This window comes from Thermostichus sp. MS-CIW-41 (assembly GCF_054058915.1).
In genome coordinates this window covers 57,672-105,061 of sequence record NZ_JBSSBO010000004.1, presented here as the reverse complement: position 1 = coordinate 105,061, position 47,390 = coordinate 57,672, and the positions used below count along the sequence as shown (strand labels likewise).

At 59.0% G+C, this 47,390-nt stretch carries 42 protein-coding genes, 1 tRNA gene and 1 pseudogene (1 of these 44 only partly in view); 23 read left to right on the top strand and 21 right to left on the bottom strand.

Features of this window, described 5'->3' with window-relative positions:
* The first annotated feature begins 338 nt into the window (after positions 1-338).
* Positions 339-1,190: a ribosome biogenesis GTPase YlqF gene (ylqF, locus tag ACVWXE_RS02475; protein ID WP_457489495.1), complete on the top strand. Its 852-nt coding sequence runs from the start codon at positions 339-341 to the stop codon at positions 1,188-1,190.
* Between the two features lie 95 nt (positions 1,191-1,285).
* On the opposite strand, the gene ACVWXE_RS02470 is transcribed toward ylqF, so the two are convergent.
* Positions 1,286-2,374 (bottom strand): radical SAM/SPASM domain-containing protein, encoded by a 1,089-nt coding sequence (locus tag ACVWXE_RS02470; RefSeq protein ID WP_414330230.1) that lies wholly within the window; start codon positions 2,372-2,374, stop codon positions 1,286-1,288.
* A gap of 114 nt (positions 2,375-2,488) precedes the next feature.
* On the opposite strand from ACVWXE_RS02470, the gene ACVWXE_RS02465 reads away from it, so the two are divergent.
* The 4 genes from ACVWXE_RS02465 to ACVWXE_RS02450 all read left to right on the top strand — a co-directional run bounded on the left by ACVWXE_RS02465 (position 2,489) and on the right by ACVWXE_RS02450 (position 7,148).
* The gene (locus ACVWXE_RS02465) at positions 2,489-2,854 is read left to right on the top strand and encodes an NAD(P)H-quinone oxidoreductase subunit M (protein WP_011432289.1); all 366 of its coding nucleotides are present in this window, start codon (positions 2,489-2,491) and stop codon (positions 2,852-2,854) included.
* A gap of 80 nt (positions 2,855-2,934) precedes the next feature.
* On the top strand, positions 2,935-3,360 hold the full coding sequence (locus ACVWXE_RS02460; protein ID WP_011432290.1) for a DUF2996 domain-containing protein: 426 nt from the start codon (positions 2,935-2,937) through the stop codon (positions 3,358-3,360).
* 545 nt (positions 3,361-3,905) lie between these two features.
* Positions 3,906-5,381 (top strand): glycogen synthase GlgA, encoded by a 1,476-nt coding sequence (gene glgA / locus ACVWXE_RS02455; RefSeq protein ID WP_457411701.1) that lies wholly within the window; start codon positions 3,906-3,908, stop codon positions 5,379-5,381.
* A 159-nt stretch (positions 5,382-5,540) separates the two neighbouring features.
* Complete coding sequence (locus tag ACVWXE_RS02450) at positions 5,541-7,148, top strand: glycoside hydrolase family 57 protein (protein ID WP_414330234.1); 1,608 nt, start codon at positions 5,541-5,543, stop codon at positions 7,146-7,148.
* 355 nt (positions 7,149-7,503) lie between these two features.
* Here ACVWXE_RS02450 and ilvB read toward each other — a convergent pair.
* Positions 7,504-9,303, bottom strand: a pseudogene (gene ilvB / locus ACVWXE_RS02445) (biosynthetic-type acetolactate synthase large subunit); the annotation flags it as partial.
* 211 nt (positions 9,304-9,514) lie between these two features.
* Between ilvB and ACVWXE_RS02440 the strand changes: the two are divergent.
* Positions 9,515-11,092 (top strand): phospholipid carrier-dependent glycosyltransferase, encoded by a 1,578-nt coding sequence (locus ACVWXE_RS02440; RefSeq protein ID WP_457489494.1) that lies wholly within the window; start codon positions 9,515-9,517, stop codon positions 11,090-11,092.
* A 109-nt stretch (positions 11,093-11,201) separates the two neighbouring features.
* Positions 11,202-12,266 carry a Gfo/Idh/MocA family protein gene (locus ACVWXE_RS02435; protein WP_011432295.1) on the top strand — a complete coding sequence of 355 codons (1,065 nt, stop codon included), beginning with the start codon at positions 11,202-11,204 and terminating at the stop codon, positions 12,264-12,266.
* A 339-nt stretch (positions 12,267-12,605) separates the two neighbouring features.
* On the opposite strand, the gene ACVWXE_RS02430 is transcribed toward ACVWXE_RS02435, so the two are convergent.
* On the bottom strand, positions 12,606-12,833 hold the full coding sequence (locus ACVWXE_RS02430) for a Uma2 family endonuclease (protein WP_414382071.1): 228 nt from the start codon (positions 12,831-12,833) through the stop codon (positions 12,606-12,608).
* A 32-nt stretch (positions 12,834-12,865) separates the two neighbouring features.
* Positions 12,866-14,704: a transglutaminase domain-containing protein gene (locus ACVWXE_RS02425; protein ID WP_457489493.1), complete on the bottom strand. Its 1,839-nt coding sequence runs from the start codon at positions 14,702-14,704 to the stop codon at positions 12,866-12,868.
* A gap of 215 nt (positions 14,705-14,919) precedes the next feature.
* Between ACVWXE_RS02425 and ACVWXE_RS02420 the strand changes: the two genes are divergently transcribed.
* Positions 14,920-15,777: a sulfite exporter TauE/SafE family protein gene (locus ACVWXE_RS02420; RefSeq protein WP_457489492.1), complete on the top strand. Its 858-nt coding sequence runs from the start codon at positions 14,920-14,922 to the stop codon at positions 15,775-15,777.
* 54 nt (positions 15,778-15,831) lie between these two features.
* Here ACVWXE_RS02420 and pheA read toward each other — a convergent pair whose 3' ends face one another.
* From pheA to sppA, 4 genes are all read right to left on the bottom strand, one after another.
* Positions 15,832-16,818 carry a prephenate dehydratase gene (gene pheA / locus ACVWXE_RS02415; protein WP_011432298.1) on the bottom strand — a complete coding sequence of 329 codons (987 nt, stop codon included), beginning with the start codon at positions 16,816-16,818 and terminating at the stop codon, positions 15,832-15,834.
* 13 nt (positions 16,819-16,831) lie between these two features.
* Positions 16,832-17,200, bottom strand: coding sequence for a late competence development ComFB family protein (locus ACVWXE_RS02410; protein WP_414330167.1), 369 nt, complete (start codon positions 17,198-17,200; stop codon positions 16,832-16,834).
* 201 nt (positions 17,201-17,401) lie between these two features.
* Complete coding sequence (alr, locus tag ACVWXE_RS02405) at positions 17,402-18,676, bottom strand: alanine racemase (protein ID WP_457489491.1); 1,275 nt, start codon at positions 18,674-18,676, stop codon at positions 17,402-17,404.
* A 44-nt stretch (positions 18,677-18,720) separates the two neighbouring features.
* Positions 18,721-19,758: a signal peptide peptidase SppA gene (gene sppA / locus ACVWXE_RS02400; RefSeq protein ID WP_457395024.1), complete on the bottom strand. Its 1,038-nt coding sequence runs from the start codon at positions 19,756-19,758 to the stop codon at positions 18,721-18,723.
* A 253-nt stretch (positions 19,759-20,011) separates the two neighbouring features.
* Between sppA and ACVWXE_RS02395 the strand changes: the two genes are divergently transcribed.
* Positions 20,012-20,084 (top strand) — tRNA-Ala (locus ACVWXE_RS02395).
* Between the two features lie 304 nt (positions 20,085-20,388).
* Here ACVWXE_RS02395 and ACVWXE_RS02390 read toward each other — a convergent pair.
* The 4 genes from ACVWXE_RS02390 to ACVWXE_RS02375 form a co-directional block, all read right to left on the bottom strand.
* The gene (locus tag ACVWXE_RS02390) at positions 20,389-20,667 is read right to left on the bottom strand and encodes a hypothetical protein (protein ID WP_011432303.1); all 279 of its coding nucleotides are present in this window, start codon (positions 20,665-20,667) and stop codon (positions 20,389-20,391) included.
* Between the two features lie 439 nt (positions 20,668-21,106).
* The gene (locus tag ACVWXE_RS02385) at positions 21,107-22,099 is read right to left on the bottom strand and encodes a heme o synthase (RefSeq protein WP_457489500.1); all 993 of its coding nucleotides are present in this window, start codon (positions 22,097-22,099) and stop codon (positions 21,107-21,109) included.
* 53 nt (positions 22,100-22,152) lie between these two features.
* Entirely contained in the window at positions 22,153-23,085 is a 933-nt protein-coding gene (locus ACVWXE_RS02380; RefSeq protein WP_414329307.1) for a COX15/CtaA family protein, read from the bottom strand.
* A gap of 694 nt (positions 23,086-23,779) precedes the next feature.
* A complete protein-coding gene (locus ACVWXE_RS02375; protein WP_414421349.1) occupies positions 23,780-24,889 on the bottom strand; it encodes an RpoD/SigA family RNA polymerase sigma factor in 1,110 nt (369 codons plus the stop codon).
* 335 nt (positions 24,890-25,224) lie between these two features.
* On the opposite strand from ACVWXE_RS02375, the gene ACVWXE_RS02370 reads away from it, so the two are divergent.
* Entirely contained in the window at positions 25,225-25,482 is a 258-nt protein-coding gene (locus tag ACVWXE_RS02370) for a helix-turn-helix domain-containing protein (protein ID WP_414413157.1), read from the top strand.
* Positions 25,483-25,817: 335 nt separating this feature from the next.
* Positions 25,818-26,183, top strand: a complete 366-nt coding sequence (locus tag ACVWXE_RS02365) for a hypothetical protein (RefSeq protein WP_457489490.1) — start codon at positions 25,818-25,820, stop codon at positions 26,181-26,183.
* A gap of 93 nt (positions 26,184-26,276) precedes the next feature.
* On the opposite strand, the gene ACVWXE_RS02360 is transcribed toward ACVWXE_RS02365, so the two are convergent.
* From ACVWXE_RS02360 to ACVWXE_RS02340, 5 genes are all read right to left on the bottom strand, one after another.
* Positions 26,277-27,569, bottom strand: a complete 1,293-nt coding sequence (locus ACVWXE_RS02360) for a Glu/Leu/Phe/Val family dehydrogenase (RefSeq protein WP_457489489.1) — start codon at positions 27,567-27,569, stop codon at positions 26,277-26,279.
* A gap of 71 nt (positions 27,570-27,640) precedes the next feature.
* Positions 27,641-28,312, bottom strand: a complete 672-nt coding sequence (locus ACVWXE_RS02355) for a diacylglycerol/polyprenol kinase family protein (RefSeq protein WP_457489488.1) — start codon at positions 28,310-28,312, stop codon at positions 27,641-27,643.
* A 9-nt stretch (positions 28,313-28,321) separates the two neighbouring features.
* Positions 28,322-28,615: a c-type cytochrome gene (locus tag ACVWXE_RS02350; protein WP_369791762.1), complete on the bottom strand. Its 294-nt coding sequence runs from the start codon at positions 28,613-28,615 to the stop codon at positions 28,322-28,324.
* A 299-nt stretch (positions 28,616-28,914) separates the two neighbouring features.
* Entirely contained in the window at positions 28,915-30,696 is a 1,782-nt protein-coding gene (locus tag ACVWXE_RS02345; protein WP_457489487.1) for a glycoside hydrolase family 3 N-terminal domain-containing protein, read from the bottom strand.
* A gap of 147 nt (positions 30,697-30,843) precedes the next feature.
* Positions 30,844-32,259, bottom strand: coding sequence for a RecQ family ATP-dependent DNA helicase (locus tag ACVWXE_RS02340; protein ID WP_457489486.1), 1,416 nt, complete (start codon positions 32,257-32,259; stop codon positions 30,844-30,846).
* 325 nt (positions 32,260-32,584) lie between these two features.
* On the opposite strand from ACVWXE_RS02340, the gene hisB reads away from it, so the two are divergent.
* The 7 genes from hisB to ACVWXE_RS02305 all read left to right on the top strand — a co-directional run bounded on the left by hisB (position 32,585) and on the right by ACVWXE_RS02305 (position 41,637).
* Positions 32,585-33,229, top strand: a complete 645-nt coding sequence (gene hisB, locus ACVWXE_RS02335) for an imidazoleglycerol-phosphate dehydratase HisB (RefSeq protein ID WP_414416231.1) — start codon at positions 32,585-32,587, stop codon at positions 33,227-33,229.
* 326 nt (positions 33,230-33,555) lie between these two features.
* Positions 33,556-33,708 carry a photosystem II protein Y gene (locus ACVWXE_RS02330; protein WP_414330801.1) on the top strand — a complete coding sequence of 51 codons (153 nt, stop codon included), beginning with the start codon at positions 33,556-33,558 and terminating at the stop codon, positions 33,706-33,708.
* A gap of 34 nt (positions 33,709-33,742) precedes the next feature.
* Positions 33,743-34,843, top strand: a complete 1,101-nt coding sequence (locus tag ACVWXE_RS02325) for an NAD(P)/FAD-dependent oxidoreductase (protein ID WP_457489485.1) — start codon at positions 33,743-33,745, stop codon at positions 34,841-34,843.
* Between the two features lie 177 nt (positions 34,844-35,020).
* Positions 35,021-35,926: a 6-carboxytetrahydropterin synthase gene (locus tag ACVWXE_RS02320; protein WP_011432318.1), complete on the top strand. Its 906-nt coding sequence runs from the start codon at positions 35,021-35,023 to the stop codon at positions 35,924-35,926.
* A gap of 10 nt (positions 35,927-35,936) precedes the next feature.
* Positions 35,937-37,247 carry a DNA double-strand break repair nuclease NurA gene (locus ACVWXE_RS02315; RefSeq protein WP_457489484.1) on the top strand — a complete coding sequence of 437 codons (1,311 nt, stop codon included), beginning with the start codon at positions 35,937-35,939 and terminating at the stop codon, positions 37,245-37,247.
* A 122-nt stretch (positions 37,248-37,369) separates the two neighbouring features.
* The gene (gene treS / locus ACVWXE_RS02310; protein WP_457489499.1) at positions 37,370-40,831 is read left to right on the top strand and encodes a maltose alpha-D-glucosyltransferase; all 3,462 of its coding nucleotides are present in this window, start codon (positions 37,370-37,372) and stop codon (positions 40,829-40,831) included.
* 47 nt (positions 40,832-40,878) lie between these two features.
* Positions 40,879-41,637, top strand: a complete 759-nt coding sequence (locus ACVWXE_RS02305; protein WP_457489483.1) for an SOS response-associated peptidase — start codon at positions 40,879-40,881, stop codon at positions 41,635-41,637.
* Here the strand turns inward: ACVWXE_RS02305 and dprA are convergent.
* Positions 41,576-42,733, bottom strand: a complete 1,158-nt coding sequence (dprA, locus tag ACVWXE_RS02300; protein ID WP_011432322.1) for a DNA-processing protein DprA — start codon at positions 42,731-42,733, stop codon at positions 41,576-41,578. The genes ACVWXE_RS02305 and dprA overlap by 62 nt on opposite strands.
* A gap of 138 nt (positions 42,734-42,871) precedes the next feature.
* Between dprA and ACVWXE_RS02295 the strand changes: the two genes are divergently transcribed.
* Both ACVWXE_RS02295 and ACVWXE_RS02290 read left to right on the top strand, forming a co-directional pair.
* Positions 42,872-43,057, top strand: coding sequence for a hypothetical protein (locus ACVWXE_RS02295; RefSeq protein WP_457393724.1), 186 nt, complete (start codon positions 42,872-42,874; stop codon positions 43,055-43,057).
* Positions 43,050-44,504 carry a sodium:solute symporter family protein gene (locus ACVWXE_RS02290; protein WP_457489482.1) on the top strand — a complete coding sequence of 485 codons (1,455 nt, stop codon included), beginning with the start codon at positions 43,050-43,052 and terminating at the stop codon, positions 44,502-44,504. The genes ACVWXE_RS02295 and ACVWXE_RS02290 overlap by 8 nt, the downstream gene beginning before the upstream one ends.
* A gap of 24 nt (positions 44,505-44,528) precedes the next feature.
* Here the strand turns inward: ACVWXE_RS02290 and ACVWXE_RS02285 are convergent, their stop codons facing one another.
* Together ACVWXE_RS02285 and clpS are read right to left on the bottom strand one after the other, a co-directional pair.
* A complete protein-coding gene (locus tag ACVWXE_RS02285; protein ID WP_457402311.1) occupies positions 44,529-45,353 on the bottom strand; it encodes a CPBP family intramembrane glutamic endopeptidase in 825 nt (274 codons plus the stop codon).
* A gap of 15 nt (positions 45,354-45,368) precedes the next feature.
* The gene (clpS, locus tag ACVWXE_RS02280; RefSeq protein ID WP_099812808.1) at positions 45,369-45,650 is read right to left on the bottom strand and encodes an ATP-dependent Clp protease adapter ClpS; all 282 of its coding nucleotides are present in this window, start codon (positions 45,648-45,650) and stop codon (positions 45,369-45,371) included.
* Between the two features lie 284 nt (positions 45,651-45,934).
* Here clpS and ACVWXE_RS02275 point away from each other — a divergent pair, with 284 nt between their 5' ends.
* From ACVWXE_RS02275 to ACVWXE_RS02265, 3 genes are all read left to right on the top strand, one after another.
* On the top strand, positions 45,935-46,555 hold the full coding sequence (locus ACVWXE_RS02275) for a PhoD-like phosphatase N-terminal domain-containing protein (protein WP_457489481.1): 621 nt from the start codon (positions 45,935-45,937) through the stop codon (positions 46,553-46,555).
* On the top strand, positions 46,533-46,655 hold the full coding sequence (locus ACVWXE_RS02270) for a hypothetical protein (RefSeq protein ID WP_457402316.1): 123 nt from the start codon (positions 46,533-46,535) through the stop codon (positions 46,653-46,655). The genes ACVWXE_RS02275 and ACVWXE_RS02270 overlap by 23 nt, the downstream gene beginning before the upstream one ends.
* A 241-nt stretch (positions 46,656-46,896) precedes the next feature.
* Positions 46,897-47,256, top strand: coding sequence for a hypothetical protein (locus ACVWXE_RS02265; RefSeq protein ID WP_099812809.1), 360 nt, complete (start codon positions 46,897-46,899; stop codon positions 47,254-47,256).
* 55 nt (positions 47,257-47,311) lie between these two features.
* Here ACVWXE_RS02265 and ACVWXE_RS02260 read toward each other — a convergent pair whose 3' ends face one another.
* Positions 47,312-47,390 carry the 3' end of a glycosyltransferase family 2 protein gene (locus ACVWXE_RS02260; RefSeq protein WP_457489480.1) on the bottom strand. 2,216 nt of this gene lie beyond the right edge of the window, so 79 of the gene's 2,295 nt are visible here — the last part of the coding sequence; its start codon lies off the right edge, out of view — the gene reads right to left on this strand; it ends in the stop codon at positions 47,312-47,314.

Genomic DNA, 47,390 nt, shown 5'->3' with positions numbered 1-47,390 from the left:
TTCTCGTTTTGACAAATTGGCCAGGAACTTCTTGAGTTTTCTCTATCTCGTCAGTGCTCTCTTTTGGCTCAAATGAAAGATCAACACAACCTAAAAAGATAATGGTATAGCATGCAGGGATCCATGTATCCCGACGCTAACCCTGCGGGTAGAGCGCGGGGCTTGTTGCCCCCGCACCCCCGTTGGTTAAACATTAGGTTGCCCAGGAAAGGGATCCCAGCGGCACTCACGTTGTATTATTGGCTACTTCAGCCGGCAGGTCGAGCCTCTTTTGGGGAATCGGGCTAGATTGGATCCCACTGTTGATTTCTGCTGTCCACTTCTAGGGTTCTGGCGGCATGAGTTCTCCGGCCATCCAGTGGTATCCCGGCCACATTGCCAAGGCAATTGGCCAGTTGCGGGAAGAGTTGCAGCGGGTGGATGCAGTCATCGAGGTGTTGGATGCGCGGATCCCTTCGGCCAGTCGTCATCCTGAGCTGGGCCGGTGGCTGGGGGAAAAACCTCGCCTCCTGGCTCTGAACAGGGCGGACTGCATTGAGGCCAGGGATCTGAAAGCTTGGCAGGAGTATTTTTTACGGCAAGGGATCCCTGTCTATCCCACCAATGGCCGCTCAGGAGAAGGGGTGAATCGCCTCAAGCAGGCGGTCTTGCAACTGGGGCAATCGGTCAATATGCGGCGTCAACAGCGGGGAATGCGACCGCGGGCCGTTCGGGCGGTGGTGGTGGGCTTTCCCAATGTGGGCAAATCTGCTTTGCTGAATCGGCTTTTGAGGCGGCGGGCAGCCGAGAGCGCAGCACGTCCTGGAGTGACGCGGCAACTGCGGTGGGTGCGGCTGGGGGGAGAGTTGGATCTGTTGGACTCGCCGGGCATCCTACCGCCCTCTCTGCCGGATCAACAGGCGGCTTCTCTATTGGCCATCTGCGATGACATCGGCGAAGCGGCCTACGATCCCGAACGGGTGGCGGCCTACTTTTTGGATCACGTGCTGAGGGTGCAGCCCCAAGCCGGATCTCTCTTGCAAAAGCGCTACGGTTGGCCGGATCCGATCCCTCCCGGTGGTGCTGCAGTGCAGGAGTTGGCCGAGCGGCGGTATCAAGGGGATCCTCAACGGGCAGCACGGCAAATTCTCAACGACTATCGCAAGGGCTTGCTGGGGCCGCTGGCCTTGGAACTCCCTCCCAAGGCTTGAGCCCCTTAGAAGAAATCACGAAAGAAAGTCACGTTGTTGCTATGCCCACGGCAGGGAAACCGCTGCTGTGGGGCGTTGACTTTTCCCGAAACTGTCTACACTTGTCCCCAACCGGGATCCAGCCTCTGTTTCCAAGGCCGATACACCTTGAAGTAGACAACGGAACCCACTTGTCTGGCCAAGGCTTTGATGCAAGTGTCTCCACCCATACAGCGCTGGCAAACGGGATGGTTCACCTGCAGACGATTGAACCCCCGCCGCAGCGCACAGGCCGGTTGGCCCCGCAAAATCTCGGCCAGGGATCCCCCCAGCGTCACTTGCCCCAGCGGGATTTGCCCTTCATAGTCCTTGCAACAGGGCACCACCGTGCCGTCGTAGAGGATCCCCGCCTGACCGGAAGCGCCATTGCAGTATCCCCAGCGAGCTGGGATTACCCGGTCTGTCTCCACGTTGCCCCAACTGTCCAAGGGAAACGTTTCCAAAACCAAGCGGGGATGGATGCGGATCTGCTGCCAGCGGCCCGGTCGGTAAGTAGCAATCTGGGCTTCTACCCAATCGAGAGCCGGTGCATCCGGGATCCCTTGCAAAGCTCGTCTGGCCCAAGCCGAGAGCTGAGCGCGCATCTGCTGTGCAGAATCGATCACCGAAAGAGCCTTATGCGGCACCAAAAACGGGTGGGGGCTAGTATCCAGGAATTTGAGATGCACCTGCGTAGGGCTGGAGGAGCGCAAGTGCACCTGCAGAAATTGGGTAATCCCAGCAAAGTAGCGCTCCGGCGTGAGGCGGGGAGGTGCTCCGCGAATGCTGAAGGTGACTGGATCGGGAGTTTGCAGGGAAATGGTTAGCTTAGCAAAGGGGCTGCGGTTCAGCTTTTCAATGTGCTCCGGCCAGAGGGCAAAGGTGCTGCCGTTGCTGGTCAGGTGCAGGCGAAGGCCAAGCTCAGCGGCCCTGCGAATACCCTCGAAAAGGTATGGGTAGAGCAGCGGCTCCCCCATCAGGTGAAAAGCCATCACGCGGGCCAGCCCTGTTGCCGCTACTTCCTCCAAAATCTGCTCCAGCAGAGCGGGCTCCATGTGCCCCCGCCGCCGTTGCATGATCCCATCTGGACAAAACTCGCACTTAAAGTTGCAAACGTTGGTCACCTCTATGTGCAGGCGTTCCAGTTGGGGAATAACAGCAGACATTAACAGCAGACATAGAGAGGGCCGGAACAAGTCGAGGGCAAATAGCGGATCCCCCACAAGCGCTAGGTAGTGATACGCTGTTTATCAGGTTAGATCCGGAGCGGAGCCATCGCAATGCTGAAATGCACCACTCGCCACGTCCACATTTTTGCCGGTGAAGTTACTGCAGACAACAACTTCGTGCCCCGCGACGACCTGTTTACCCTCGATGTGGATCCGGACAACGAGCTGGTCTGGACTGATGCTGCCCTGCAAAAGGTCTATGCCCGTTTCGAAGAGTTGGTGGAAGAATACCGGGGGCGAGACTTGACCGAGTACAATATCCGCCGCATTGGGTCTGACCTGGAACATTTCATCCGCTCCCTGCTCAAGCAAGGGGAGATCGCCTATAACCTGCAGGGGCGTGCCCCCAACTTCAGCATGGGCTTTCCCCAGATCCCTGCTGAAGAAATTGTCGGCCAATACATCCCCAAGGGCTAGCTCTTTGCCGGTTCTGGACAGAGTTTTTGATTGTTCTGCATCTAAGGCTTTTACCCATCTGATTGTCGGAGCGTTTCCCCATGTCTGGAGAACCCACCCCCGAGGCCGCTGCTGCCGAGAAACCCGCTGAAGCTGCCAAGCCTGCTGCTGAGGATTCCCCCAAAGCCGCTGCGAAAAAAGTTGCTAAGGAAGAAAAGCCCTTCGAGCAACAGATCACGGAAGAGGTGATCCCGGCAGCCATTGCGGCTTTTCAAAAGCGCGGAGTCAGCGATCTGGAGCTGCGCCTGGAAGGCAAGACGCTGGTCGGCGCGTTTGCAGGAGGCAAGAAGCAATTTAGCGTGCTGTTTGCTGAGGGATCCTTGAATGGCCGCAAGTTCTTCCGCTGTACCACCGAAGGATCCCCGGCCAGCACCATCGAGTCTTTTATGATCGACGAGCGGCGCGTGGATGTCAACCTATTCGTGTTTTATTTGGTGCAGCGCCTTTACGCTCAGCAGTGGTATTGAGTTCGCGTGACCTTGAAGGATCCCTAGCTACCCCTAGCCGGAGAGAGTAAGCCTGCTCGCAAGAGACGAGGGGAGGTGCAGCCGGCTGCAGTTACCGTAAAGCCAGGATCCATCCGGCCATGTTCTTTGGCATGCCCACGATCCCAGAACAGGCACCTTGGCTGCCGCCTTCCCGGAAGATGAGCTGCGCACTTGGCTCGAAGAACGGTACCGCCCCAGCGGGATCAGCCGTTCATAGTCGCGTTTCAGGTTAGGGTGAGAGGCCTGGGCTACTGATCGCGCCAGCGGGACGGAGTCCTTGAAAAGCCTTCTGGCCCCGTGCATTCAACGTTTCTAGTTTGAATCGAAATACCCATAATTGCCCAGAGGGCTGCTCCCGTAGATCAGGTTCCCCGGCAAACGGCGCAGCTGGGGCTCGAACCCGGTCGGCCCAGAGGTTGTTCCCCAGTGCAGGGATCCCTTGCCATTGGGAGGGATGTTCTGTCGAGGCCAAAAAGATTATCGTTTGTAAAGAAAGCTAAGGCGGTGCTACGGGAGGTCTCGAAATGTACATCGTGCAGATTGCGTCTGAATGCGCCCCGGTTATCAAGGCGGGGGGACTGGGGGATGTGGTGTACGGCCTCAGCCGCGAGCTGGAGGTGCGGGGCCACTGTGTCGAGCTGGTTTTGCCCAAGTACGACACGATGCGCTACGACCAGATCTGGGGTTTGCACGACGCCTATCGCGATCTCTGGGTGCCCTGGTACGGGGGAGCCATTCACTGCTCGGTGTACTGCGGCTGGGTGCATGGCCGCCTTTGCTTTTTTATTGAGCCTCACTCAGGAGACAACTTCTTTAATCGCGGGTGTTATTACGGCTGCCCGGATGACAACATGCGTTTTGCTTTTTTCAGCAAGGCGGCTCTAGAGTTTCTCCTACAAAGCAACAAGCGCCCCGACATCATCCATTGCCACGACTGGCAGACAGGGTTGGTACCGGTGCTGCTGTTTGAGATCTACAAGTACCACGGCATGGGAAACCAGCGGGTGTGCTACACCATTCACAACTTCAAACACCAAGGCTTTGGCGGCCCAGAGATTCTTTGGGCTACCGGCCTCAACCGCGAACCCTACTACTTCCACTACGACCGTTTGCGCGATAACTTCAACCCCTTTTCTCTCAACTTTATGAAGGGGGGAATTGTTTTTTCCAACTTTGTCACTACGGTCTCTCCCAATCACGCGCTGGAGGTGCAATTTGGCGACTACGGCTATGGACTTGGCCATACCCTCTACTTGCACCGGCACAAGTTTCGCGGCGTTTTGAATGGCATCGATTACGACATTTGGAACCCGGAGATCGACCGCTTTATCCCCGTGCGCTACACTGCTCAAACGCTGGAAAATAAAGCTAAAAACAAAAAAGCTCTGCGGGATCGGCTGCTACTGCAGGATGTTGACAAGCCTATCGTGGCCTATATCGGGCGATTGGACGAGCAAAAGGGCGTGCATTTGGTGCATCATGCCATCTACCGCTCCCTGTTCAAAAATGCCCAATTTGTTCTGCTGGGATCCGCTACGGAGCGAGGGATCGGCGCTTGGTTTGCCCACGAGAAAAGCTACCTCAACGACAACCCCGATGTTCACATTGAGTTGGGCTTTAACGAAGAACTTTCCCACCTTATCTATGCGGGGGCAGACATCATCGTAGTGCCCAGCCACTACGAACCCTGTGGACTCACTCAGATGATTGGCTTGAAGTATGGCACGGTTCCGGTGGTGAGAGGAGTGGGCGGCCTGGTGGATACCGTCTTCGACCGCGACTACGATCCCCACAAATTGCCCGAGCAACGCAACGGCTACGTCTTTTATCACACAGATCCAGCTGCTTTGGAGTCGGCTCTGGATCGGGCCATCGACCTTTGGTACACCGCTCCTGACCAGTTCCGTCAACTGCAGATTCAAGGCATGAGCTACGACTACTCCTGGAACTATCCTGGCAAGGAGTATCTGGAGATCTACGACTTCATTCGTCACCGCTGAGCCCAACAGCGATCCCCAGCGATCCCAGCTCTTGACCCCAAGGACGAAATGCTGGACGATAGGTAGCAATCTTGGGCTTAACCTTCTCTACAGATTTGCTGCTGAGAAGGGTAAGTCTGCTCCGTTATCTTTCCCTGTCTGTAAGGATCCCCGGCTGCCATGGGTTATCTCGCCTTGGTACTCCACGCGCACCTGCCGTTTGTGCGCCACCCTGAGCAAGACTTTGTGCTGGAGGAAGAATGGCTCTACGAAGCCATCACGGAGACCTATGTGCCGCTGCTGCACATGTTCGAGGGGCTACAGCGAGATGGCATCGACTTTCGCTTCACCATGTCCCTGACGCCGCCCTTGGTGTCGATGCTGCGGGATCCCTTGCTGCAGGAGCGCTACGACCACTACCTAACCAAATTGGAAGAGCTGGCCCAGCTGGAGTACGACAAAAACGCCACCAACGGCCACATTCGCTACCTGGCGGAGCACTACATCAAGCAGTTTGCCATGGTGCGGGATCTCTGGGAGCGCTACGACCGGGATCTGGTGCGAGCTTTTAAGCAGTTTCAAGACAGCGGCAACCTGGAGATCATCACCTGTGGGGCTACCCACGGCTACCTGCCCTTGATGCAGATGTACCCGCAGGCAGTCTGGGCGCAGTTGATTGTAGCTTGTGAGCACTACAACGAGCACTTTGGCCAATGGCCGCGGGGGATCTGGCTGCCGGAATGCGCCTACTACCAAGGGCTGGAGCGGATGATTGCCGATGCCGGCCTGCGCTACATGATCACCGACGCCCATGGTCTTCTCTACGCCAAGCCCCGGCCTCGTTACGGCATGTACGCCCCTATTTTTACCGAGACCGGCGTCGCCGTTTTCGGGCGGGATCACGAGTCTTCGCAGCAGGTGTGGTCGGCAGAGGTGGGCTATCCAGGGGATCCGGTTTACCGCGAGTTCTACAAAGACCTAGGGTATGAGGCCGACTACGAGTACATCAAGCCTTACATCATGCCCAACGGCCAGCGGAAAAACACCGGCATCAAGTACCACCGCATCACCGGGCGCAACCTGGACCTGGGGCAAAAGCAGCTTTACGACCCCTATTGGGCGCGGGAGAAAGCGGCAGAGCATGCGGGCAACTTTATGTTCAACCGCCAGCGGCAAATCGAATATTTGTACAGCGTCATGGGCCGCCCGCCGCTGGTGGTGGCCCCCTACGATGCGGAGTTGTTCGGCCACTGGTGGTACGAGGGCCCTTGGTTTTTGGATTTTCTCATCCGCAAGAGCTACTTCGACCAAAACACCTACCGCATGACTCACCTGGCGGAGTACCTGCGGGAGAACCCCACCCAGCAGGTGTGCAAACCTGCCCAGTCCAGTTGGGGGGCGCGCGGCTTCCACGAGTACTGGCTCAACCCCACCAACGCCTGGATCTACCCCCACCTGCACAAGGCCACCGAGCGGATGATCGAGCTGAGCCGTCGCGAGCCTGCCGATGACCTAGAATGGCGGGCCTTGAACCAGGCGGCGCGAGAATTGCTACTGGCTCAATCGTCTGACTGGGCTTTTATCATGCGCACAGGGACGATGGTTCCCTATGCAGTGCGCCGCACCAAGTCCCATCTGCTGCGCTTCAACCACCTCTACGAGAAGATCAAAGAGGGTCAGTTTCGGCGAGAAAAAGCCACCCCTGAAGAGGAGCAGTGGCTGGCCAAGGTGGAATATATGGACAACATCTTCCCCAATATCAACTACCGGGTTTACCGACCCCTGTGACATACTCCCATCGCTGACCCTACAGGTACAGCGTGGGCTTCGCGCTTCATCGGGGAGCCTTCGCAAGAACCCTCCACGCGCAGACACGGAATGCCCTACCGCGTAGTTGTACCAGATTCCGGCAACGCCGTTTTGTACAACTACTCCCATCATACACCATGTGGGGGTATCTGTATCCCGACACTGATGCTACGGTTACAGTGCGGGGCTTAGCTACCCCACGCCCCCACAAGCTAAGCAGTGTTGATCCCAACTCTCCTCTCCCTTTGGGAGAAGGGCTGGGGGTGAGGGTCAGGAGTCGGCAGAGAGAGCTTGGGATCCCGCCTTCCCCAGCCGAATGGTCAGGCCGTCGGTTCTAGAGCTTGGTGCCGCACTCGGCGCAAAACTTGTGCAGGGTGGGGTTTTTGGTGCCGCAATTGGGGCAGTAGATCAGCTCGGCGGCTTGTTCCAGTTGCCGCTTCTCCGGCAGCCCGATCATCTGATAGTTAGCTTTGCCGGCAGGCACCATCGGGTAGCAGTTTTCGTCCCGCTTGACCACAAAGTCGGCCACTACCGGCCCCTCGTGCTTGAGGATCTCCTGGATGGCATCTTCCAGTTGATCGGGGTGATCGACGCGGATCCCTTTTACCCCAAAAGCCTCGGCTAGCTTGACAAAATCCGGCATTCCGGGAGACATATCCGAGTGGGAGTAGCGCTCGCCGTGGAAGGCCTGCTGCCACTGCCGCACCATGCCCTGCCAGCCGTTGTTGATGATGGCCACTTTGGTGGCAATGCCGTACTGAGCCACTGTGCCCAGCTCTTGCATGTTCATCTGGAAGCTGGCATCGCCACTGATGCAGATGACTTCTTCGTGAGGCAGGGCTACCTTGACTCCCATCGCCGCGGGGAACCCGTAGCCCATGGTGCCCAGCCCAGAACTGGAGATCCATTGGCGCGGCCCGTTGCGCAGAAACTGCGCCGCCCACATCTGATGCTGGCCAACATCGGTGGTGTAGTAGGCGTGGGGAGCATGACGACGAAAGGCATCGATCACCTGTTGAGGGGCAATCACGCCTTCGTAGCTGGGCACCTGCAGGGGATAGTCCCGCTTCCAGCGCTCGATCCGATCCAGCCAGGCCTGAGTTAGGCCTGGAGTAGAAGGCATTTTGCTCAGTTGAGCCAGCATCTCCACCAGAACAGTGCGCACATCCCCTACAATCGGCACATCGGGCGCACGGTTTTTGCCCACCTCGGCTGGGTCGATGTCGATGTGAATGACTTTGGCGTGCTTGGCAAATTCATCTAGCTTGCCGGTCACGCGATCGTCAAAGCGGGCCCCCACCGCAATGAGCAGGTCGCACTCGGTGACGGCGAAGTTGGCATAGGCCGTGCCGTGCATGCCCAGCATCCCCACCGACAGGGGATCGTTCTCATCGAAAGCCCCTTTGCCCATGAGGGTGGTGGTCACCGGGATCCGATAGGTGTGGGCCAGCTCGGCAATTTCGGCGTGGGCACCGGAGATGATCGCTCCACCTCCCACATAGAGCAAGGGCCGTTTGGCCTGCAGGATCAGCTTGGCCGCCGCATGGATTTGCCGTGGGTTGCCTCGCACGGTGGGCTTGTAGCCGGGGATGTTGATCTCGCTGACAGGTTGATAGTCAAACTCTTCCAGGCCCACATCTTTGGGGATGTCGATCAGCACCGGCCCGGGCCGCCCTGTCCCGGCAATGTGAAAAGCCTCTGCCACGATCCGAGACATTTGGCGCGGATCCCGTACCACGTAGGAGTGCTTCACAATGGGCAGGGTGATGCCAAAGATGTCCGTCTCCTGGAAGCCGTCGGTGCCAATCAGATGGCGAGGTACCTGCCCGGTGATGACCACCATGGGTACAGAGTCCATCATGGCGTTGGCGATGCCCGTCACCAGGTTGGTCGCCCCTGGGCCAGAGGTAGCAAAACACACCCCCACCTTGCCAGTGGCGCGAGCATATCCGTCGGCGGCGTGGGCAGCCGCTTGTTCGTGGCGTACCAGGTAATGTTTGAGCAGCCCCTGAGACTCGGCTTTGTACAGCTCGTCGTAGATGGGGAGGATGGCTCCCCCCGGATAGCCAAAGATGTGTTGCACCCCATGCCGGTGCAGGCTGTCCACCAACGCATATCCACCAGTCGCCACGGTGTCTCCTCCCCACTGAGATGACCGAACGTCAAACGCCCGCTCTCAGGAGCGCCAGCGCAGACAGGGTACTGGCCAGAAGTTGGCCAACTTTGTATTCAATTCTACAGTCTAGCAGTGGTTTGCTTTGGAATCGCTTAGACTTTCACGGTCGGCTAAAGTAACACTGGGGATCCCTAGGGATCCTCGCCGGAGTGTTGAGAGTGCCCTATCCATGACTGGAGAGCCAACCCCCATTGACCCCGGGCCGGAGCGGTCTCAGGGCAGCTTGCTGCTAGCTGTGCCCATCCTCGGATCCCCGCACAGTGCTGTGGGATCCCGACAGTGGCTGGTATGGGGAGCGCTGGGGATCTTTCTGGTGGGTCTGGGGTTGCGCCTGTGGCGGCTGGACGAGTTCCCGGCACCTGTGTTCGATGAGGTGTACTTCCCGGAGTTTGCCCAGAACTACCTGGATGGCAAGCCTTTTTACGATGTGCATCCCCCCTTGGGCAAGTACTTCATTGCCCTTAGCATTCAGGTGTTTGGCCGCAACGAGTGGGGATTCCGCTTCGCCACTGCTTTTTGCGGATCCCTGATCCCTCTGTTGCTGACCGGTTTAGCCTACCGCCTCACCTACCACGTGGGCTTTGCTCTGTTGAGCGGGGTTTTGCTGCTGACCGATGGGGTGTTTCTGGTGGAATCCCGCTTTGGCCTGATCAACGTGTATCTGGTAGCCTTTGGGCTGGCAGCGACCATTCTGTTGCTGAGAGGTCTAGAAAACCAAGGTTGGCGACGGGCTGCTCACTTTGCTTGCTCCGGGATCCTGTTGGGGGCGGCAGCTTCGGTGAAGTGGAATGGCCTCTGGTTTACCTTCATGTTTGCTCTGTTGGGGATCCTCGTCTGGGGGGTAGTCTGGCTGCGCCCGCAGTGGATCCCACGGTTGGGCATTTTGAGCCAGATTCGTCATCTGCGCTGGTGGCACTATGTGTTTTGCTTCATCCTCGCTCCGCTGGCCTTTTATGCCATTCAGTGGATCCCGCACCTGCAGCTGAATCCCCAACAGGGACTAACTCTGGATTGGAGCTGGACGGGCATCCAGAATTATTTCCGATCCCTGGTGCTCATCAACCAATCCATCTACGGCGGCCACATGGCAGCCCACCTGGTGGTGAACGAAGAGACCCCTGTTCACCCCTACTGCTCCACCAGCTTGCGATCCCTGGTGGCTTGGTTCCCGGCTTTGCGTCCTTGGCTGACTACGCCCTTGGCCTCGGCAGGAGCTTGGTCCTGGCCAATTCTGGGCCGCCCCGTGGCCTACTACTTCGGCAGTCAGGGCAACCTCTGGCAAGCTGTTCATGGCTTGGGCAATCCTTGGCTGTGGTGGCTGGGCACGGGATCCATCTTGGTGCTCGTCTGGCGAGGGATCCGCCGCTTTCACGGTCTCGAAGCCTTCATTTTGATCGGCTATGCGGCCAATTACCTGCCTTGGTTTAGGGTCAGCCGCTGCGTTTTTATCTACCACTACATGAGCGCTCTGGCGTTTAGCACCCTAGCCCTGGCTTGGTTGGTGCTGCTGGGCTGGCAGAGCTATCGCCGCTTTTGGCGCGGGGCGAGCATCACGGCGGTGGCCTTGGTTTTGGCGTCCTTTGTCTTCTTTTTCCCCGTTTGGCTTGGCCTGCCCCTCAGTCCAAGCGGATTCTACGCCCGCATGTGGTTTCGCTCTAGCCCGGTGCCGCTGTTCTGTTTCAGCCCCCAATCCTGCCAACAGCCCCCGCTGCACCTGCCGCCCATCCCCGGCTTGAACTGGATCTAAGGGAGGCATGGTAAGCTTTGTGAAGTTTGTTTCGTGAAATGCGGCGCTCCGTTACCGAAAGATGGAGCGAGGTTCGCGAAACCCTTGTGGTGGAGGTAGTGGAAACGTCATGGCCCGATCTTGCCCGAGTTCTGCCAACTCTCCCCGCCGTCCACTGGCTTATTCAGAGCAAGCTGTCCCGGTTGGGGTGATCGGGGTAGGCAACATGGGCCAGCACCACACCCGCGTTTTCAGCCTGATGAAGGATGTGCGGGTCGTGGGGGTAGCGGATATCAACGTGGAACGGGGATTGGATGTGGCCAGCCGCCACCGCGTTCATTTCTATGAGGACTACCGCGATCTGCTGCCCCATGTAGCTGCCGTGGCCATTGCCGTGCCGACGGTTCTGCACCACGAGGTGGGTATGGCCTGCCTGGAGGCCGGGGTACATGTGCTGATCGAAAAGCCCATCGCTGCCAGCATCAGCGAAGCAGAATCGCTGGTGAACCGAGCTGCCGATTGCAATTGTATTTTGCAGGTGGGGCACATCGAGCGCTTCAGCCCTGTTTTCCAAAAGCTGGGCCAAGTCTTGCAAAGTGAAGAACCTCTGGCTTTTGAGGCTCACCGTCTCAGCCCCTATTCCGACCGCGCCAGCGATGTGTCGGTGGTATTCGACTTGATGATCCACGACATCGATCTGTTGCTGGAGCTGATCCCATCTCCCGTGACCCAGATTACCGCCAGCGGCAACCGCATCTCCAAGCTGGGCTACCTGGACTACGTCACGGCTACTCTCACTTTTGCCAACGGTGCCATCGCCACCCTCACTGCCAGCAAGGTCACCCACCGCAAGGTGCGCAAAATTGCCGTCCACTGCAAGAATGCCTTGGTAGAAGCAGATTTTCTACACAATGAGATCTCGGTGTACCGCCAGGGATCCGTCGGCAGCACCAGCGACTACGGCCAAATGCCCTACCAGCGGGATTGTTTGATTGAGAAAGTCCACACCGACAATATCGACAAGCTGCATGCCGAACTGGAGCACTTCATCAATTGCGTGCGGGGGGGCAACCAACCTTCTGTGGGTGGGGAACAGGCCCTGAAAGCATTGAGGCTGGCCTCGGAGGTAGAGCGGATTGCTTTGGATGGATGTGCCTGGAGCGAAGCCAAGCCCCGCCGTAGTCTCCTATCCTAGTCTTTAACGCAAGCCCCAGATGGGGGCAGAGCCCTGTTGTTGGCCCATAGCCATTCCAGCATCAGGCTGGGGAAGAAAAAGCGACATTCGCGCCCGCGGAGTGCAGCTCTATTGACAGCTCCCCATTCGGGTGGCAGCTTTTCGAGCGAGCAATGGGGCTCCCACCAGACTCAGGCAAGAGGTGGCATCCACAGCTGTGAAATCGGGCACGCAAGCCCCGGCAGCAACGGCGAGTCCAATTCGAGTCCAATTCATCTTTCCCAAGCAAGTTTTGATCAACACCAACTGCCTTTGCTGACGCCGGTAGACTTCCACTTGTTGCTGTTGCCAGTCCACCACTCAATACTCCTGTAGCCCAAGCCGACTGTAAAGCTTGAGCTTAGTTTGCTTATCTTGGCCAATATTGCGAGCTCCAGGGCTCAGCACTCCTACCGCCGATTCTGGGGCACTGTGGAGTTTGCCATCCGCCCCCAGCGCTGTTCTCAGTCGAGAGCGGCTCACCCACACCACATCAGGAGCCACATTGTTATCTTCGGCAAAAATCACTCCCGGAGCAGTGTTGGCCAATCTCAGGCCCGTTTTCTCACTCTATTCGCCTTTCAAATTTCTTCTAAGATGCGAAACTGCACATGGTTAATGGCCAGCTCCCCAATTGAGGCTTGGTCGGTGTTGATCGTCTCGAAAGGGATCCCTTTGGCGATCTCGGCATGGGTCCAGGGCAAGCCCATGAAGTAGCGCTGCGAATAGGGGCGCTCCCCCCGATCGTCGGGGTTCGACTCCATCGGCACCCAACCCCAGCCGGGCAGATAAAACTCAATCCACACGTGGTTGTACTGGGGAAACAGCGGGATCCCTTTCAGTTCTGGATGGGGAGGACATTTGTAGCGCCCCACCGTGCGGCAAGGGATCCCATTGAGGCGGGCCAAAGCCAACAGCACCCCCACATATTCACCACAAGAACCGGAGCCACGCCGCAAAACCTCATCCGGCGGATCGATGCGAGAGGTGACCCGGTAGGAGAGCTTGTCGTAAACATAGGCCCGGATATTGAGCATTTTGCGCAGCAAGTTGGTCTCGCTGCCAACGGCCAGCCGCGCTGCCTCTCGGACAATCGAGGTGTCCATGGCCAGGTAGTCATCGTCCACCAAGTAGCGATCCCGCAGCTCCCTGGGCAAAACGGCAGCCTCTACATCCAGTGGATCGATGCAGTACTTGATACTGTAGAGATCCAGCACCGCCCGCCAGCCAAACAAGCGCACCTCATGGGCCCCCAGGGATCCCAGCGAAAACACCGCCACCTGTTGGCCAGATTGCTCTTCCACTTCAAACGGCAGACCTACCCAGTGCAGGCTGCGCACCCGTTGGCGAAGGCTGTTGCAGGGCAAGGCAATTCGCCAGACCAAATCGGGCAGGAAGCGCGGCTCTTCTTGGGCAATTTCTTCCACATAGGTCAGCTCCACCCGATAGCCGTGGGAGAGGGTGTAGGTGGCGCGTTCCCCCAGACGCTGGGGCTGAAAGACCACCGGACAGGCAATGGGGGGGTCCTTGGCCTCGATCCCGCCAACGTCAGAGGGGTCTGAGGAGCTGTGGACAGAGAGGGGATCCAAAGGCCGCAGGCGCAGGGGAGCCACCCAGGTTTTGTCGCGCAGGGCCACCGACAAGGGATCTGGAGCGTTGGGGTTGTCGTGGATGTAGGCTTCTTCGTGGGCATAGGCCACCCAGAGTTGCCCCCGCCAATGGGCCAAGCCTGTTGGCCCAGGAGAAGGGGTGAGGATACGGGCCAGTTCTCGCCCGGTCTGGCGCTCCAGCACGTAGATCGTCTCTTCCACCCGATCGCTCACCCAGAGGTAGTCTCCCTGCACCGCAATCTGTTCTCGGCCAACCCCAGGGGCAGGCATCTCCTGCACAATAAGGCCACGGCTGGGATCCAGTTGCAGGATTTTTCCCCGTTTGTAGCAGGTGGCATAGAGGTAGCGGTTTCCCGTGTGGGGATCGCTCCAGAGGGCGATCCCTTCGATAGGGTAGGGGCACCTACACACTGGAAAGGCTTCCAGGGATCCCGGTTGCTGCAGAGCGGACATGGGAATGCGCAAGATTTGCCCCTCTTGCTCCCGACTGAGCCAAATCCACGCTTGATCCCCTTCTGACTCTACCCACAAACCGTAAGCGCCTTGGAAAGAATGGACATGATGGGGATTGAGCAGCAGGGTGTTGTGCTCTTGAATTTCCACCAAATAGCCCCTCACCCGATCCAAGCCGAGTAGGCAATCTCCCCAGGTGGCCAAACCTTCCAAAGCGACCAGCCCCAACGGTTGCAAAGGGGCCACAGTTCCCTGTTGCTGCCCAGATTGAGGCCACCAAGCGGGCTGGGATCCTTCTGCCGTAGAACCCGGATTTTTCAGAGCACCCAGATCATTTGCCGGATGAATGGCAACCATGAAGGCTTCCCTGCTTGTGGAGAAGTTGGCGCGCTAGCGCGATCCGCACCAGATCAGTACGACTGTCCAACATTTTATGATGCGCCTCTTTTCAACCCCACACCCAAGGCTTCTCGACCGATGTATCCCTGCTAGTCTTGCCAGGACTGGAGAATGTTACGATGATGGCGGCTTTTTGGCCAGCAAGATAGAGCAGCGGTGGGGAGTGGTAGGGGATGGAGTTGGCCTTGGCAATTGGCGGCCTGGTGGCAGGGATCCTAGCCGGGGTTCTGGGCATTGGCGGTGGAACGATCCTGGTGCCCTTACAGGTCAGCTTGGGGATCCCACCGGTTCAAGCTGCAGCCACCAGCAACCTTTCCATCGTTATGACCTCGATTGCAGGCAGCATCCAAAACTGGCGGATGGGCATGCTGGATCTGAAACGGGTGATCCTGCTGGGGATCCCAGCGTTGCTTACGGCTCAAGTAGGAGCAATTATCGCCAGTCGCCTTCCCAGCTACCTGCTGTTGACAGCCTTCGGGGTGTTGCTGCTGGCCAACACTTACCTGGTGCAACTCAACAAAAAGGTGGTTATCCAGGCCCAAGAATTGGGGGCTGACGTCAGCGATGCCGAGCACCTCAGCGGGACGGAGTCCTCAGGGCAGATGTCTCCCTGGTTAGCCCGCGCCCTGACCGGCGGCACTGCCGGTTTGTTGGCCGGGCTGTTTGGCATCGGCGGTGGGGTGATCCTGGTGCCAATGCAGATCCTGCTGCTGAAAGAGACAATCAAAGTGGCGATTCAGACCAGTCTGGGGGCCATTGTGATCACAGCAGTTGCTGCCACTGCCAGCCATGCGGGCCTCAGCGATTGGATCTGGAATGGCCTGGGGTTCGGGGACGGCACCATCCACCAGAATGTGCTCTGGATCCCAGGTTTAATCTTGGGCACAGGGGGGTTAATCGGTGTACAGATTAGCACACGCACCCTGCCCAAATTGCCCGATGAAACCGTCAGTCTGTTGTTTCGGGGCTTCCTGGCCATTCTTTCTCTTTACATTTTTTGGCAAGCCTGGCAAGGTTATCGAGCTCTGTGAAGTGATCCTGGTCTGCCTGAGCGCTCAAGACAGCAGTCCTTGGTCATTTCGATTCTACGTTGGACGCGCTTTCCCCTCAGAGGGCAGGGCTTTTGCTACTTGGGATAGATCCCCTTGTTTGCAGAGGTCATGCACAGGGTAGCTGCCGAAGAGCTTCAAGGTTTCAGCAATTGATTCCAGCGCCGCAACCACCTCGGCATCCAAATAGGGTTGGCCGATAGGGTTCTCCAAATCGACAAAAAAGACATACGTCCCTGCCGATTTTTTGGTGGGGCGCGACTCAATGCGAGACATATTCAGGCCTCGCTCCGCAAACACTTGCAGAGGTTTCAGCAGCGCTCCCGGCACGTTGTGGGGGAGGCTGAAGGCCAAGGAAGTATGGGATCCCCCCGGAGAAGCAGGATCGGCAGAGGTTTCACCCTGTTGACCGGAACGCGAGAGCGGCGCACGGCCAATAACCCAAAAGCGAGTGCAATTGTCGGGGTGATCGTTGATCGGGCAGGCCAAGACCGGCAGTTGGTAGAGGGTGGCAGCTCGTTCTGAGGCGATGACGGCGGCGCTGGGCTGCTCCTGCAGGCGATCCAATTCTTCGGTGGTCGAGCGGGTTGGGATCAAAGTGGCCTGGGGCAGATGGGATCTCAGCCAAGCCTGACATTGGGCCAAAGCTTGCGGGTGGGAGTAGACCTGCTCAATTTGCTCCAACCGCGAGGCACGTCCGATGAGGGCATGGCGAATGGGCAGGATCAGCGCCTGCCGGATCCCTAGCCCCTCCAGTTGCCACAGGGCATCCAAGGTCATCGAGACCCCCCCCTCCACCGAGTTTTCCACCGGCACCACCGCCCATTGTTGCTGGCCGGCAGCTACCGCCTCTAGACAGGCGCTGATCGTTGGATAAGGCACTAAGGGGTGGGATCCCTGGCTGTGCAGGTGAGGCTGCTCAGGGCAGGCCAGCAAAGCTGCTAACTCTGTGTAGGTTCCAGCAGGGCCGAGGAAGGCCACTGGCGAAGGGGAAACGTTCGCGCTAGCGGAGCGCAGCTCCATCAGAGCCATTTCTTCAATTGTCGCTAGGGGCCAGCTCTAACTCTATCGTCTCGGCGTCGCGCAGCAGCAAAGGACATTCAGGTTCTGGGCAACGGGGATTGGCCGCCACCTTGTCCATGGCCTTCACCACCTCCAATCGGATCAGCCTCTGCAACTCCTGATCCGCTTGAATGGCTTCTAAAGTTCGGAGAGAGCCGTGAAAACTGGTGGCGTATCGAGGCTGGAGGTTGTTCAAAGCCAGGGCGGCAGCATCGTTACAGAATTTCTCGCAGAAGCAGTAGCGCTGTTGACTCTCCATCAGCAGGATTTCATTGACCATCTCCAGAACAGCCCGTTCCATTTGATTTTCCAGGCTCTTCAGAGGCTTATGTTGCTCCGCCATCGCTACCTCCCAATGGGAACCGAATCCGCCGCCAAGTCACTGTTTTCAGTGATCAGGAGTGCCCTCGATTACCTTCGATGCTGCTCTATTCTCTGTTGACAAGTCAAGCCAAATCCCCTGCTGCTGACGCGAACAGCCTCTGGCCCGCTCCTATCCGGGCTTGATGTATTTGGGTGTGCTGAGGCAATCGGATCTGTCCTGTCAGCCATCATCAAACCCCAGAGAATTAACCAACACTCTTGGCAGACGGGCAGAAAGTCCACACAGCAACTCATAGGAAATAGTACCCAACTGATCGGCCCAATCCTGCACGGATAAACCCACATTCACCAGATTCGGGCCCAGCAGCTCCACCACATCCCCCACCTGGATATCCGGCCTCTCGGTTACATCCCACATACATTGATCCATCGTGATTGTGCCCACCTGTTGGATCAAGCCGCCGCGCACCCATCCTCGCAGCCAGCCGGAAAGCCGCCGTGGGATCCCATCCGCATAGCCGATGGCCAGAGTGGCAATGCGACTGGGGCGAGAGGTGATGTAGCGATGTCCATAGCTCACTCCGGTCTGGGCAGGCACAGTTTGGATGTGGGTCAGCCGCGCCTTGAGTCGCAGAATCGGCTGCAGACCCGGCAGTTGCAAGTGGGGGGCAGGGGACAGGCCATAGAGGGCCAGTCCCAGGCGCACACGGGAGTAGTGGAGATGGGTTAAAGCACCGGCTGAGTTATCCAGATGCAGCGCCGGTAAGGGATCCCCGGCTTGGCGGATCTGTTCCACCACCTGGGCAAAGCGGGCGTGCTGCTGTTCCATGACCGGAGAATGGGGCTCGTCCGCCGTCGCCAGATGGGAAAACAAGCTACAGCCCTCCAGCTCCGGGATCCGACAAATCTGCCCCCACACGGCTGCTGCTTCCTTCCAGGGGATCCCCAAACGGGTCATACCCGTATCCACGTTGACATGCACCGGGATGGGTCGCCCGGCCCAACGGGCTACCTGACACATCAGCGGGATTTGGTCTGTGCAGGTGAGGCTGACCTCCAACCGGGCTGCCATGGCCTGCTGTAGTTCTGCCCAGGTATTCAAAGCTCCCAACACCAGAACCGGAGCCTGCAGCCCCGTTTGCCGCAACTCGATCCCTTCGGCCAGGGTGGCCACACACAGCCCCTTGGCACCAGCCGCAACAGCCACGGGAGCCACCAACTGCGCCCCATGCCCGTAGGCATTGGCCTTCACCACCGCCCAGATCTCCGTATCCGGCGACAGGCGAGCCTGCAATAGCCGCAGATTTTCCCGCAACTGGGCCGCGTCAATTTCCACCCAAGCCCGACTGGTCAACAGCTCCAGGTCAATCGCGCAATCCAGCTCCGCCAAGGAATTGGCCTTCTGGGATCCCTCTCTCCAAGTATTTCCCTGCACTCCCAGAGCAGCTGCTCTCAAAGTGCCCTGCGCCGCCGGCGCGACCGGTTCTCGATTCACCGTTCACCCCCCACACCCAAAACCCGTCCTGATTAGATTTAGGTTTAGCGCAAAGTCCACTCCGGCGCCATCCACAGCAACGGCACGTCTGGGATCCCAACAGCCTCGTTGCTCTCCAACAGCCGGCCCAGCCAAGCGGCTTGCCTTTGCGAGGACAGTCCTTGGCTTAACAGGCGTCGCAGTACTCGTTGGAAGCCCTCTCCCTCACCCGCCGGCGACAAAGAGGGATCCCCGGTCATGCGCCGCAGATCCTCCACCGCCTCCGTGTACCCCCCCAAAGCATCCACCAAGCCCACCTCCACAGCTTGCGCCCCGGTGAAGATGCGTCCATCGGCCAATTGTCGCACCCGGTCTTCATCCAAGCTCTGCCGTCGCGCGATCATCTCTGCTTCCAGCACCTCATCTGCCTTTTCTGGCAAGTGCTGGCGTCCTTGGGCCACATCGCGAATGAACTGCTCGAGGGTATCCTCCACCAAGTTTTGCAGAAGGCGCTGCTCTTGAGGAGTGGCACTGCGGAAAGGAGAGAGAAGGTCTTTGTACTCGCCGGTTTTGAAGGTCTGCGGCTCTATGCCGTAGTTCTCCAGCAACTTACCAAAGCTGAGGCCGCTGATGATAACCCCTATGCTGCCGGTTAGGGTGCCAGGGTTGGCATAGATTTTGTCGGCAGCGCTGGCCACGTAGTACCCCCCACTGGCAGCAATGTTTTCTAGGATAGCGATCACCGGCTTGCCTGCTCCGTGTAGAGCGGTTACGGCGCGGTAGAGTTCCTGGCTGGATCCCACAGCTCCGCCGGGACTGTTGATGCGCAGCAATACAGCCTTGACAGAGGGATCCCGTGCTGCCTCCCGCAACTGTTCCACAGGAGAAGTGGGCAGGCCTACCAAAGTCGAACCCCCTGGGCCGCCTATCGTTCCTTCCAGGGTGACCACCTCGATGCGCTCCGCCCCCCGTGCAGCCTCTAGGCCAACCCCGCCTCGGGTAGGCTCTGGGGCAGGGCGCGTGCCCCCGACAATGGCCGCAATAAGGCAGACGACCAGCAAAGAAGCCGCCAAAATGCGGTTAAGCTGAGTTTCTTGTGTCACAGGCCCCTCAATTGCCACTGACTCCGTTCTACCACCCCGCGGGCTTCTCGCAACGTCTGACACCAAAAGGCTGAGAACCAAGCAAACTCCTCATCTCGGTTGAGCCATCCAAGCTATTGACAAGGATCCTCCACTTATTTACGATCAGGTTCCAGCGTTTTTTACCGCTGAGGCATCTTCTGCAGGTTGCTAGTGTAAGCTGGAGTAGAGGGTAGGATCCTTGAGCGCGATTCTGGCTCGAAGCCAAGTGATTGGGGCTTTAGCTCAGTTGGTAGAGCACTTCAATGGCATTGAAGGGGTCAGCGGTTCAAGTCCGCTAAGCTCCATTGATTGTGAGTTGGTTATAATCCAACAGCATCCAAAGCCTGGAGAGTTTCCGGCAGGCCAGGGTTCTGGGACTCTTCAACCCTGGAACCTGCGAAGCTCACCAAGACGGTTAGCCCCGGCGAATTGACAGGCCAAAGGTTCGCCAGCAAGAACCAGGAGCAAAAAAACAGCAGTGGAACAAGGGATCCCCAGCCTTTCCCACAATTCACACCGATGGTGATATCGCTCCGTTCCAATCCAATGTCTTCGACCCAGCAATCTGTGGCCTCGTGGGAAACAGGCAAGGCATAGCGGCAAACCCGGTCATGGTTGCCCCTCTCCCTGGCGGCGGATCAAGAAGCGGATTTCCTGAAGGAGAACCTCAAAGCGTTGATCCGATTCAGCCTGCCGCTGCCTCAATTCTCTCAGCTCCTGCCGCAATTCTCGCACTTCCTGCCTTAACTCCAGGACGACTTCGGCGAGACGCCCTGAAAGGGTCTGCAAGGCAAGCTGAGCATCGGTAACCTGGGCAACTGTATTGGCCACCCTGGTCACAGCTTCGGCCAACTGGACAAACCGCGTCTCAATTTCCTCATTGGTCATGGCCGGGTGTGTCTTGGTTGGCTAATGATGAGCTCATTCTACCCTGCACGGTATGGAGTGTCACTGATACATTCACGCTGAAGTCTCCTGAACATGGTTCAGGAAAGAAGCGATCGCATCCTGCCTATCTCTGTTCGCGTCAGCGGGACGGAGTCCAAACAGGAAGGCGGTATCCCGCAAAGCCCTGAGGAATACCCCCCGAGCGCTTTCCCCCTTCACTTCCCGGCAACCGTTGCGGTGGACTCAAGGATCAGGGGGAAACTTAGTCTACTATATCCCTCTCAATGACTTTTGCCAAACCGCCTAAAGCTCAGTAAATTCAGCAAAGTTCAGGGTTTTGGGGGTTAGAGGCATGCTCTCTGAGAATGGGCCGCAATTTTGAGGAAAAACCGGCTGGCCAACGGGGGTTATCAACCCAGGGATCCCCCATTCGCGCAAGTCAGCTGGCCAGCGCTATGAGGGTGGTGTAAATCCCTTGGAGGGACGCAGTGGCCTGGCTCCAGAGGATGTGGGTTAACGACCACCTATCCAGACCCATGGCCCCGCACAACAGCAGCAGATACAGGTTGGCAAACGTGAAGAGCGAGGCCGCCCGATCTCGGTCGCAGGGATCCTGCAGCAACTGCACCGCCTTCCAAACCAAGAGGGATCCCAGCAGCGCCGCGACGCTCAGATAAAAGGATCCCAGCATCCCTAAGGGGTAAACCAGCAACAGGCTGACCGGAACCATCAGCAGCGCGTAGAGCAAAATCTGTGCGGCAGTGAGTCTTTCGCCCGCGACCACCGGCAGCATCGGCACCCCGGCACGGGCATAGTCTTCCCGCTTCAGAATGGCCAAAGCCCAGAAGTGGGGTGGAGTCCACAAAAAGATGATGGCGAACATCACCCACGCGGCCCAGCTGAGCTCGCCTGTGGTTGCTGCCCAGCCCACCAAAGGTGGGATCGCTCCTGCCGCTCCACCGATGACAATATTTTGCGTGCTGGAACGCTTCAGCCAGTGGGTATAGACCCCCACATACACCAGGATCCCCGACATGGCCAAACCGGCAGCCAGCAGGTTGGTGAAAATAGCCAACAACCCAAAGGCAGCCAAAGCCAGGATCCCCGAAAAAATCAGAGCATCCCGCGCCCGGATTCGACCGGAAGGCAGGGGACGATGGCGGGTTCGCTCCATCATCCGATCGATATCGGTGTCATACACCATGTTGATGACGTTGGCTGCCGCCGCCGCCATTCCTCCCCCCAAAAGGGTGATGAAAAACCTGAACGGGTCGGTGTTGCCTGCCATCCACATGGCCCCAGCCGTCGTCATCAGCAAGAGGGCGATGATCTTGGGCTTCACCAACTGGCTGTAGCTGCGCAAAACCTGGACAAGCGCCTGGCGCTCGCACCCCAGAGCACATGGGCTCTGCTCAGAGGGGATCCCCCCCATCGGGTTCTGGTAGGAAGCCTGACGGTCGACTAAAACGCTATCTTGCATGAAATTCACTCACCGGTCATTTCTGCGGTCATGGCCATCCACTGGCCTTCTTCCCCCTGGGTTCGCATTCGCCAGGCCAGCACCGTAAAACCCAGCAGACAGGCCAGCAAAGCTGCCCCCATCATCTGATGGGCCACCGTTAGGGGTTCTACCTGCAGCCGGTAATGATAGGTCAAAACACCGATCCCCACCTGGGCCAACAGCAGGCCAACAGACCCATGGCCCAAGAACTTGAGAAGGCGGGGGATCCGCTTGCGCCGCAGCCCGGTGGCCACCGCTACCGCCAACACCCCAAGGGTGGCCGGAGCAACCCCCAGCAAGTGGCTATTCATCACCCAGCACAGCTCGCCGGCAGCAAAGCATTGATGCAAAGCCCATTGGGAGGCCACCAAGGCGCCCAGAAGGCTCTGGACATACACCAGCAGCACCGCCCCCAAGCCCAGCCAAGGCAAGTAGCCGACGGAAAATGGCCCTTCACCCAGTCGCAGCGGCAGGATGGAGTCCTTAGAACCGGCTCTTGTCCAGATCAGTAATCCCAGGGTGAGCAAAGTGGCAAAAAACAGCAGGCCCGTGCCCAAGTGGGCCGTCACAATATCAAAGCGCAGCAGCTCCGTGACCGTCAGCCCACCCAGGATCCCTTGCATCAAGACCAGAACAAAAGCCCAGCTCAAACCCCAGGGCAGCCAAGTGGGCAATGCCTGACGCTTCAGCCAAGCAAACCCCATCAGAACCAGCGTAGCCAAGCCTACCCCAGAAGCCACCATGCGGTGAAACCATTCCAAAAAGACCTGTAGGTTCATCTGCTGGCTGGGCACAATTGCCCCGTAGCAAAGGGGCCAATCTGGACAGGACAGCCCAGCATTCATGACGCGGGTGGCACTGCCTAACCCCATCAGCAGCCAAGTGGCCAATGCTAACCCCAGTAGGGCTTGTCCCATACGCAGGGAAAGCTTGTCTGAGAGCACAGGATTCCGCTGGGAAGAAGGTTGGGATTGATGAAAGATCGAAGAATCCATTGCAGTTGAAGGCATAGCAAAGACTGGGCTGACGGCTCGAGCATCTGCACTGACTCGAGCATCTGCACTGAAAAAGAGGCTGGGCTAAAAAAGCCTAGCCGGCTTGGTATCGGGCCATCTGGAAACAAAGACGCAGGTTACTCGCTGACTATTCCTCGAAGCCAATCCTAAATGCGGTTTTGTGGCTGGCGAAGGCTTTTTAAGAATTTCTTTCTCGGCGCACAGGTGTTCCGAATCCTAGGCACCTCTGGGAAGTCAAGCCAGCAGACCAATCCTTTTCCCCCTGGGAGAGGGGTCGCGGCAGCGGCGCGAAGCGTTTGGGCGGCAACGGGAGTGTCTCAATCTCGTTTGGAATGACTACAATGCCTGAGCGCCAGAGGAAACCGATCAGCCAACTCCTCAACGACCAAAGAGGTTAGCTGCCAAAGTCCTTCCCACTGGCTCTGGTCGTGAAGATGAGGTAGCCGGGGGGTCATCAGCCCCAATAGGCTCAGGGGATAAGGGATCCTTATCATCGCCGCTGCAAGGGGCTATGGTGTTCAACCCAAGAAGATTGAAAAAAGGCTATCCCTGGGCAGAAGCTGGCCCGGAAATCGGTCTGCCAGGCCTGTAGCCACTAGCGAATGTACTGAGCCAAAGCCCGCGAAGAATATCCCACCCGCAACTTGCGCAGGGCATCCCGCTCGATCTGACGAATCCGTTCCCGCGTTAGGTTGAAGTGATCCCCCACCTCCCGCAGGGTTCTCGCCTGTTGCCCGTCTAACCCATAGCGCAACTCCAGCACTTGCCTCTCAATCGGCTTCAGGGTTTGCATGGCAGAACGCACATCCTGCTGCATCGATTGCACGAGGATCCCTTGAAAGGGCTGCTCTTGCCGCTCATCTTGCAGCAAATCTCCAAGGCGGCTTTCTCCTTCTTGGCCGACCGGCACATCCAGCGACAGGGGCAAAGCAGCAGCCTGTTGGATCATGCGCAGTTTCTTGACTTTAATGCCCAAGGCTTCTGCCAGCTCCGCTTCGGTGGGCCGCCTCCCCTGCAGCTTCATCAGCTCGCGGTTGGTGCGCTTGAGCAGGCGTACTTTGTCGACCATGTGTACCGGCAGGCGAATCGTCCGCGCTTGGTTGGCAATGCAGCGGGTAATGCCTTGGCGAATCCACCAATGGGCGTAGGTGCTGAAGCGAAACCCCCGTTCGGCATTGAATTTTTCGGTGGCCCGAATTAACCCGATATTGCCCTCTTGGATCAGATCCAAAAAGGGCACCCCCCGATTGAGGTATTTCTTGGCAACGCTGACCACCAGGCGCAGGTTGGCGTTGATCAGCTTGCGCTGAGCCTGCTCCCCTTGTCGGATGCGGGAGCGTAGGGTGGATACGGAAATCTGCAGGGCCTCGGCCAAAGCCTCGTCACTGGGATCCTCCCCCCGCTGTTGCCGCCATTCCTGCCGGGCTTGATCGATGAGGAGCTTTTGCTGAATTTTGCGCGACAGCTCGATTTCCTCAGCGTGATCGATGCGGGGCACGCGACCGATGGTATTCAGGTAGTGATCGACAGCGTCTTCATTCAACCGGGATCCGCCGGCCCCTGGCTCTGAGTCAACTTCTGCGAGGTCGTCTTGAGGGGCAGACTCGGGGTCGAACCAGAGATCGTCGAACTCCTGAGGCGAAGAGACAGAGTGTTCAGGATGAGGACGAGAAAAAACCACAGCCAGGTGAGGAGAGAACTTCATCTCCCAGTCTAAAAAGGTTTCTGCTGCTGCTGCGAGCGAAAATCGATCATGCCCCTCTTTTTTGTCCGGAGATTTTTCCGCTTGGATGCGGGAACAGCAGGGGTCCCGTCCGCCAAGTCTTTGCAGGCAAGGGGTCGCTCGCCAAAAAGCGGTAAGCGATTTTCGATCTAGACCTTGAGGTAAGCTTGTTTGTGAGCCGGTTAGCTCAACGGCTGCCGGGTGGGATCCCAGGAAAAGGGAACCTTGCCAGCTCAGGCTACCATGTGGGGAACCCTCGACTTGCTCAGTCTGGAAAAGAATATAAAGAATATTTATATTTAAAGCTTTCTGCTCCTATGGAGGCTAACAACCGGTACCATCCATCGGCCAACTTGATTGGGGAGCGGGTGCGCTGGGTACGGGAGAAGCTGCAACTCACCCAAGATCAACTGGCGGGCCGCTTGGCCAAGTACGGTGTGCAGTTGGACTACGTCAAAATTGGCCAGGTGGAAAAGGGAAAACGGCGCGTCATTGACAAAGAACTGGTGGCCTTTGCCAAGGCGTTGGGGGTATCGGTCACTTGGCTGCTGAGCGGAGATGAATCCCACCTGTAGCGGCTGGTGGGAAGATATATCCGATACAAGTATCTCGAACGAAAAGACGTGAAGATACGTAAGTATCCTGCGCTTTTCGGCGTGATCTTGGTCAATTTCCGTGTAAGTACGGTAGGCTTAATTTACGAATAGATTGGCTTGAGGCCAAACCTCATCTTTCCCTCAACCATCCGAGGGGGTAGGAGAGGCGGAGAGATACAGCGCCTCGTCAGCAGTACGGGTTTTTCCAACAAGGATCGGGATCACGGCTTCTTCACCTAAACTTGATATTGTTGACTTGGCGTTAAGCTGCCGCCGTCTATCTGGCCGTCTATCTGTTTGTGTAAGGTTTGCCGATGCTCTCTTTCTTCTTCAATTCCAACAAGGCCAACAACCGACAAACCGGAGGCCACCGTCTGCCTGCTGCCAGCAAAACCACAGGCACGCAACGGATCCCCAACTACAACCGCCTTTCTGCCCCCCATGAGGTGCTCAAGCAGGAAAGGCAGATCAAGCGGGAGCAAGAGTTTACAGAAATGGAGCAAAACATCAATCGCATTCGCTACTTCTACCAAAAAGCAGATATGCCCCTGGAGATGCGACAAATTCTGACCTACCGTAAGCTGATGGAGCTGGACTACTTTACCCCGCAGGCGGCAAAAGAGCTGCTCAAGCAATGGCAGCAGCAGGAAAAGCAGGAGCAAGAACGCCGTCGGGCTTGAGAAAAGGACTACCTCCAGCAGAGTTTGGGCAGCCGAACCCTGGCAAGTGGGCTTGTTGAGCCAAGAGTTCCCGGTCTCCAGGTGGGGGAGCGTCTACGGGTAAAGGCCGCGATCCTGTAGGGCTTGGGCCACTCGGCCTACCCCTAGGGTGTAGGCAGCCAGTCGCAGCGACACTTGCCGCCGTTCTGCCTCCTGCACCACCCGTTCAAAGGCACGTACCATCAGACCTTCCATTTCTTGATAAACTCGCTCTTCATCCCAGAAGACGTAAGAGAGTCCCTGCACCCACTCCAGATAGCTCACCACCACTCCACCGGCATTGGTTAGGATATCCGGCAATACCTGGATCCCTCGCGATTCCAAAATCCGGTCGGCGGCGAGAGTGGTTGGCCCGTTGGCAGCTTCTGCCACGATCCGGGCTTGAATTTGGTGGGCATTGGCTTCGGTAATTTGGTTCTCTAGAGCAGCAGGGATCAACACGTCCGCTTTTTGCACCAGTAGGTCGGCGTTGCTGATGGGCTCAGCCTGTGGAAAGCCCGCCATGCGGCCTCCCCGTTCCTTCATGTAAGCTTTGAGGGCGGGGATATCCAGTCCATTAGGATTGTAAAGGCCCCCAGAACTGCCGGAAACCGCCACAATCTTAGCTCCCGCCTCATGCAGCAAGCTGGCCGCTGCCCCGCCCACATTGCCAAAACCTTGGATTAACACCGTTGCCCCTGCCAGGGATCCACCATGTCGGGCCAAGGCTTCCCGTACCGTGATCATCACCCCCCGTCCGGTGGCCAGTTCTCGCCCTCGGGATCCCCCAATCGAGAGAGGTTTGCCCGTCACTACTCCCGGCACCGCATGCCCAACATTCATGGAATAGGTATCCATCACCCAGGCCATCTCGCGGGCGGAAGTTCCCATGTCTGGAGCGGGAATGTCCTCTGCAGGGCCGATATCCTTGATCAGCTCGCTGGTATAACGGCGGGTAATGCGCTCCAGCTCCGAGACCGAATAACGCCTCGGATCGATAGGGATCCCCCCTTTGGCCCCACCGTAGGGAATGCCCATAAGGGCGCATTTCCAGGTCATGAGCATCGCCAAGGCCGAGACCTCTTCAAGGGTGACCGCTGGGTGGTAGCGGATCCCCCCTTTGTAGGGGCCGAGAACGTTGCAATGCTGCACCCGATGGCCGGCCAGCACTTGGATTTGTCCGTTATCCAGCCGCACGGGGATCGCCACCGTCACCACTTTACGGGGGGTGCTGAGGATTGCCACCCAGCCGGGATCCAGCTTCAGCTCGCGAGCTGCCCAATCTAGGTAGCTGCAGGCCTGGGCAAGGGGACAGATATGGGCGGGAGAGGGAGGAGCAGAAGAGGCGAGCATGGGACTTGCAGCCATGGCGAAGAGAAGCAAGGGCTGTTTCCACACTATACCGCCGGGAACCGGAGAGGAACGTTCCGTAGCAAGCGTTACAAATAGTTGAGGATCTGCAGCAGAACAAAACAGAGGCCGGCACTGGCCAGGGGCACGGTCAGGTTATCCAACCCCCACCAAGAGAACACCTCCAGCCCCATGGTTATCCCCCCCACCAAGAGGCTGATGGCCAGCAAAGGGGGGGAGAAGCCAAAGTACCCCAGCAGCAGAGCCGCGATCACCAAGCTGCTCACCGCCCACATGGTCAGGGATCCCTCCCAGCTTTTTTGAAGGGATCCCAGTTGGTAGGGGTGTTTGCCACAAGTTTTGCCCACCAAGCCCGCCAGGGCGTCGGCCCACGTCATCACCAATATGCCGATCACCGCGAAAACCTGTCGCTGTGGCCGCCAAAACCAAAACAGCAACAGACCAATGCTGATGGCGTAGAAACAGGTGCCAAAGCTGCGGCGACCGACCCCATTTAAGCTGGGCAAGATGGCCACTCGGTAGGAGAGCAGCGCCAAGCCGGCAAACACCAGAGAGAATCCCACCCCCAGCCAGCGGGGCACTTGCAAGGCCCAAGCCAACAAAATGATATTGCCCACGCCGATGTGGATGACCTTACGCACCCATTCCCCGTCCACCTGGCGGGAGCGCAACCATTCCGCAAAAGCGAATACGGAGGCCAGCCAGAGAGCATAGCAAGCAAGCTGCTGAGGCAGGCCCATGAAACGGCCTCAGAGGGTTTTCAAGTAGCTGAGCAAATCCGCCATCTCCTGGGGATCCGGCTGGAACTGGGGCATGGGAGGCGTTTTGCCACCGGTCACTTGCTGAATGATAAACCGATCCGAGCGGCGGCTGCTCACCCCCCGCAGACTGGGCCCCACTCGCCCATCCGCTTCTTCTCCGTGGCAGGCTGCACAGTTGAGGGCAAACAAGGATGCACCATGGCTAACCTGCCCCTGTAAGCTGAGGACGGCTTCCGTATAGGGATCCAGACGAGCCTCAGCACTTAGCCAAGCCCAGGTCAATATCGCCAGCCCTAGGCTGAGGAGGGCAAGACCCAGCCGAGTTTTTTGAGACCAGACACTTGTAAAGAACTGCTGCAAGGATTTGAGGAAGGGTTGTAAACGTCGTTGGGATGGAGGTTGAAGTCGCTTTTGCTCAAACTCAACCCAACTGCCAGTTGACGACTGGCTGCTGCAGGATTGAGGAGTGTCTGAGAGGGAGGGAGGCACAGACAACGCTGAGAGAAACCGTTTCAATCTTTTACATTTCAACCAACACGATAACTCAGGAGCCTTTCCCTGCCAATAATCTGTAAAGGTATTTACTTTTTCTTAATGGTTGGCTGGGCCACGTGAGACTTTGATCCCTCTGAGGGGGGACGGTTGGGAAAGAGCCGCTCCATCACCTCCGCTTGGGCCCAGGGATCCCGGTTGAGGCTGTGGATGGCATTGGCCCATGGAAAGTGCGCCTGCAGGCGGCGGTAGAGAGATAAATTACCATAAATGACGACCGCTGCCACCCGCTCCCGATGCTGTTGCAGCCAATCCAGCACATAGTTGGGCAAGGGATTCCCAAGGAAACCTTGGAAAATCAACCCTGGGGCGTTGTTTAGGGCAGCTTCCAACCAAGGCAGGGGGGTAAGAGCATCGCTGAGCACAGGAAGCATGCCCAGGGCAGCTGGAACATGGAGGGCGGGAGATTGCAACTGCACATCGGCAGCACCCAAGGGGGGATCCTGCCAGATCCAGTTCAACCATCCGGGCTCTGCGGGCGGGCCGAGGGGCCGACCTCCTTCCACGCCACCACGGGCCATAGCCGCTTGACAGGGAGCAATATCCTTCTCGGCCAAGAGGGATCCCATCTGGGCAGCTCTGTGCAGAGCAGAGGGCAGGCTGGAGCGCCTGTTGAACAACTTTCCCAACGCCGAGTCCTTGGGGATGGGATCCCCCAGCAGCAAAGGCTTCAGTTGCTCGGCGGGAGAGCCACGGTTGAGGGCCGGATCCGTGGGATCCCTGGCCCCCATCCATCCGCCAAGGGCGCTGAAGTCGGTTTCCGCCAAGGCCGGCCACACCTGTTGGAGGAGAGCTGAGGCGGCAGGTAGGATTCGCTGTTTGGCCCGCAGCACCCGCGTCACCGACTGGGCAAGCTGGTCTGTGCTGAGGGATCCCTGTTGCACCGCTTCCAAAACGGCTGCCAAGGATGCCGTTGGATCGGGGGGGGTCAGAATCAGATCGGCACCGGCCTGGAAAGCCCGCACGGCCAATGAGTTGGGCCCGTTAGCATTGGCCAGCTCTGCCAAGCAGCCTTGATCGAGGCTGTCCACAACAATAAGCCCGCCAAACCCCCATTCCTGGCGCAGCAGTTGGGTCAGCCGCCCCGGCAGCAGGGTGACAGGCCAGCGCTCATCCCACTCCGGCAGCACCACGTGGGAAACCAAGATCGCCCCCACCTGCTCCACCAAACCTCGAAAAGGCAGCCAAGGTCCCTCTTGGAGCTGGGCTAGGGTCAGGGTTAATCGGGGGCACCAGGGGGTGTCTGTTGTCTTTGGGGATGGCTTCAGTCCGGCCTGAACCGGATCCCTCCAGCCTTTGCCCGGAAAAGAGCTGGCTGTGGTTAGGATCCCGCCTGTGCTGCCCGGGGTGGCTTGCTCACATCCGCGCACAAAAGCTCGCGCCAGTTGCAAAGCAGACAGGGGATCCTCCGCCAGCGCCCCTTCCCCCAGCGGCTCTGCCACCGGGCTGAGCAACCAATTGATGCCGATGGCCGCCGCCTCCCGCGCCGTGATCCGCCCCCACTGCTCGGCCCAGCGCTCGGCTTCCGCCCCCAGGCGGCTCAACCCTAGAGGATGGGGGAAAGGGGTCGCCCCCTGCAGGGCCAGCCCCCGCCCGACCTCGGCTGCCACCAAAAGGGGCAGAGCCGCCCAAGACTGGGCCTCCTCGATCAGCAGCAGGGCCTCGGCCACGTGGCCATCCGTGAGCCAGATGCCCCCGATCCCCACCTCCTGGATAAGCCGTTTGAGGATCTCTCGGGGAGGAGACTGGGATCCCAGACGGGCCGAGACCGGCACCACCAACAGTTGCGCCACCTGCCGGGCTAGGGACAAGGGTCGGTCAAGTTCCTCGAGCGGAGATCCGGAAACACTCATAGGCACAGCCGAAAGTTCGTCAGCAAGGGGAACTGCTCCCTTTGCAGAAACGCAGATCATGATAGCCACTCCTGCCGGTTGCGGCTCGCAGCGGGCTGTTGAGGGCTAACGAGAAAGCCGACAACGGTCACAGGTGCCACAGGGCAGGCCGGGCTGCTCCCCAGGGTAGCCAAAATAGGGCAAGATCGCCTGCCACCGACAGCCGCGGGCGTGGATGAGGGCTTCCATCCCTTGCCAGGGATCCTCTCGTCTTAAAGGCTGCCAACGGCGGTGCAACACCTGAAAGTGAAAGGGATCCGGCCAGTGCAGGCAGCCCATCTCCTGCAATAGACCCAGGGCCACCCGTACCTCTCCAGGCGGCAGGTCGGCGTAGGATCCCTGCTGAGGCAAGGTTTGCAGCAGGTGGCGTGCTCGGGCCTGAAGGCGCTCCTGCTGGGAATAGAAATAGGCTTGGCGCCGGCGATCGCTGGGATCCAGCAGGCCCGTCGGCTCCGAGACCAGCATCAGGGCCCGACAAGGGCCACCATCCCGACCGCCTCGTCCCACCTCTTGCAAATAATCCATCAAGGTGGGCGGGGGATGAAAATGCAGTACCCAACGCACGTCCGGCTTGTTGATCCCCATGCTGAAGGCGTTGGTGCAGACCAGAAAGCGCAGTTCCCCCTGCAGCCAGGCCCGTTCCAGCCGACGGCGGGATCCCGCTTCCAGTCCCCCATGGTAGGTGGCGGTTTTTAGGTTCTGTCGGCCCAGCCACTCGGCCAGCTCTTCCCCATCCCGCCGGGTGCGCACATACACCAGACCCGAGCCGGGATTTTCCCCCAGGAATCGCAGCAGACGGCGACGACGATGCGCCGGGCTCCAGGCTATCGCCACATTGAGGGAGATATTGGGCCGCAGGGGATCGGCGCGAATGTGCTCCGGATCCCGCAGCTCTAGGATTTGGCTGAGGCGGCTGCAGGTTTGGGGGTCAGCCGTGGCGGTAAAAGCGGCAATGGGAAAGGAGGACTTCACCGGGGCCAGAGCCGGGCGCAGCAATCCCAGACGGCGGTAGTCGGGCCGGAAGGATCCCCCCCAATGCACCAACGTATGGGCCTCATCCACGATCAGGCCGTTGATGTGCACCTGAGGCTGTTGCAGCCGTTGCCAAACGGGGGGGCTGAATAGGGTCTCCGGCCCCAGATAGAGCAGGCGCAGTCGGTTTTCCTCAAGGGCCTTCAACACCCGCTTGCGCAGGGCCGGATCCAGTTCGCTATGGAGACAGGCCGCCGGCAGCTTGCGTTTCCAGAGATCCTGAACTTGGTCTTCCATCAGGGCGATCAGGGGCGAGACCACCAGCGTCACCCCTGTTTGCAGCAGGGCTACTAGCTGAAAGCACAGGGATTTGCCAAACCCCGTCGGCAACACCACCAGCGCGTCGCGCTTGTCCAGCAGAGTGCGGATCACCTGATCCTGGGGTGGGCGCAGCGTCTCGTAACCCCAGTGTTGCTTGAGGGCCTGTTGGATTTGCTGCCAATCTTGCAAACGGCAACCCCCTTTTCAACAATTTCCTTCAGCAATCTACAGCGATTTCGGGAGAAGCTGTCTTATAGGCTATTTCAAATCCCGCTGAACCTGCTAGCTCCCCTCTCCCAAGGGGTGAGGGCGCAGAGGATCGGCCCCACCGGCTTGCCTGTAGGGGATCCCTGTCACACCTATCCCCGTGTCCAGGGGGCTGGGATCAGGATCCCCGGCAGAGAAGGGATTCTCACCTGCTGCATGGGTGAAGCTGCATGGGTGAAGGTGTCGATGGCGGCGGGCTTGTGCGATCCTAGAGCTGGGACTTCCCGCCTGCTTCGATACTTTTCCCATGACTGCCAAAGTGCTCCGCACCGCTGACGCGAACGACTCCTCGCGCCTGCTCCAGCCCAGAACGGCCTCTGTTCACCGTCGCACTGGAGAAACGGATGTCCAAATTCATCTGAACCTGGATGGCAGCGGGCGCCATGAGATCGATACTGGGATCCCCTTTTTGGATCACATGCTGGCCCAGCTCAGCACTCACGGGTTGATCGATTTGCAGATCAAGGCCATAGGGGATCTGCACATCGACGATCACCACACCAACGAAGATGTGGGCATCACGCTGGGACAGGCTCTGGCGCAGGCTTTGCAGGATCGGCGGGGCATTCATCGCTTCGGCCATTTTTGGGCGCCTTTGGATGAAGCCCTGGTGCAGGTGGTGCTGGATTTTTCGGGTCGCCCTCACCTCAGCTATGGCCTGGAGCTGCCCACAGAGCGCATTGGCCGCTACGAAACCCAGTTGGTGCGGGAGTTTTATCAGGCGGTGGTCAACCACGCCCAGCTTACCTTGCACATTCGCCAAGCTGCCGGTCTCAACGCCCACCACATTGTCGAGGCCAGTTTTAAGGCGTTTGCCCGTGCCCTGCGCATGGCTGTAGAACGGGATCCCCGCCGACAAGAAGGGATCCCCAGTTCGAAGGGAGTACTCTAGGCATGAACTGGCCACGGAGACTGTTGGCCTTGGCTCTGGGATTGGGGACAGTTTTCTTCGGTCTGGGCCAGATGGGGGGTGCAATTCTCAGTGTGGGCCTGTTGGCTCCCGCCTCAGCAGTCCAGATGGGGCAAAGTCTAGCCGGTAGGGATCCCCATTTGGGTTTATTCTGGACTTAGCCATCTTTCCAGAGTTGCACCTCAGCTTATGCGGGATCCAGAGTCGAAAACGGTTTCACCCCATCGGGATTCTGGCGGTGGCCAACCCTGGAGGCTCTTGTTCCAAGCAGTCGGTAAATCAATCTATGTTAGGGGGGGATGAAAACCATGGACATTGATCTCCGTCCGCTGATCGTTCTGTCGCCCATTGTTTTGGTGGTTGCCTGGGCTGCCTACAACATCATCAAGGCTGCCATCAAGGGAGAAGCCAAGCTCTTCGGAGAGAGGGGCAACAACCCCTTCGGCAGAGGCGGGAGCTGAACGTGCGGATCCGGTCACAGCTGGCAGGCTCAGTATGCTAGGCGAAGCAACCCAGGCAGCGGTAACCCCTTCCGAGGGAGCCCGCTCAACATCCGCCGATGTGATTGTCATCGGGGCGGGAGTGGCCGGTTTGGTGTGTGCAAGGCAACTGCTGCGGGCGGGGCTGCGGGTTCTGGTGCTGGAAAAATCGGCGGGCTTGGGCGGGCGCATGGCCACCCGTCGAGTTGAGCACGCTGGGCAAACGGTGCCAGTGGATCATGGGGCTCAATACCTGACTGCCGATTCGGATGGCTTTCATCGCTGGGTGAAGGAGCTGCTGGGCCTGGGGCTGCTGGCGGAATGGACGCGCTCGCTGCATGTGCTGGATCGAGAAGGGCTGCGCCCAGAGGATCCCAACGATGAAAAACCGCGCTATGTCTGCCCCCAGGGCATGACAATGCTGGCCAAACACTTGGCTGCCCCGCTGTCGGTACACACCCAAACTCGTGTGGTCAGCCTCAAACCTTTGGCAACAAGCTGGCAATTGAGGGCGGAGAACGGCCAATGCTACGAGGCTGCTGCCCTGGTGGCGACAATTCCGGCCCCCCAGTTGCTGCCCCTGCTCCGGGAAGGGATCCCTTCGGCTGAAAACCTGTTGCCTCTGCTGGAATCCGCCCAGTATCAACCCTGCCTTGCGGTTTTGGCGGGCTACTCTGAGCATACGCCGCCCTGGAAGGGGATCAAGTGCTTGGAGGATCCGATGTTGGCCTGGCTGGGACTGGACAGCAGCAAGCGCCTGCAGCCGCTCCCGCCTGTGGTGGTCTTGCATGGGGGGGCGGAGTGGTCATCTCTGTACTTGGAGGCCGGCCCCTCTGAGCTGGAAAAGGCCGGTCGAGAATTGCTGGCCCACGCAGCCCAACGGCTGGATCCCTGGTTGGCTTCGCCACAATGGATGCAGGTGCACCGTTGGCGCTACGCTTTGCCTTTGGAAACCACGGGATTGGCCAGCTTAAGCACCCGTGTGCCGGTTTCCGCTGCTGAGGGATTGCCTTTGGTTTGTGCCGGCGATTGGTGCGCCGGAGGGCGCGTAGAGGGGGCTTGGCTCTCAGGGCAAGACGCTGCCAAAACCCTGCTTGGAATGCTTTCTGGGAAATGAGGGTATGCACAGGCCGACCCGGTCGGCAGGGCAAGTGCCTGACCTGGCGCAGGACGGAGATGACGGCAAGACCACTGGGAGGGTAGGCTGAGGGCTGCTGAGAATTTCCACCCTCTGGGCCGGGGAGTGTGTCAAGCTAAAGGGTGGATCCCCCGGCAGATGCTCTCCTCTCCACTCATGTCCAGGATCTGTACAATCTACCGCCGTGCGCAATTTGCCGCCAGCCATCGGTACTGGTTGCCCGAACTCTCAGAAGCCGAGAACTTAGCCCGCTTTGGCCCAAATGCCCGTTTTCCCGGCCATGGCCACAACTATGTGCTGGAGGTGGGCATGAGTGGTGAGGTGGATGACTATGGGATGGTGCTCAACCTCTCGGAGGTGAAGCAGGTGATCCGGCAGCGGGTGATTCAAGATCTCAACTTTGCTTATCTAAATCAAGCTTGGCCGGAGTTTGCCCAAACCTTGCCCACTACCGAGTTTATCGCTTACGTGATTTGGCAACGCCTGGCCGATGCCTTGCCCCTAACCAGCGTCCGTCTGTACGAAGATCCTGAGCTTTGGGCCGAATACCGAGGAGAAGCCATGCAAGCCTACTTGACTGTTGCCACCCATTTCAGCGCCGCCCACCGCTTGGCTCTGGATCACCTGAGTTTTGAAGAAAACAGCGCCATCTACGGCCTCTGTGCCCGTCCCCACGGCCACGGCCACAACTACGGCCTGGAGATCACCGTCAAGGGATCCATCGACCCGCGCACGGGGATGATCGTGGACTTGGCGGCCCTGCAGCGGCTGATCGAGGAGCAGGTGGTGAAGCCGCTGGATCACACCTTTTTGAACAAAGACATTCCCTACTTTGCCCAGGTGGTGCCTACTGCCGAAAACATCGCCCTCTACATCCAGCGGCTGCTGACTCTGCCCCTGCGGGAGCTGGGGGTGCAGTTGCATCGGGTTCGCCTGCAGGAGAGTCCCAACAACAGCAGCGAGGTCTACGGGGAGTTTCCGCTGGAAGAGCTGCTCAACTCCTCAGAAGGACAAGATGTGGCTTCTTCCGCTTCTGGCAGCCGTATTGCCATGCAGGGCTGATGCGGCCATCATGTTGGATCTGGTTAAGCTGAGCGGGCAAATTCCTGCGTTCACCCGGCACCTGCAACAGGAGTCGAAAGCCAGCCAAGAACGCCTCCGCCAAGCCTGGCAAGTTTTCGAGCGCTGGCAGCAGGAGCCGCAGGTTTGGCAGTCCCGCTGGGTGGAGTGGGGATCCCATCTGTCGTTTGTTTGCGCCAGCCCCGCCGAGCCGCCGGAAGCCTGGGGATCCCTGCCCAAGGTCGAGCCTCTGCAGGGGCGACACACGGTGGTGGCCACGGATGGATCCCAGATTTTGCCCAGTCACCACGAGATTGCCTACTGCTCGCTGATCAATGTTGGGCGCGTGGTTCTCCACTACGGCACCCAGGAGTGGCCGCTCCTGGACAGCCAGCCCCTGCTGCTGTATGGAGATGAATCCTTTGCCCGGCACTCAGACTCCTCTTCCCCGGAGCGGAGGGCAGAAGGGTTGCCGAGCGCCCCCCTTAACCGGCGAGACTCTCGCCCACGGCGCACCCCAGGTGAACGCAACCCCGGCAGCGGAACGGAGCCTTCGTTGGGGCCGGAAGAGGTGCTGGCCTTACGACGCTCCCGAGCAGAACTGGAGGAGCTGGCGCAGTTGGCCCTGTCGGTGCCCCGTCGCCGCACCACGCTGGCGCTCTTGGATGGATCCCTAATCCCTTGGGGACTGGAGCCTCTGCCCCAGTCGGCCCGGCGCCCCTGGTTGGATCCCATTCTGGCGACCTTGGAGCAGTTGCGGGCGGCCCGCATTCCTCTCGTGGGTTACATCAGCGCCTCCCGCAGCAGCGAAACCCTCAACTACCTGCGCTTGGGGCTGTGCCCGTACCTGGGCTGTGACTGCTACCGCTACTGTCCCGGCGAGAAGTCTCCTCCCTGCCATCCCTTCGCCCCCCTGGCAGACCGCGTCTTTTGGGGATCCCTGCTGCAGCCGGGAGAGCGCAGCCCCCTTTGGCGCAGCGGCGCCAGCGTGTTGGACGCCTTCGGGGAACACCACGTCCACTGTTGTTACCTCAATGTTGGCGAGGGATCCCTGGGCCAAGCCGAAATTGCTCGCCTGGAGTTTCCCGCTTGGGTGGTCCAGGATGCGGAGTTGCTGCAGCGGGCTCTGGCAGGGGTGCTGAGCCAAGTGCACAAGGGCTTTGGCTACCCCATCGCCTTGGCGGAAGCCCATCATTTGGCGGTGGTGAGAAGCGGGGATCGGCAGCGGTTTTTTGCCTTGATCGAGCAGGAGCTGCTCCGGGCCGGCCTGCGCCACGTGGCCGTCTCCCGCAAGGAAGCCCAGAAGCGGAGTGGCATTGCCTGAACCGACGCCGGGGATCCCTGGCACCCAAGAGAAGGCTATAGCCTATTGAGGGGATCCCCATTCAACGGCTAGGGTTGCCAAGGTGTCCCAATCCTGTCTCTGTTGCCGACATGACCGACATGATGATCCGAGCCCCTCTGCGCAGCCTCATCTCCCCCCTCACCCACGACCCCCTTTGGTACAAAGATGCAATCATCTACGAGCTGCCGGTACGGGCCTTTTTCGACAGCGACGGCGATGGCGTGGGCGACTTCCAGGGCCTGACCGAAAAGCTGGACTACTTGCAAGAACTGGGGATTACAGCCGTCTGGCTGCTGCCGTTTTTCCCCTCGCCTTTAAAAGATGACGGCTACGACGTTTCTGACTTTACCAGTGTTCACCCTGACTTGGGCACCCTAGAAGACTTCAAGATCTTTCTGGAGGCTGCCCATAAGCGGGGGATCCGCGTCATCATTGAGCTCATCCTCAACCACACTTCAGATCAGCACCCCTGGTTTCAGCGGGCCAGACGAGCTGCCTCCGGCACCCCCGAGCGGGACTTTTACGTTTGGAGCGATACCCCCGAAAAGTACAAAGAGGCCCGCATTATCTTTCAAGACTTTGAAGCGTCCAACTGGACCTGGGATTCGGTGGCCAAGGCCTACTACTGGCACCGCTTTTACTCCCACCAGCCAGATCTCAACTACGACAACCCCGCCGTACAAAAAGCCATGTTCGAGGTGGTGGACTTTTGGCTGAGCTTGGGGGTAGATGGCATGCGGCTGGACGCGGTGCCTTATCTCTACGAGCGGGAGGGCACCACCTGCGAGAGCCTACCGGAGACCCATGCCTTTCTCAAGGCTCTGCGCCGACACATTGACCAAAGGTATCCTGGCCGCATGCTGCTGGCGGAGGCCAACCAGTGGCCAGAAGATGCTGTGGCCTACTTCGGCGATGGGGACGAGTGCCACATGGAGTTCCACTTTCCCCTCATGCCACGGCTGTTTATGGCCATCCAGATGGAGGATCGCTTCCCCATCATTGACATCCTGCAACAAACCCCTCCCATTCCTGAAACCTGCCAGTGGGCCCTCTTCCTGCGCAACCACGACGAGCTCACCCTGGAGATGGTCACTGACGAGGAGCGGGACTACATGTACCAGGTGTACGCCAAGGATCCCAACGCGCGGGTGAACCTGGGCATCCGTCGGCGCTTGGCCCCCCTGCTGGGCAACAGCCGCCGCCGCATCGAGCTGATGAACAGCCTGCTGTTTTCTCTGCCCGGCACGCCGGTCATCTACTACGGGGACGAGATCGGCATGGGGGACAACATCTACCTGGGGGATCGCAATAGCGTGCGCACCCCCATGCAGTGGAGCGCCGACCGCAACGCCGGCTTTTCGCGGGCCAACCCTCAGAAGCTCTACCTGCCCATCGTCATCGACGCCGAGTACCACTACGAAGCTGTCAATGTGGAGGCGCAGCGAAACAACCCCCATTCCCTGTGGTGGACCATGAAGCGGCTCATCGCCGTGCGCAAGCGATTCCAAGCTTTTGGCCGCGGCTCCTTTGAGCTGCTCCACCCAGAAAACCGCAAGGTGCTTGCCTTTGTGCGAGCCTACCGCGGCGAGCGCATCTTGGTGGTGGCCAATCTCTCCCGCTACGCCCAGTGGGTGGGGCTGGATCTATCGCCGTGGGAAGGATTGATCCCGGTGGAGATCTTTGGCCACACCGAGTTTCCCCCTATTGGGCGACTGCCCTATTTCCTAACGCTAGGCCCCCATTCCTTTTACTGGTTTTCCCTTGAGCCCAAAACGGAGACCATCCACCTCAGCCCCAGCAAAGCGGAGGAGCAGGAACGCCTGGTCCCTCTGGTTGTTCAAAGTGGTAGTCCTCTGGTTGTTCAAAGTGGTAGTTGGGACAGTCTCTTGCAAGGGGAAAGCCAAAAGCAGCTGGAGGCAGTCTTGGCGGACTACCTCTACCGCTGTCGTTGGTTTGGCTCCCAAAACCGCCAGCTCCAGGCGATCCATATCCTGCAGGCTATCCCCTGCCGCCGAGAAGAGGAGTCCTTGCTGGGCAGCCAGATCTTGCTTCTCCAGGCCGAGTTTATCGAGGGCGATACGCAGCTCTACTCTCTCCCTGTGGGCTATGCCACCCAAGAAGCAGCCGTACACCTGCGCCTAGAGATGCCCCAGGCGGTCATCCTCCCTGTGCAAGTGGCCGGAGGGCCGGCGGGAGTAATTTTCAACGCTCTGGCTGACAAAAGCTTCTTGCTGCGGCTGCTGCAGCTAATTGCCCAGCAGGGCCGCCTGCGTCACCGTCAGGGAGAGCTCTGGGCCACTAGCTTTGCTGCCCTTGAGCATGACCTGGAACCCCGCCTCCTCAAGGCGGAGCAGAGCTACACCTCCGTTGTCTATGGCAACCACTACCTCCTCAAGCTCTACCACCGGGTGGCCGAGGGGGTAAACCCAGAGCTGGAGATAGGCCGCTACCTGCTGGAGCACCATCCCCAGGTGCGCGTGCCGCGGCTGCTGGGATCCCTGGAGTATCGCCGTCGTCGCGGGGCCCGTGGGTTTGATCCCGCCGATCAGCCCATTACCCTGGCCATTTTGCAGGAGTACATCCCCAACGAGGGAGATGCCTGGCACTACACCCTGGACAGCCTGGGGCAATTTTTTGAGGCGGTGCTGGTTCACTACCAAGAGGTGGATCCCGTGCCCGTGCCGCAGGGATCCTTCTTGGAGCTTTCCCAACAGCCCTTGCCGGAGCTGGCCTACGCCACCATCGGCAGCTACCTAGAATCGGTGCGGATCTTGGCCAAGCGCACCGCCGAGCTGCACATCGCCCTGGCTGCCGCTCGCGTCAGCGGGACGGAGTCCTTTACGGAGAACAAAGACTTTGCCCCAGAGCCTTTCTCCAGCCTGTACCAGCGCTCCGTTTACCAGTCCATGCGCAACTTGGTGGGGCAGGTGTTTCCGCTGCTGTTCGCGTCAGCGGGACGGAGTCCTTATAAGCAGCTCCCCAAGCTGCCGGAAGCAGAGGCCAACTTGGCTCGGGCTGTTTGCGACCAAGAAGGGGAAATCATGAGCCGCTTCCGCCTGATCCTGGAGCGGAAGATCACCGCCCTGCGTACCCGCTGCCACGGGGATTATCACCTGGGCCAGGTGCTGTTTACCGGCAAAGACTTTGTCATCATCGACTTTGAAGGGGAGCCGGCCCGCTCTTTGGGCGAACGGCGTCTCAAGCGTTGCCCCTTACGGGATGTGGCGGGGATGCTGCGATCCTTCCACTATGCTGTCCACACAGCTTTGCGCCAGCAACTGGAGAGCGGCTTGGTCTGCGCCGACCACTGCCCCGACATGATGCGGTGGGCCCAGTTTTGGCACCGCTGGGTCTGCGCGGGCTTTTTGGCCGAATATCTGCAGGTGGCTTCCCAAGCGGCTTTTTTGCCCCGCAGCCTGCAAGAGATAGAGGTGTTGTTGGACGCCTATCTGCTGGAAAAAGCCATTTACGAGCTGGGCTATGAGTTGAACCACCGCCCCGAGTGGGTGGAGATTCCCCTGCGCGGGATCCTGCAGTTGCTGGGCATTTCCACCAAGGTTTAGGGGATCCTGTCGGCAGGCCATTTGGGGTGAGCGACTGGGGGACAAGCATGTGTGGACGGTTTAGCCTGGGAGTGGCGCCAGAAGTGCTGAGGCAGCATTTCGGCTTGCCGGTGGCAGCAGAAGAAAGGGCAGTTGTCTCCCGGTACAACATCGCCCCTTCTCAGCCGGTGCTGGCGGTGGTGGCGGGATCCCTTCAGCGCAAGGCAACCCATTTTCGCTGGGGCCTGATCCCCGCTTGGAGCCAAGCCGCCAAGGCCGGGTTGATCAATGCTCGTTCTGAAACGGTGGCCGAGAAGCCTTCTTTCCGCGAAGCTTTCCGCCGTCGTCGCTGCTTGATCCCGGCCGATGGTTTCTACGAGTGGGCCGACTCAGGTACGGCCAAGAAGGGCAGACAACCCTACTGGTTTCACCTGCTGGATCGACCGGTATTTGCCTTTGCCGGCATTTGGGAACGCTGGCGCAGTCCAGAGGGGGTGGAGGTGGAAACCTGTGCCATCCTCAACACTGCCGCCAACCGTCTGATGCAGCTTTTTCACGAGCGGATGCCCGTGATTTTGACGGAAAACGACTACGACCTCTGGCTGGATCCCCAGGTGCAGGATCCCAAGCTGCTTTTGCCCTTGCTCCGCCCCTACCCAGCAGAAGCCATGGCGGCTTATCCGGTCAGCACCTATGTGAACAACCCCCGCCACGAGGATCCCGCTTGCCGTGCTCCTATCGGAGAAGCAGTGCAGGGATCCAGCCTCAGCGAGCCCGCTGGTAGCGCATCCCCGGCAGTTGTACCAGCCAGCCTTCCAATTCCATAAGCAGCAGGGTACTGGAAAGGGTGGCAATATCCATCTGGCTAGCCTGGGCCAGGGCATCGAGGCTGAGGATGCCCTCCCCTAGCAGCTGCCAGAGCAGTTGCTGTTGGGGATCGCTGGGGCCAGTGGACGAGGGCTGCTTTAGCACAGGGGATCCCTGGAGGAGGCCCAAGTCTTTCAACAGCTCCTCGATCCCCAGGATCATGCCGGCGCCGTCGCGGATGAGCTGCAGGCAGCCGCGGGCTGCTGCCGTGTCGATGTTCCCCGGCAGGGCATACACTTCCCGACCGTAGTGGTTGGCCAGGTGAGCAGTAATTAGCGCTCCCGAGGTTTCCGGAGCCTCCATCACCAAAGTGGCGCGGCAGAGGCCGGCAATGATGCGGTTGCGCTGGGGAAAATGCTCCTTGGCCGGTGGCGTGCCGGGGGGATATTCGCTGAGGATGGCCCCTTGGGCCAGGATGCGCCGGTAGAGAGCTTGATGGTGAGCTGGGTAAACTTTGTCCACCCCCGTTCCCACCACGGCCACCGTCTTGCCGCCGGCATCCAGACAGGCCTGGTGGGCAATGCCGTCGATCCCCGTTGCCAGCCCCGAGACCACCACACAGCCAGCTTCCGCCAGGGCAGCGCTGACTTTCTGGGTCCACTGTCGACCGTAGGCCGTAGGGGCGCGGGTGCCGACGATGGCAATAGCCGGCTGTTGCCAATTGGGACATTCTCCTAGGGCATAGAGAATGGGCGGGGGATCTGGCACCTCCCACAGCAGCGGCGGATAGTCCGGATCTGCAGGCGTGAGAAAGGGGATCCCCGCTTTGAGGGTCTCCTCCAGGATCTGCTCGGGATCAAGGCCAGGACGGGCAGAGACAATAGCCTGGGCCAGGGTGGGGCCAATGCCTTCCACCTGCCGCAGGGCCGGGGCATCCGCTTGCCAAGCCCGCTCCAGGGATCCAAAAAACTCCGCCAGCCGCTTGAGCCGGTGGGGGCCAATCCCTTTGATGCGGGCCCAAGCTAGCCAGTAGGGCCGCTCCCGTTCTTCATGGCCTGGCCCACGGGAAGGCTCCCTCTTGCCAACAGGATCTGAAGGGGAAAGGGGAAAAGACAATTTAGCTCTGCGCAGTAGTGGCTGTATCTTAAATGATTGGCAAAAGGAACGCTTGGCAAAAAAGCAGGAGATGGGTAGATGTCAGGGTTGGATCCCGCCGGTAACCTTCAAGGATCAAGGCAGCTGCGGTTTGGGCGGATGCGCCAAGCTTGGGTGTGGGGGGCCTATCCCCTGCTGTGGCTGTTGACCTGGGTGGGATCCCGCTCGGCCCAGCCCCAGTTTTTGGGGATCCCGGCCTGGTATTGGCTGGCGGGATTGGCTGTCCTGCTGTTGGTACCTCTTAACTTCTACATTGTGCGCGTTTGCTGGCCTGGAGATGACTGACAGCATTTTAAGTTTGGGTGTGGTGGGGGTGTACTTGCTGCTGCTGGCAGCCATCGGCTTCTGGAGCTATCGCCACAGCGGTCGGGATCCGGTTAGCTACTTTTTGGCGGGGCGGGGTCTGGGATCCCTGGCTCTAACTTTGACGACGCTGGCCACCTTGCTCAGCGCCTTTACCTTCATTGGGGTGCCGGCAGATGCCTATACCCACGGCCTAGGGATCTTCCTGGGGGTGGGAGTGACCACCGCCCTCATTTCGGGGCTGTTTTTGTGGGTGGGCTACCGGGTATGGCTAGCAGCCCAACACTTTGGCTTCATCACCCCTTCGGAGTTCTTCGGCCATCGTTTTCAAAGCCCCCTGTTGGCGTTGTTGTATTGCCTGAGCGCTTTGGTGTTTACAGCCCCCTACATCAGCATCCAGATCATTGGCGGAGCCCGCACCCTGGCGGCGGTGTTGGGGGAGGGGATCCCCTACTGGCCCTTGGCGGTGGTGGTGGCGCTGGTGATCTTGGGGTATGTGCTCTTTGGCGGATCCCAGGCGGTGGTCTGGACGGACGTGGTGCAGGGGATCATCCTGATTTTGGGGATGGGGGTGGCCTTTGTTGCCCTAGCCTTGGGGGTGGGCCAGGAGGCTGCCGGGCAGTTGGATCCCTGGCTGAGCTTGCCCGGCCCCAATGGGCGCTGGAGCTGGCAAGGGTTACTCGGCAATCAACTGCTGTTTTTCATGGCCACTCCCCTTTTCCCACAATTTTTCCAGCGCTTTTACATGGCCAGGAGTGCTCATCCCTTCAAGACCCTGATGGTAGTCTGGCCGCTGCTGATTCTGCTGGTCTTTTTCCCGGCAGCTCTTCTTGGGGTTTGGGGCCGCCTGGCTTTTCCCGGCCTGGAGAAAGCGGACCAGATCATGCCCCTGATGTTGCAAACTCTGCCCGGCGGTGTGGCAGCGGTGGTGATTACAGCAGCTCTGGCCGCCCTCATGTCCACGGCAGACTCACAGCTCCTTACGGCCAGCTCGTTGGTAACGCGGGATCTGGTGGTTACCTTCTTCAGGCGCCAGCTTTCCCCCCACCAAGAAGAGTTGCTAGGCCGCTGGGTGGTGCTGGGGATCGGCCTAGCTTCCTTTGTGATTGCTCTTAACCCGCCGGGGCTGATTGTGGAGATTGCCACCTGGAGCTTTCAGGGCAACGCCATGCTGTTCCCTGTCTTAATTGCCGGCCTGTACTGGAAGCGGGCTACCCGCGCTGGGGCTGTAGCCGGGGCCCTCGTCTCCAGTGGCCTGACTTTAGGTTGGCTGTCGGGTCTGTTGCCGCGGGCTTGGACAGGGGGCTGGTTACCCGTAATCCCGGCAGTGGTGATCGGCAGTGGGGTGTTAATTGGCGTAAGCTTGCTTACCCAGCCGCCCAAGGAGCAGGTGACCGCCTACTACGAGGAAGGGCCTTGGGGAGAGTAGGTTATTCTTTATCGATCAGCTCAATCAACGCTTTTCCAGGTCTGCCGGTAGCCAGCCAGCTTGAGCCAGGCCGTTGAGAAATGCGAAAGTCCCTCCCAGAAAAAGCAAGCCCATCAGGCCCGCCAAGGGGTTGCCACCAATCCCCGTTAGCCACGCTGGCGCCCTGCCGGTGTAGTCTATCCAGGCCAAGTTGTTGACCCAGGCCATGCCCCATACCCAACCCGCGTGCAGCCCTAGGCTAAGGCCCAGCTTGTTTTGGTTCCAGACCCTCGCCTGCACCAGCAGCAGCCCCATCAGCCACAGTCCGGGAAATTGCGGCCAGGTGGCGAGAATCTCAGGCAAAGGCTTCAGGAAATGGGCCATAGCAAACAGGAAGCTGGATCCCCACACCGCAGTGCTGCAACCGTAGTCCAGCAGCATCTCCTGCAGCAGCCAGCCGCGAAAAAACAGCTCCTCCGCCAGCGCCACCCCCAAGCCCAAAAGCAACCCCAGCAACCCATAGACCAGCAGGGATCCCCCTCCTACCGCCCTCCAACTCAGCCAACCCAGGGATCCCTCCAGGCCCAAAAGCAAGAAAAGCCCCCCGACCCCGATCCCCAGGCCCCACAGGATCCCGCCTCGGCAAGGCCAACTGCCATCCAGTCCATAGGCGGCAAACCCGGATCCCCACACCCATAGCCAGGCTAGCAGCAGGGCATACAGGAGCAGCCACAGGTACTCCCGTCGTTCAGGAAGAAGCCAACTCCCCAGCCCGAGCAACGGCAGCCAGGCTAGGAGGGGGATCCCCAAAAACAGCAACAGCCGCAGCGGCAAGGGCAAAGCCTTGAGTTTTGCAATCAGCAGGCCCACCCCAACCGCTCCTGCTTAGCGTTCCGGCTCAATGGAGCTGGTGAGGCCGTGCTGACGCAACTGTTCGCAGTAAAACTCCGCGTGCTCCCGCGGCACCACGATCACCACAGCAACGCCGTTGTTGTGGGCTTCCAGCATGATCTCGGTGGCTTGCGGCGGCATCATCGCCGGGATCACCTTCACCAGCACCTGAACCACGTACTCCATGGTGTTGACATCGTCGTTGTGCAGCAACACCCGGTACATGGGCATGTGCTTCGGGGTTACAGAAGGCTTGACCAGGGTCTCCGTAGCCACGACGATCCCTCCTTCGGCAGGGTCAACAAGAAGTCTAAGGAACGCAAAACCGCAAAAATGGGGCAAAAGCAGGAAAAACTGTAATGAAATTTTAGCCTTCTCAGCAAGCTCTGTGAAAAGGCCGTGGGGAACCTGGGCGCAGGGGTCAGAGCCGTTAAACCAACCCTAACCCAGCCTTCACCTGCCCACAACCTCAGCTTGGGGGCAAAAGTGCTTGACTAAAAAGGCGATTGGCCTTTGTTGCGGATCCCTTTACATTTGCCTGTGTCCCTGAGGTGGGCCCTATGAGTTCCCTGCGTTCCCGTCGCTTTTTCCTGCAGTTGCTGATGTTTGGAGGTGGGGCAGCCGCCCTGGCTGCCTGTGGGGGCACCTCCAGTTCCTCCATTCCCCCCCTGGGAGAGCCTGGATTTCCCCAAGGGGTATTTGCCGGGGATCCCACCTCGGAAGGGGCGGTGCTTTCCACGCGGGTGATCCCGGCCAGCGCGACAGATACGGTTGCGGTGACGTTGCAGGTGGCTGAGAATTCCGAGTTCAACCCCATTTCGCAACAAGTTTCGCTTACTGCTCGCCGTGTGGCGGGCCGCAACTACCGCACTGAGCCAGGCGACTACATTGCTCGTGCCGTCGTCACCGGCTTGAGGCCAGCGCAGCGCTACTTCTACCGGTTTGTCAGCGAGGGGTTTACCAGCCCTGTAGGCCAGTTTCGCACCCTGCCAGCTCCTGGGGATGGACGACCCATTCGCTTCTTACACATCAGTTGTGCCAACGAGCCTCCCTTTCCTAATTGTGAACGGCTTTTTGGCACCGGTGAACCCGACCAATCCGCAAGTGAGCGGGATCCCAGGGGTAACCACAGGCAACCTGCGCTTTTTGGAGCTGGCGGTGCCCAACTACAACGTTATTGAAGTGTCCGGCAGCCGCTGCACCATTCAAATCAAAGGCCCCGCCGGCAATGTCTTGACGGATCCCTTGGGGCGACGCGGGGAACTGAGCTTGCCACAATAAAACCACAATAAAGAAGTCGGCTCAACCGATGAGCCAGCTGCGCCGGATTGTCAATCAGAATTAAGGGATCCCTGCTTCGGTTGGGATCCCTTTTTTGTATCCCTTTTTCGCGATTTTTAACGTGGGATCCTTAACGTGATCTGGATCATTCGGGAAAGACGGATCCGGGTGCTAGAGTGTGGGCGTTGAGGTGGATCCCTGTAGAAAATCTATCTCCGTTTTTCAGTAGGAGGGCAGTCTTATGGCTTCGGTGCGGGGCTGGTTGGTGGCAAGCTTAATAGGAGCGGCCACAGTTATCGGGGGCGCTGCCGCCTGGGCTCAGAGCCGTAGTTTGTGGCTTCTTAATGGACAATCGACCGTAGTTACAGGCTATTTCTACCGAGGTGAAAACATCTGGGCGCAGTGCGACCAGGATTGCTTCGATGTGGATCTGGTGCTTTACGATGCCAGCGGTCAGGTGGTGGCTGCAGACGAACTGTTGGACGATTTCCCCATCGTGCAGGCGCCCTACGAGGGCAACTTTTCTGTCAAGGTGATCATGGCTAGCTGTCTCCACCCCAGTGGTTGTGCTGTGATCGTAGACTCGGACTACAGCTTCTAGAAGGGTGCTGGCTGTCCTCACTTCGCTGCTACTGCTTAGGAACTCAGTCCGTAGCCTAGGCTGCTTTGTGAGCAGCTTCCTGGACTTTGGCGTGGGTAAACTTGCTCAGGCCGTGGATGGTCTTTTCCCAGTAG

What these genes read in the sequence shown, in the direction of transcription:
- treS (WP_457489499.1), top strand. Translation starts at nt 37,370, where the DNA reads ATGATCCGAGCCCCTCTGCGCAGCCTCATCTCCCCCCTCACCCACGAC.
- ACVWXE_RS02420 (WP_457489492.1), top strand. Translation starts at nt 14,920, where the DNA reads ATGGAGTTGGCCTTGGCAATTGGCGGCCTGGTGGCAGGGATCCTAGCC.
- ACVWXE_RS02390 (WP_011432303.1), bottom strand. Translation starts at nt 20,667, where the DNA reads ATGACCAATGAGGAAATTGAGACGCGGTTTGTCCAGTTGGCCGAAGCT.
- ACVWXE_RS02275 (WP_457489481.1), top strand. Translation starts at nt 45,935, where the DNA reads ATGAGTTCCCTGCGTTCCCGTCGCTTTTTCCTGCAGTTGCTGATGTTT.
- ACVWXE_RS02460 (WP_011432290.1), top strand. Translation starts at nt 2,935, where the DNA reads ATGTCTGGAGAACCCACCCCCGAGGCCGCTGCTGCCGAGAAACCCGCT.
- ACVWXE_RS02365 (WP_457489490.1), top strand. Translation starts at nt 25,818, where the DNA reads ATGCTCTCTTTCTTCTTCAATTCCAACAAGGCCAACAACCGACAAACC.
- pheA (WP_011432298.1), bottom strand. Translation starts at nt 16,818, where the DNA reads ATGGAGCTGCGCTCCGCTAGCGCGAACGTTTCCCCTTCGCCAGTGGCC.
- ACVWXE_RS02265 (WP_099812809.1), top strand. Translation starts at nt 46,897, where the DNA reads ATGGCTTCGGTGCGGGGCTGGTTGGTGGCAAGCTTAATAGGAGCGGCC.
- ACVWXE_RS02360 (WP_457489489.1), bottom strand. Translation starts at nt 27,569, where the DNA reads ATGGCTGCAAGTCCCATGCTCGCCTCTTCTGCTCCTCCCTCTCCCGCC.
- ACVWXE_RS02425 (WP_457489493.1), bottom strand. Translation starts at nt 14,704, where the DNA reads ATGGTTGCCATTCATCCGGCAAATGATCTGGGTGCTCTGAAAAATCCG.
- ACVWXE_RS02440 (WP_457489494.1), top strand. Translation starts at nt 9,515, where the DNA reads ATGACTGGAGAGCCAACCCCCATTGACCCCGGGCCGGAGCGGTCTCAG.
- ACVWXE_RS02330 (WP_414330801.1), top strand. Translation starts at nt 33,556, where the DNA reads ATGGACATTGATCTCCGTCCGCTGATCGTTCTGTCGCCCATTGTTTTG.
- ACVWXE_RS02370 (WP_414413157.1), top strand. Translation starts at nt 25,225, where the DNA reads ATGGAGGCTAACAACCGGTACCATCCATCGGCCAACTTGATTGGGGAG.
- ACVWXE_RS02325 (WP_457489485.1), top strand. Translation starts at nt 33,743, where the DNA reads ATGCTAGGCGAAGCAACCCAGGCAGCGGTAACCCCTTCCGAGGGAGCC.
- hisB (WP_414416231.1), top strand. Translation starts at nt 32,585, where the DNA reads ATGACTGCCAAAGTGCTCCGCACCGCTGACGCGAACGACTCCTCGCGC.
- ACVWXE_RS02375 (WP_414421349.1), bottom strand. Translation starts at nt 24,889, where the DNA reads ATGAAGTTCTCTCCTCACCTGGCTGTGGTTTTTTCTCGTCCTCATCCT.
- ACVWXE_RS02470 (WP_414330230.1), bottom strand. Translation starts at nt 2,374, where the DNA reads ATGTCTGCTGTTATTCCCCAACTGGAACGCCTGCACATAGAGGTGACC.
- ACVWXE_RS02435 (WP_011432295.1), top strand. Translation starts at nt 11,202, where the DNA reads ATGGCCCGATCTTGCCCGAGTTCTGCCAACTCTCCCCGCCGTCCACTG.
- ACVWXE_RS02385 (WP_457489500.1), bottom strand. Translation starts at nt 22,099, where the DNA reads ATGGGGGGGATCCCCTCTGAGCAGAGCCCATGTGCTCTGGGGTGCGAG.
- ylqF (WP_457489495.1), top strand. Translation starts at nt 339, where the DNA reads ATGAGTTCTCCGGCCATCCAGTGGTATCCCGGCCACATTGCCAAGGCA.
- ACVWXE_RS02315 (WP_457489484.1), top strand. Translation starts at nt 35,937, where the DNA reads ATGTTGGATCTGGTTAAGCTGAGCGGGCAAATTCCTGCGTTCACCCGG.
- ACVWXE_RS02290 (WP_457489482.1), top strand. Translation starts at nt 43,050, where the DNA reads ATGACTGACAGCATTTTAAGTTTGGGTGTGGTGGGGGTGTACTTGCTG.
- ACVWXE_RS02305 (WP_457489483.1), top strand. Translation starts at nt 40,879, where the DNA reads ATGTGTGGACGGTTTAGCCTGGGAGTGGCGCCAGAAGTGCTGAGGCAG.
- ACVWXE_RS02355 (WP_457489488.1), bottom strand. Translation starts at nt 28,312, where the DNA reads ATGGGCCTGCCTCAGCAGCTTGCTTGCTATGCTCTCTGGCTGGCCTCC.
- ACVWXE_RS02465 (WP_011432289.1), top strand. Translation starts at nt 2,489, where the DNA reads ATGCTGAAATGCACCACTCGCCACGTCCACATTTTTGCCGGTGAAGTT.
- ACVWXE_RS02410 (WP_414330167.1), bottom strand. Translation starts at nt 17,200, where the DNA reads ATGGCGGAGCAACATAAGCCTCTGAAGAGCCTGGAAAATCAAATGGAA.
- ACVWXE_RS02295 (WP_457393724.1), top strand. Translation starts at nt 42,872, where the DNA reads ATGCGCCAAGCTTGGGTGTGGGGGGCCTATCCCCTGCTGTGGCTGTTG.
- ACVWXE_RS02320 (WP_011432318.1), top strand. Translation starts at nt 35,021, where the DNA reads ATGTCCAGGATCTGTACAATCTACCGCCGTGCGCAATTTGCCGCCAGC.
- ACVWXE_RS02450 (WP_414330234.1), top strand. Translation starts at nt 5,541, where the DNA reads ATGGGTTATCTCGCCTTGGTACTCCACGCGCACCTGCCGTTTGTGCGC.
- ACVWXE_RS02380 (WP_414329307.1), bottom strand. Translation starts at nt 23,085, where the DNA reads ATGGGACAAGCCCTACTGGGGTTAGCATTGGCCACTTGGCTGCTGATG.
- glgA (WP_457411701.1), top strand. Translation starts at nt 3,906, where the DNA reads ATGTACATCGTGCAGATTGCGTCTGAATGCGCCCCGGTTATCAAGGCG.